The organism is Streptomyces sp. NPDC001904 (assembly GCF_040297005.1).
In the GTDB taxonomy this organism is placed as follows: Bacteria; Actinomycetota; Actinomycetes; order Streptomycetales; family Streptomycetaceae; genus Streptomyces.
On sequence record NZ_JBEOYI010000020.1, the window covers coordinates 56,372 to 112,640 of the forward strand.

Here is a 56,269-nt window from a genome sequence, read left to right on the forward strand (position 1 = left end):
CGGCGAGACCGTGATGCTCTCCGGCCAGATCTCCTGGAACCCCCTGGAGGAGACCCAGGACGGCGTCCTCGTCTTCGACGGCGCCCTGTGGCCGCCGGACCAGCTCGGCCTGCTGCGCACCCCGGTCCGCTGCACGGTGGAGAAGGGCGTCGTCACCAAGATCGACGGCGAGGGCCAGGACGCGGAGATCTTCCGCCGCTGGATGGAGTCGTGGGACGACCCGAACATGTACCGCGTCGCCCACTGGTCGCTCGGCTTCAACCCGGGCGTGCCCGCGCCCACCGGCCGCATCGTCGAGGACGAGCGCGTCTTCGGCTGCGTCGAGCTGGGCATCGGCACCAAGGGAGCCTGGATCGGCGGCGAGCCGTGGGTGTCCGCCGCGCACACCGACGGCTCGATCCTCGGCCCGTCGATCCACCTCGACGGCGAGTGCATAGAGAAGGACGGCGTGTACGTGCACCCCGACCTGGTCCGCATCTGCCGTGAGCTGGGCGTCGCCGGCTACTGACCCCGCCGCGCGCCCGCCCGCAACGACCCACCCCACCGCCCAGGAGCCGGACTTGACCGACGACCAGATCACGTACCGCCACAGCGGCCTCGTCTGCACCGACCACACCCTCGACGTACCGCTCGACCACGCCCGCCCCGACGGGCCGAGCATCTCCGTCTTCGCCCGCGAAGTCGTCGCCGAGGGCATGGAGGGCCGCGACCTGCCGCGGCTGCTCTGGCTCCAGGGCGGTCCCGGCGGGCGTGCGGAACGCCCCAACGCGGCGGGCGCCTGGCTGCGCCGCGCCCTGAAGGACTTCCGCGTCGTCCTCCTCGATCAGCGCGGTACCGGCCGCTCCACTCCGGCCGACCGCACCACGCTCGCCGCCCGTCCCGACGCGGCGGCCTACCTCACCCGCTTCCGGGCCGACTCGATCGTCCGTGACGCCGAACTCCTGCGCCGCAGGCTCCAGGGCGACCGCCCCTGGACGGTCCTCGGCCAGAGCTTCGGCGGCTTCACCACACTCACCTACCTCGGCATCGCTCCGGAAGGTCTCTCCCGAGCCCTGATCACGGGCGGCCTGCCCACCCTCACCTCCCATGCCGACGACGTGTACCGCGCCGCGTACCGACGCACCGCGGCGGCCAACACCCGCTACTTCGACCGCTATCCGGCCGATCGGGCGCGGGCCGAGCGGGTCGCCGCGCACCTGGCCGACCACGACGTCCGCATGCCGTCCGGCGAGCGCCTCTCGGTCCGCCGCTTCCAGACACTGGGCATCACCTTCGGCACCGCGTCGGGCTTCGACACCCTCCACTACCTCCTGGAGTGCGCGTTCGTGCCGGGCCCGCACGGGCCCGCGCTCTCCGACCCGTTCCTGCGCGGTGTCGACGCGGTGGTCTCCCTGGCGCCGCGCCCCCTGTACGCGGTTCTGCACGAGGCGATCTACGCCCAGGGCGGCCGGGCGACGGCCTGGTCGGCGCACCGGATCCGGGACGAGTTCCCGGAGTTCGACGCGGCCGGCGCCGGTCCGCTGCACTTCACCGGCGAGATGATGTACCCCTGGATGTTCGACGAGGACCCGGCGCTCGTCCCGCTGAAGGCGACGGCCGACAGCCTCGCCCAGCACACGGACTGGCCCGCCCTCTACGACCTGGACCGCCTGTCGGCCAACGAGGTCCCGACGGCCGCGGCGGTGTACCGCCAGGACATGTTCGTCGACCACGACCAGTCCCTGACGACGGCGTCCCTGATCCGCAACCTGCGTCCCTGGGTCTCGGAGACCCACCTCCACGACGGAGTGAAGGCCGACGCGGGCGTCCTCGACCGTCTGCTGACGTCGGACTGAGGGCTGTCCCGGTGGCCGCTGCTGATCGACCACGCCTGTGCCGGACCGGATCTGTCCCGGAGGCTGGTCGACAGGGCCCGTCGCACCCGTGGGACCCGACGAGTGACGCCCGGCTCGCCCGCCCCTCCCGGAGCCCCAAATCCGGTGCGTAGAGAGCGAACTCGGGGGCATCTGGGTGTCCATGGAACGCGAGCCGCGGCTACGACGGCACACATGGGGTTGGAAGTTGGCGCGCGCCTTTGTCATGGCGCTGGGATTCGTCTGCATGGTGGCCTTCGCCGTGGCGTTGGCCAGGGCGACGCTGGTGCCGTCGCCGGCGTCCGTGTCGCTGACCCACACCAATCTGCACCCGGGAAACTCCATCCGGCTGTACTTCGATCAGCCCGACTGGCGGGACACCGTGAAACAGGTGGGCGGAAACATCGTGCTGGGAGTGCCGTTCGGCTTCCTGCTGCCGGTGCTCTTCCCGCGCACCAGGGGCCTGATCCGCGTCGTGCTGATGACGGCACTCGTGATGCTCACCGTCGAGACCGCGCAGGGGCTGCTGGTCACCGGCAGGGCCTTCGACATCGACGACGTGATCCTTAACTCGGCGGGCGCTTTCCTCGGATACCTCGTCCTGGGCCGCAGGCTCGGCCGGGCGCTGCACCCCCGCCGCGTGCGCTGGTGGCACGCGCGTCCCGCGCCCGCGACGACCGCGACAGCGGCGACGGTCGAGGAGCGGCGCACAGGATGGTGGCGCACCCGGTCCACGGCCGCCACGGCGTCCGACACCGAGAAGCGCCCCGCGTCCGGCACGGACGAGGCCGGCGCGTCCAAGCGTGCCCGCTGGGCGCTGCCCGCGTCACTGCGGGCCAAGCGCCCCTGACGAAACGAAGTCCCTGAGAAGAATCGCGAGTTGCTTCGGCTGATCCAAGGGGATGAGCGTGTAGCTGTCCTGGACGACGCGCAGGGCCGCCTGGGGGAGGAGCCGGGCCAGGCGGCCGCCGTGCTCGGGCGGCATCACCCGGTCCTCGGCCGCCCAGACCACGAGAGCGGGTCGCGGGAACCGAGGCAGCCGTTCGGCCGCGCGTTGCAGGACGGCGGTGTCCGCCGCGGCGGCGCGCAGCATGCGTACCGTGTCCTCGGCGATCCCCGGCCGACTGGTGACCGGCTCGATCCAGGCGGCGGTGATCGCGTCGCCCCGCCGGGTCAGCCAACCGAACGCGAGCGGAAGCCGCCGCATCGGGCGCAGTCTCATCTGCCGCATGAACAGGCCGAACAGGCGAGGGGGCAGCTTTCCGGCGAGGACGAGGGTCTTCCCGGTGAGCCCCGGGGGAAAATTGTCGAACGCGTCGCAGGAGACGAGAACCGCCCGCCCGACGCGAACGGCGTCGTCGGCCATGAGCAGTTGGACGAGCGCCCCGCCGGTGTCGTTGCCGACCAAGGTGACGTCCTGAAGGTCGAGCCGGTCGAGGAGTTCGGCGACGAGGTGCGCGACTCCCGGCAGCGACAGATCCGCGTCCGGGCGCATCGGGTGCTCGTGGGCGCCGAGGGGCAGCGTGGGCACGATGCAGCGGTGATCGGCCGCCAGGTCGGCCTGCACCGCGTCCCAGAGCGAGGCGTCCATCAGGAATCCGTGCAGGAGTACCAGCACGGGGCCGTGGCCGCCGGTGTCGCGATAGGTGATGGTTCCGGTGGACAGCTCGATCTCCGGCATGAGGTCTCCTCGGGACGGCCGGTGGAGAGGACGGTGCGGAACTATGCCGTGAAGGCGGAGGCGTTCTCCGAGGCCCATGCGGCGAAGCTGCGCGCGGGGCGCTCCAGGATCCTCGCCACGGTGTCCGTGGTGGGGCCCGCCTGGACCGCGTAGTCGGCCAGCGAGCCGAGGAGCCGGTCCGGAACGTCCTCGGGCAGCCCCTGAGCGAGCATGGCGTGCCGCACCCGCTCGGGCGCGACCTCCTCGAACTCCAGCTTCCGGCCCACGGCCTCGGCGATGAGCCGCACCTTGTCCTGCTGGTCGAGGGAGTCCGGGCCGGTGAGGACGTAGGCGCGACCGGAGTGTCCGCCCTCCGTCAGGGCCCGCGCCGCCGTCTCGGCGACGTCGCGCTCGTGGACCGGCGAGGTGGCGGCTCGCGGATGGGCGCCGCGCACCACACCTGTCGTCCGGATCTGCGGCGCCCAGGCCAGGGTGTTCGCGGCGAAGTCGGCGCACCGCAGGAACGTCCACTCCAGGCCCGAGCGGCGGACGGCATCCTCGACGGCCCGGAACTCCGCCCTGAAGCGCTCATGCCCGGCCGGGTGCTCCACCGTGGCCGACGAGAGCACCACGACACGTCGCGCTCCGCGCGCCGCACCCAGAGCGAGCAACTCGTCGGTGGCGGAGCCGACGGCGCGTGGACTGAGGAGGATCCCCTCGGCCTGCTGCGGCCAGCCGGCCAGCGTGCCCGGCCTGGACGGGTCTCCCAGAACCGGCCGTGCGGCGTCGGGCAGCCGCGCCAGCCGATCACGGGTCACTGCGGCGACCTCTGCGCCGCTCTGGAGCAGCAGGTCCATGGCCTGCCGCCCGATGGTTCCGGTTGCTCCGACCAGTACGAACATGCTCATGCCCCCATCGAGCCGTACTTGGGATGCCGTAATGTACGAGAACCGTAGCATAGTAATTCGGGAGGCGTACATTATGGGATCCGTAGAAAATGCTGGTGGGGCGCGGCGCCGCAGGCAGGTGACGGTCGAAGTGGGCCAGGGGCTGCGCGAGTTGAGCGCCGAACTGGTGCTGCTCAGGCGCAAGGTGGGTACGCGATTGGGCCTCAAGGGCATGGACATGGACTGCCTCGACCTGATCAACGCGCACGGCCCGCTCAGCCCTACGGCCCTGGCTCAGCGCGCCGGGCTCCATGCCGCGACCACCACCGGAATCCTCGACCGGCTCGAACGCGGCGGCTGGATCGCGCGCGAGCGCGACCCGTCGGACCGGCGCTCCACCTCGATCCACGCCCTGCGTGAACGCAACGCCGAACTGCTCGGCCACTTCGCCGAGATGAACTCCTCCGTGGAGCGGATCTGCGCCGACTACGACGGCGCCGAACTCGAGCTGCTCGCCGACTTCCTGCGCCGCACCGCCGAGGCGGGACGCAGCGCGGCCGAGAACCTGACGGACGCCGACACGGCTTGACGGCTAGGCGCGGAACATGGGGGCATGAGGGGGAGATGGACCCCGAGATCACCCGGCGCGAGGCGCTGCAATTGAGCCGCGACCTCAGCGCCCTTCCCGAGCGGCCAGGGCCGATGCCGTATGCGTTGAACGTCGTCTTCGAACTGCGTTCCGCGGAGTCGGCGGCGGCTTTCGACGCGCTCGTCGCCGCGGCGCTCGAAGGCATCGCCGACGAACCGGACACGCTCGTGTACACCGTCCACACGCCCGAGGGGCAGCCCCTGGTGCGCGTCTTCTACGAGCTGTACACCGATGAACGGGCCTTCCTCTTCCACGAGGACCAGCCGCACGTGCGGCGCATGGTGGGCGAACGCGCGCGGCACTTGGCGGGCGCCCCGCAGGTCTTGTTCATGCACCAGCACATGGGGAAGCTGCCGAAAGCGCCCATGTGAGAGGCGAGGTGCCCGAGTCGCCCGGGACGGGGCCCTATTGACGCGCGTAGTGGTGCCGGGCAGGGTCGAGGCCCCTTGATTCTCCGTGGCATTCACCTCGGGAGGCACCGTGTTAAGACGCCATCTTCGTACGCTCCTCACGCTTGTCATGCTCGCGTCGCTTTCGATGCTCGGTGCGGCGGCCACAACGGGCACCGCGCACGCCGACGACTGCTACTCGTGGAACCGGACCCTCAGTCAGGGCGCCAGCGGTGAGGACGTGCGGCAGTTGCAGATCCGGGTCGCCGGGTACCCCGGATACGGCGCCGTCCTCGCCATCGACGGGGAGTTCGGCCCGGGCACCAAGGCCGCCGTCACCCGCTTCCAGCAGGCCTACGGCCTGTCGGCGGACGGTATCGCCGGAGCGCAGACCTTCAGCAAGCTCTACGCCCTCCAGGACGGCGACTGCACCCCGGCGCACTTCACCTACGCCGAGATGAACCGCTGCAACGCGGACTGGTCCGGCGGCGCGGTCTCGGCGGCCGCCGCGAAGGCGAACGCGCTGCAACAGATGTGGAAGCTGGAGGCCCTGCGGCACGCCCTGGGCGACCGCGCACTGACCACCAGCAGCGGCTTCCGCTCCCATGCCTGCAACAACGCGGTCGGCGGCGCGGCCAACAGCAACCACCTCTACGGCCGCGGCATCGACCTCGTCGGGTCACCCTCGTACTGCGAGATCGTCAAGCAGGCCCGCAACCACGGCTTCAACGAGATCCTCGGCCCGGGCTACCCCGGTCACAGCACGCACGCCCACCTCGGCAGCCAGGGCTCGCGGTACTGGTCCGCGTCCTCCTGCGGCATCTGACGGCACGACTGCCGGCGTCGCCGTGCGGCCGGCGCCGTCGCGGACGAGCCGCCCCTGTCACGGCCCGGGAATCCGGACGTGACGGGGGCGGCTCGGAGAGTGCCGCTCGGCCTAGCGGATGGTGACCTGGACGGTGTTGGAGACGGCCCCGCCGCCGACGATCCGGATCTTGTTGAGGCCCTTGATGCCGAGCTTCACGCGCAGGTTGTAGGCGTGGCTGCGGGTGGTGTTCATGTGGATCGGGAGACTGACCCACCTCTTCTTCTGCAACTGCTGCAGGGTGACGCGGGTGCCCGACGCGAGGCGCGTGGAGGAACCGTACACACGGAACTCCTGCCATGCCTTGGCGGACTTCACGGTCGCCTTGGCCGACAGCGTCGGCTTCGGCGCCTGCTGCGGTGCCGAAGCCACGACGGCCCGAGGGGCGGAGGCGTTGGCGACGGCCGGCGCGGCGGCCAGCGGCGCGGCGCAGATCAGGAGACCGGTACCCACGGACGCGATGCGTCGGGAGACAGGATGCACGGAGAGCCTTTCGACAGTGGACCGAACCGGAGGATCAGACCAGCGCAATATATGACAAAGCGCCTCTCACGCTGAGTGGACATGCGGAACAGAGGCGTGTCGACTTCGCCGCGCACGGTCTCGCGCCCATCGCTCCGTCGTGCCGACGGCCGGGCGCTGTATACCTGGGGCATGTCGAATGTCCGGCTGGCCTCGCCCCAGGGCAAATGGATCCTGCTCACCACGGTGCTCGGTTCCAGCATGGCCATGCTGGACTCCACCGTCGTCAACGTGGCGCTGCCCCGCATCGGCGAGGACCTGGGAGCCGAACTCGCGGGCCTGCAGTGGACGGTCAACGCGTACATGCTGACCCTGGCCGGGCTGATCCTGCTCGGCGGATCCCTCGGCGACTCCTACGGCCGGCGGCGCGTCTTCGTGATCGGGGTGGTGTGGTTCGCGTCGGCATCGCTGATGTGCGGGCTCGCGCCGAACGCCGAGGTGCTGATCGCCGCGCGCGCCCTGCAAGGGGTCGGCGGAGCGCTGCTGGGGCCGGGCTCGCTCGCGCTGATCCAGGCGTCGTTCCACCCGGACGACCGCAGCCGAGCGGTCGGCGTGTGGTCGGGGTTCGGCGGCATCGGCTCCGCCATCGGCCCGTTCCTGGGCGGCTATCTGGTCGGCGGTCCGGGCTGGCGCTGGGTCTTCTTCCTGAATATCCCGCTGGCCCTGCTGTGCGTCCCGGTCGCCCTGCGCCACGTGCCCGAGTCGTCCGACGGGCGGCGCCACGAACGCTTCGACGTGCTCGGAGCGGTCCTCGGAGCCGTCGCCCTCGCCCTGATCACCTACGCGCTCATCGAGGCCCGCGGCGGATCCTGGGTGGTGGTGCTCTGCGCGGTGGCCGGGGTGCTGGCGGGCATCGCCTTCGTCGCCGTGGAGCACCGGCGCGCCGATCCGATGCTGCCGCCGGACATCTTCGCCTCACGACAGTTCACGGCGGTGAACCTGGTGACGCTGTGCGTGTACGCCGCGTTCGGCGGCTTCTTCTTCCTCGCCGCGCTGCAGTTGCAGGTGGTGGCGGGCTTCTCGCCGCTGGCGGCCGGGAGCGCGCTGCTGCCGACGACGGCGCTCATGCTGCTGTTCTCGGCGCGTTCCGGCGCGCTGGCCGACCGGATCGGCCCGCGCGTCCCGCTGACCGTGGGGCCGTTGCTGTGCGCGGCGGCGATGCTGCTGATGCTCCGGGTGGGACAGGACGCGGACTACCTCACGGACGTGCTGCCCGCCGTACTGGTCATGGGCGCGGGCATGGTCGTCCTGGTCGCGCCGCTGACGTCCACGGTGCTCGGATCCGTCGACGCCTCCCGGGCGGGGCTGGCCAGCGGTATCAACAACGCGGCGGCACGCGTGGCCGGCCTGGTCGCCGTGGCCGCGCTGCCGCTGCTGACCGGGATGAGCGCGGATGCGTACCGTTCGGCGGACGCCTTCGGTTCGGCGTTCCGGCGGGCGATGCCGATCTGCGCGGTGGTGCTGGTCGTCGGTTCGGCACTGGCCTTCACGCTCGTACGCCGCCCCGCACCTGGCTGCGCGCGTCCCGAGTGCCGCACCCACGGGGGCGTCACGGCGCCGCCGCTGGAAGGGGATCGGGTGCCCAAGCGCCTCGCGTGAGCGAACTGCCGACAGCAGCCGCCATGCCGCCACGCGCGGTACGTCGTGACGGCATGACAGTGCGGCGGATCGTCAGAGGGAGTCCACGAGGCCGCCGTCGATGACGAAGTCGGCCCCGGTGATGTTCGCCGAGGAGGGACCGGCGAGGTGGAGGACGAGATCGGCGACCTCCGACGGGCGGCTGAAACGGCCGGTCACCGCTTGGGCCGCCGCTCCCCGGGCCACCTCGGCGGGGCCGACGCCCCGGGACCGGCCGACGGCGTCCGCCACACCCCCCGCACCCTGCCACAGCGCCGTCTCCACCGGACCGGGCCCGACGGTGTTCACCCGCACCCCGCGCGGCCCGAACTCCTTGGACAGGGCCTTGCAGAAGTTGGTCAGCGCCGCCTTGGCGGCGCAGTAGTCGATGACCAGCGGGTCGGGCAGCCGGGCGTTGACCGACGAGACGGTGACGATGCGCCCGTCGCCGGTGGCCAGAAGATGGGGCAGGGCGGCCCGGGTGGCCCGGACCGCGGCCATGAAGTTGATCGTGAACGTCCACTCCCACTCGTCGTCCGTCACGCTCAGGAACCCCTCGGGGCGGGGACGCACCGCCCCGACGTTGTTCACCAGGACATCGACACCGCCGTGCACCGCGACGGCCTCGGCGATCAGTGCCGCCGGGGCGTCGGGCAGGGCGAGATCCACCTCCACGACGGTGAGTTCGGCTCCCTGCTTCACGAGCCGGTCCAGGGCCTCGGTGCGTTCTCTCGTCCCCGCGACGACACGGGAGCCGGCGGACAGGAAGGCGTCGACGACGGCCAGCCCGATGCCGCGTCCGGCGCCGGTGACGACGGTGGTCCGTCCGGTCAGGGGCCCCGGGGCGCCGGCCGCTCCCGTGGCCGGGGAGGGACGGTCGCTCATCGACCGCCCTCCGGGCTGTGCTTGCGCAGCCAGTCCAGGACGGTGGTCGCGACCTCGCGCCAGCCGCTGTCGATCGTCAGGGAGTGCCCGCGGTCGGGGAAGTTGAGGATGTCGGTGACGGCGTCGGAGTGCCGGTACTGCTTGAGGGTGGCCCGGGTGACGGCCTCGGGCACCGTGTGGTCCTTGCCGCCGGAGATGAGCAACAGTGGGCCGCGGCCGCTGTTCTCCGTGGCGACCTTCGCCGCAGAGTGGGGGTTGAAGTTGGCGGAGGCGGCCTCGTACAAGGGCTTGCCCGGCGCGGGAATGGTCCACCGCTCGTACAGCGCCCGCGACTCCTCCTCCGCGATCGCGTTGCCGAAGGCGAAGCGGAACTGCTCTTCGGTCAGCGAGACGGAACGACGCCTGTTGGCGGGGTTCTTGAAGACCGGGAACGTCACCTTCAGCGCCGACAGCGGCACCGGCAGAACCCCCTTGATCTGCGCGGCGTCGATCGCGACCGCCGCGGCGGCCCGGTCCTGGCCGAGCAACTTCTGCGCGATCATGCCGCCGAACGAGTGCCCGATCAGGACGGGCCGCGCAGGCAGGGCCTCGATCAGCTGCGCGTAGTGCTCGACGACGTCGTCGATGCCGTGGTCGGCGATGGTCTCCGGGTGCCGGCGCGCTTCCTCGACGGTGTCCGGGTCGCCGGGCCAGCCGGGCGCGGACGGCTCGTAACCCTCGCTGCGGAACAGGTCGATCCAGGGCTGCCAGGACGTGCTGTGCAGCCAGAGTCCGTGGATGAAGACCACGGGGAGGGGAACGGTCATGATCGATCCTCTTTTCTACGACCAGACGGATCAGACAGATCGGATGGATCAGACGGATCAGATGGACCAGATGGATCGGGTGGACCAGGCGGATCTAATGGGCCGGGCGGATCGGATGGCGCGGGCGGATCGGGCGGCGCAGGTGGCACATCGCACCAGTACGTTCGACGACGCCTGGTGTCCCGGCATGAAGTATCGGCGCTCCAAGCGCGCGGACGCGGGGATTCCGCTCGGCTGGTTCCCGGCCGTGGTCCGGTTGTCGGTCCTGCCTGGGATGCTCCGCACATGGAGATGACAGTGCAGCTGACGATCGACTGCTCCGATCCGCAGCGAATGGTGGCCTTCTGGGCCGAGGCTCTGGGCTACGTGCCCGAGCCCCCGCCGGACGGGCACCCCACGTGGCGTGCGTACTGGGTGTCGGTGGGGGTGCCCGAGGAGGAGCTGCCGACCGGTGCCGGAGATGTCCCGGAGTCGATCGTCGACCCCGAGGGGCGCGGACCGAGGGTGTGGTTCCAGCAGGTTCCGGAGCCCAAGGCCGCCAAGAACCGGTGGCATCTCGACCTCAAGGTCGGCGGGGGCCGTGACGTCCCGCTGGACGTGCGCGCACGGCGGGTCAAGGTCACGGTGGACCGTCTGGTCGAAGCCGGGGCCACAGTGCTGCGCGTCAGGGATGAGCCGGACACGGGCTTCTATGCCGTCGCTCTGCAGGACCCGGAAGGCAATGAATTCGACGTCGTCTGAGTCGTCTTCGTCGTCCGGGTCGTCTGAAGCCGGTGGGGACGGCGCCGCGTGCGCTCAGCCGCCCGAGGGCCCGGCGTGCTCGGGTGCCGCGATCTGCCGCGCGAGGCTGTCGCGCAGCGCGGTGAGCCGGGTGATCTCCGCGTCGAGCGCGTCGATCCGCAGTTGCACGACGCCCGGCGCCTCGCCGGGGCCAGGCGCGACGCATCGCCGGACGGGGTCGGCGAGGAGCAGGTCGATGCGGTCGGCGCAGGCGCGCACGTCCTCCACGGTCAGGCCGAGGGAGAGCAGGCGCCGGATGGCGCGCACCCGGGCCAGGTCCCGCTCGGCGTAGACCCGTTGACCGGTCGTCGTGCGGTGCGGGGGCGGGAGCAGACCGCGCTCCTCGTAGAAGCGCAGTGCGCGCGGGGTCGTGCCCGCGGCAGCGGCGGCGTCTCCGATACGCATGCGGCATCTCCCTCGTGGCCCGCTCGGGTCAGACCTGCACCACCAGGGTCCCGAAGTGACGTCCCTGGTGCAGTTCCTGCAACGCTCCCGGCGCCCGCTCCATGCCCGGCAGCGCCACGTACGGATGGACGATGTCTCCCGCGCGCAGCCACTCCGCGAGCTTCTCGTGCCACTCCTCCTCCACGCCGGGATGGTCGCCCCCCTGATAGCCGAGCAGCGCCACCGACCGCCTGATGAGCAGGTACGTGTCGATGGCCGCGGGCGATGTGCCCCCGGCCAGCGCGGGGTCGAACTGCCCCGACAGTGCCCCGACCAGGCCCACCCGGGCGCCGGTCCGCGTCACCTCGAGCGCCGCGGTGAGCTGGTCGCCTCCGACGTTGTCGACGATCACGTCGTAGCCGTCCGGCGCCGCCTCGGCGAGCCTGTCGGCCAGCGGCTCCGGTCCGGGGACCACGACGGCGTCGTACCCGAGTTCCCGTCGCAGCCGTTCGGCCTTGCCCGGACTGCGGGTCGTGCCCACCACCCTCCCGGCACCGAGCAGCCGGGCCACCTGCCCGGCCAGCGAGCCGACTCCGCCCGCCGCGCCCGTCACCAGGACCGTCTCGCCCTTGCGCAACCGGGCGAGACGGGTCAGCGTCCCGTACGCGGCCGACGCCGTGGACAGCAGCGCCACCGGATCGGGATGCCCGGCCGGCACCACCCGTACCGCGTCCGCGTCGACCACCGCGTACTCCCGCCAGCCCAGCATGTGCGTGACCAGCGCCCCGACCGGCACGTCGGTGACCCCGCGCCCCGTGTCGACCACCTCACCGAGCGCCGGGCCCAGCAACGGCTCTCCCGGCTTCAGCGGCGGGACCGGGAACCCCTCGCCCTGCCGCGAGACCAGAGTCCGCAGCCCGGCGAAGACGAGGAACTGCCGGTTGCGCACGAGGACTTGACCGTCGGCCGGACGCGGCAGAGGAACCTCGGCCACCCGGAAGTGCTCAGGAGCCGGCAGGCCGCGGGGATTGTCGACCAGCTGGATCTCGCGACTGACGGGCGCTGTGGACATGGCTGACCTCCGGGGTACGCAGGGCGTGCACGTTGCGCGGACGCTAACCCTTGACGTGCGGGTGAGGGGCAAGCCCCGGGGCCCGGGCCACGGGACCCTGGCCGGCGGCATCTGTCGTATACGGCGCACGGCCCGGCAGCACGGTCGCCGCCTGGGAGGGCTAGGTCGACGCCGTGCTCCCGTGCCGGGGGCCTTGACGGTTGCCGTGCGGGTACGGGAGCAGTTCACCCACGAGCGAGGCGACCTGTTCCCCTTCGATGAGAAACCCGTCGTGGCCGTAAGGGGAGTCGATCAGCCGGACGGCGTCGGCGGTGGGGATGCCGGCGGCCAACTCCGCCTGCTGGGACGGTGGGTAGAGACGGTCGGAACCGACGGCGGCCACAAGCGTCGGGGCGGTCACCCGGCGCAGTGCGCGCCGCACGCCGCCACGGCCGCGGCCGATGTCATGGCTGTTCATCGCCTCGGACAGCACGACGTAGCTGCCTGCGTCGAAGCGGCGCACCAACTTGGCGGCATGGTGGTCGAGGTACGACTCGACCTGGTACCGGCCACCGGCCCACGGGTCCTCCGCACCCTGGGGAAGGCGGCCGAACCGGACGTGGAGCTCCGGCTCGCTGCGATACGTGACGTGGGCCAGCCGCCGGGCCTGTGCCAGACCGGTGGCGGGGCCGCGGCCCGTCCCGAGGTAGTCGCCGCCCTGCCAGTGCGGGTCGGAACGGATGGCGTGCAGCTGGATCGAGGCCCAGGCGATCTGCTCGGCGCTCGCGGCAGCCGTCGTGGCGAGCAGAAGCAGAGCGCCGGTGCGCTCCGGACGCGACACCGCCCATTCGAGCGCCCGCATTCCGCCCATCGAACCACCGACCACCAGCGCCCAGCGGTCGATGCCGAGCGCGTCGGCCACGTGTGCCTCCGCCGCCACCTGGTCACGCTGGGTCAGGAACGGGAAGGCGCCGCCCCAACGGCGCCCGCTCGGGGACAAGGACGCCGGGCCGGTGCTGCCCTGGCAGCCGCCGAGGACGTTCGGGGCCACGACGTACCAGCGGTCGGTGTCCAGGGCGAGCCCCGGTCCGACCAGACCGTCCCACCAGCCGGGCGTGGGATGTCCCGCCCCGGCCGGACCCGCGACATGACTGTCGCCCGTGAGGGCGTGCAGCACCAGAACGGCGTTGGACGCGTCCGGAGCGAGCCGCCCCCACGTCTCGAACGCGATCCGCGCGCCCGCCAGTTCACCGCCCGCCTCCAACGGGAGCGGCGCCGGGTGGTCGTACCACTGGCGGTGCCCGGCCGGGTCCCCCTCCAGCCAGGCACCGGTGGCCCGGGGGAGGGGAACCCGTGGGGAGGTCGGCGCGGTGCTCAGGAGGACGCGCCCTTCGCGGCGCGGAACCCCGCGTCGAGGTCCGCCTTCAGGTCGGCGATGTTCTCGATGCCGACCGACAGGCGCACCAGACCGGGAGCGGTGCCGGTGGCCGCCAGCTGCTCCTCGTCGAGCTGGCTGTGGGTGGTGGAGGCCGGGTGGATGATGAGGCTGCGGACGTCGCCGATGTTGGCGAGGTGGCTGAAGAGTTCGACCGCGTCCACGAACCTCCTGCCCGCCTCCACGCCGTCCCTCAGTTCGAAGGAGACGACGGCACCCGATCCGCGCGGCAGATACTTCTGCCCTGCCTCGTACCACCTGCTGGACTCGAGTCCCGGGTAGTGCACGGCGGAGACCTCGTCGCGCTGCTCCAGCCACTGGGCGAGCGCGAGGGCGTTCTCCGTGTGCCGCTCGATGCGCAGGCTCAGCGTCTCCACGCCCTGCAGAAGCAGGAACGCGGAGTGCGGGGACAGCGCCGGGCCGAGGTCGCGCAGCAGTTGGACCCGGAGCTTGACGGCGAAGGCCCCGGGGCCGAGGGCCGGCCAGTACTGGAGGCCGTGGTAACTCGGGTCGGGTTCGGTGAAGTCGGGGAACCGCTCGGCCTGCGCGCCGAAGTCGAAGGTGCCGCCGTCGACGACGACACCCGCGATCGCCGTGCCGTGTCCGCCCAGGAACTTGGTCGCCGAGTGCACGACGATGTCCGCTCCGTGCTCGATGGGGCGCAACAGGTAGGGCGTGGGAACGGTGTTGTCGACGATCAGCGGCACACCGGCCTCGTGGGCGACGTCCGCCACCGCCCGCACGTCGAGCACGTTGCCGCGGGGGTTGCCCAGCGTCTCCGCGAACAGGGCCTTGGTGCGGGGCCGGATCGCCGCCCGCCACGCCTCCGCGTCGTCGGGGTTGTCCACGAAAGACACCTCGATGCCCAGCCTCGGGAGCGTGTGCCGGAAGAGGTTGTACGTGCCGCCGTACAGCGACGTACTGGAGACGATGTGGTCTCCCGCACCGGCGACGGTGAGCAGCGCCAGCGTCTCCGCGGCCTGCCCGGAGGCCAGCGCGACGGCGGCGACCCCGCCCTCCAGCGCGGCGATCCGCTGCTCGAAGACGTCCTGCGTGGGGTTGTGGATGCGGGTGTAGATGTTGCCGGGTTCGGCCAGCGAGAACAGGTCGGCCGCGTGCTGGGTGTCGCGGAACACGAACGAGGTCGTCTGGTAGATCGGGGTCGCACGGGCGCCGGTCGCCGGGTCGGGCACCGCCCCGGCGTGGATCTGCTGGGTCTCGAAGGACCAGGCCGAGGTGTCGGGCCCGGCGGGCGTCTCCTCGGGGGTGTGTCCGGCGGTGACGGAGTCGATGGGCTGGCTCATGTCGATGCTCCCTGGAAGCAGGTCGGCAGGGTGGAAAGCGGAAGCGGCTACGGGAACGCCGGGACCCGGAACGACCGTGGTGCGGCGCGCGGAAGGAGCACCACCCGGCGAGCGGGCAGAGCTGCGTGCCGTACGGCGATGAGGGGGCCGGGCGGATCCCGGTCAGGGACGGAGCGCGGAACTGTCGGAAACCGGTCTTCTGCTGGTCAGAAGGCGGATCCGAGGCCGGAGCGCGTCGTCAGCTCGCGGCGTGACAGCCGGTGGTGGTGACACGCGCGTAGTCGACATGGCGACGGGTCACGAGCACGGTCATGACGTCAGGTAACCACAACGAACGCGCGCGGCGCCAGGACACCGCCAAGTTCGTCGCCCTCGCTTTCTTCCCGTGCCGCTGCCGCCGCCGGAGCGGGCGGCAGCGGAACGGGTTAGCGGCCGACGTCAGGGGCGGACCAGCGCCTTGAGCACCTGACGGTCGGCCATGGCCCGGTAGGCGTCGGGCACTTGGGCGAGCGGGTACTCCCGGTCGAAGACGCGGCCGGGGGCGATGGTGCCGTCCAGGACATCGGGCAGCAGTTGTTCGATGTAGGCGCGGGCCGGGCTGGCGCCGCCGGTCAGGGTGATGTTGCGCATGAACCCGGCCGGGCCGATCGGACCCTGCTCGTACTGCGGCACACCGAGACGGCTGACGGTGCCGCCGTCCAGGACCGCGCCGAGGGCGGTGTCGAGGGCCTGACGGGTGCCGACGGCCTCGATCACCTTGTCCACGCCGCCGGTCAGCTCCCGGATCCGGGCGACGCCCTCCTCCCCGCGCGCGGCGACCACGTCGGTGGCCCCGAAGTGGCGGCCCAGCTCCGTCCGGGTCTCATGCCGCCCGGCGAGCACGATCCGCTCGGCACCGAGCCGCCGCGCGGCGATCACGGCGCACAGACCGACCGCACCGTCGCCGACGACCAGCACCGCGTCACCGCGGCCGACGCCCGCGGTGACCGCGCCGTGGTGGCCGGTGGTCATCACGTCCGACAGGGCGAGCAGCGAAGGCAGCAGCGCGGAGTCGGCGGCCACCGGCAGCTTCACCAGGGTGCCGTCCGCGTGCGGGACGCGAACGGCTTCGCCCTGCCCGCCGTCCACGCCGTCGAAGCCGTACCGGCCGCCGTCGCGGCAGGAGATGTGCAGCCCCCTGGCGCAGTAGTCACAGGTGTTGTCGCTGTACGTGAACGGCGCGACGACCAGGTCGCCCGCCGTCAGACCGCGCACGTCCGCGCCGGTCTCCTCGACGACGCCGAGGAACTCGTGGCCCATGGGACGGCCGGTGTCGGTGGCGGGCATCGCCCCGTAGGGCCACAGATCACTGCCGCACACGCAGGCGGCGACGACGCGCACCACGGCGTCGGAAGGCTTCACGATCTTCGGGTCGGGCCGGTCCTCGACGCGGACGTCGCCGGCTCCGTACATCACTGCTGCACGCATCAGGGTGGGCTCCCAACAAGGTCGTACCGAACGCTCGAACTGAAGATCGATGCTCAGAGGTCGTACTGAACGGGGTCGTACGGGGTGTGGACGGTCAGCTCGGAAGGTGGTGCCCGGGTTCTCAGTCTCGCCCGGTCCGGCAGGCCGCGCCGTTCGGAGGCGGGCCGCACCGAAGGGGCGGGCCCCACCGAAGGGGCGGGCGCCTTCCCCGTCCACCGTCGTCCGGATCGCCCCGCCGCGGCAGGCCGCGCTCTTCAGGGGTAATGGCAGGGCCCCCCTCCGGCCGCCCTGCGGATGCGCGAGGGGTGAGACTGGAGACATGGCACCTGCAAGCACGCACAGCGAAGGCGCGGAGCTGGGCCGCTACTTGCGCGCTCGCCGCACCCAGACGAGCCCCGCGCGTGTCGGCCTCACCGTCGGCACCGGAGTCCGCCGCACCCCCGGTCTGCGCCGCGAGGAGCTGGCCACGCTGGCCGGCATCAGCATCGACTACTACGTGCGTCTGGAACGCGGCAAGGAGACCCGGCCCAGCCCCGCCGTCCTCGACTCCCTCGCCCGTGCCCTGCACATGGACGACCAGGAGCACCAGCACGCCTATGTGATCAGCCGCAGCATGGACGTGCTGGCCTGGAACCCCGGCGGGCTCGCCCTGTACGCGGGCCTGGAGGACTGGCCGGCCAAGCACCGCAACCTCGCGCGCTACCTCTTTCTCCACCCGGCCGCGCGCGATCTGTTCCCGGACTGGGACCGCCAGGTCACCGGCTGTGTCGCGCGGCTGCGCGCCGTCGCCGGCACCGCCCCCGACGCGCCCGACCTCACCGCTCTGGTCGGTGAACTGCTGCTGAAGAGCCCCGACTTCGCGGGCCTCTGGGAGCGCTACGAGGTCACCGGCCGCAAGCCCGCACAGAAGACCTTCCGGCATCCCCGGATCGGCACGGTCACTCTCACCTCGCAGTCATTGCACATCGAAGGCACTCCCGGCCGGCGCATCGGCGTCTACACCGCCGAACCCGGCAGCCCCGAGCACGACGCACTGGTGCTGCTCGACATGACCGCGCCCCGGCCCGCCGAACCGTCCGCGGCCATGACCGAAACCACCTGAGAGGGCTGCGCGGACGAGGCCCGGGAGCCTGCCGGGCCGCGTTCGTCAGTGGATGGCGAGCCGGTCCACCAGCAGCTCCACCCGCCGCTCGGTGTCGGCCGGCGGCAGCCGTCCCGCCCGGCTCAGGGTGGCCAGTCCGTGCAGCGCCGCCCAGAACGTCTCGGTGAACAGCCCCGGGTGGACGCCGTCTCCGGCGACCTCTTCGAGTGTCTCCAGAAGGGCGGCGAAAGCGTCCTTCAGCGGTGCCGGGGTGGCCTCGTCCGCGAACGCCAGGCCGCCGTCGAGCTGGAAGACGGCGTCGTAGACCGCCGGGTTGCGGGCGGCGAAGTCGAGATAGGCGCGGGCGAGGGCGGTGACCCTGGTGCGGGAGTCGACCGCAGCGGCGGTCGCCGTCCGCAGCGCCGCGGCGAGCTCGGTGGCGCCCTCGAGGGCGACGGCGCCGATGATCTCCCGCTTGCCCCGGAAGTGGCTGTAGAGGACGGGCTGGCTGTACTCGATGCGCTCGGCGAGCCGGCGGGTGGTGACCGCGTCCCAGCCCTGCTGCTCGGCGAGTTCGCGGGCCGTGGCCACGATGAGACGCTCGCGACCCGCCCGTTCGCGCTCCTTGCGTTCCTGTACCGACATGACCCGATGCTAGCACTGCTAGACAATCGAGCGGCAGTAGCGCTAGCGTTGCCTCATCAGCTAGCAATGCTAGATCCCAGGAGGGGTCATCATGCTCAACGCACTTGAGGTGTTCACCACCGTGGTCGTCGGCGTGATGGTGGGGGTGGAGTTCTCCGTCGCCTTCGTCATGAACCCGATCTTCAACGGCCTTTCGGACGACAGCAATCAGCAGGCCCGTTCCCACGGCGGCCGGATGCTCGGCGCCGTCATGCCGTTCTGGTACATCGGCTCGCTCGTCCTCGCCGCCGTCTGGGCCATAACGGGATGGGGCCACCGCGGCACCGGCCTCGTCGTCACCGCCGCCGCACTGCTGATCGTCAGCGTGGTGATGTCGCTCCTGCTGCTCGTCCCGATCAACAACCGGGGCAAGACGTGGACCCCCGAGACCCGGCCCGCCGACTGGAAGGAGCAGATGAAGCGCTGGGACCGCTACCACTACGTCCGCGTCGCCATCATCATCGGCGCCTTCGCCCTGCTGGCCGCGGCCCTCGTCTGAGCCTGCGGGCGGACCTGGGTCAGATGCCGCTGTGGGTGCGGCGCACGCACTCCGCCACCACGTCGCGCAGGCCTCCGGTGCGGAAGACCTCCCGCTGCACGCGGGTGCCGCTTCCGTCGCGCAGCAGCCGGGACAGCAGGGCGCGGGCCCGCTCGAAGTCGCCGACGTCCTCCAGGGCGGGCCGCACATGCTCCAGCAGGGACTCCGCCGCGTCCCGGGCCGGTACGGGACGCATCAGCCGCGGGCACACGAGCTCGCCGGCGAGCCCCGACCGGCCCGCGCGCCAGGCCGCGAGGCGCAGGAGGGACACCGGGTGCGGGGCGGCGGGCTCACCGGCCCGCCACTCACGTGCGGCCGTCTCGACCAGCCCCCGGACCAGCATGGCCAGCAGGACGGTCGTGAACGGCTCCAGACACACGTCGGCGACGCGCACCTCCACGGTCGGATGGGCGGCGGAGAGGCGCGCGTCGAAGTAGACCATCCCGCGGTCCCGTAGGACGCCGGTGGCGACCATGCCCCGGACCTCGCGATGGTAGGCGGCGGCGTCGGCGAAGAGCTCCACGGGTCCAGCGGTCGGCCAGCGCCCCCAGACGCGGCTGCGATAGCTGCTGTAACCGGAGTCCTCGCCCTGCCAGAACGGGGAGTTGGCGCTCAGCGCGACGAGCACGGACATCCACGGGCGCAGACGGTTCAGCACGGCGACGCCCTCCTCGTCCGACTCGACGGCCACATGGACGTGACACCCGCAGGTCAGCTGCTCCTGCGTGGTCAGGCCGAACTCGCGCGCCAGCCACTGATGGCGCGTGCCGGAGCCGATGGTGGGGCTCACCGGCAGGGGAGACGTGGCGAGCGCCACCGCGGCGCCGCCCAGCTTCTCCGCGTGATCGGCGGCCGTCGTGCGCCACCTGACGATCTCCTCCGCCAGGTTCGTCATCGAACGGTGCGGGCGGGTGGCGAACTCCAGCTGCTCGCGATGCAGCTCCGCCTCGAAGTCGGCGTCGTCCTCCCGGGCGGCGACGGCCATGACCGCGCTCGACATGGCCCGCGGCTCGCCGCTGTCGCGGTCCACGAGCAGCAGCTCCTCTTCCACACCGACACTGCGCATACGTCCTGTCCCTCCGGGTCCGTGCGACGTGGAACCGGTCTCCGCGGCCGGCTCCGACGAGGCCGGACGCGCCGTGACCGGTCGGTCCGGGGCATGCTCGCATTCCCCGGACCCGAGTGCCCTTTCCGACGCGTCCGGCACCCCCGTGTCGTCGTGTCCGACGCGTCGGCCGTCGCGAGGGCGGGACGGCTTCGTCTCCCGATCCCGGGGCACTCGTTCGCTCGCCCGTGCGGAGCCGGACGTGTCCGGGGTCCCGCCCACGAGAGGGCGTGGCTGCGGGTGCGCCGCTTTGCGACCTTTGTTCGACTATGGAGCATGATGTCTGCGCGCAGTGGGGAACAGAGCACGCGTACGCCGAAGGACGGAGCCTGATGGTGATGCCAGGGGCGGAGCCGGGCCCCGGCCGGAACCCCGGCGCCGGACCCGACGCGTACGTACCGGACCCGCGACGATGGAAGGCGCTCTGGGTCACCCTCGTGGCGGGCTTCATGAGCCTGCTCGACGTCACGATCGTCGCCGTGGCCCTGCCGACCGTGCAGCGGGACCTGCACGCCTCGGCCGCGCAGGTGCAGTGGGTGGTCTCCGGGTACGCCCTCACCTTCGCCCTCGCCCTGGTCACCGCGGGACGCCTCGGGGACGCCCTGGACAGACGGCGCATCTTCCTGCTGGCGCTGGGGGCGTTCGTCCTGTGCAGCGCGGCCTGCGGAGCGGCGCCCGACATCACGTTGCTGGTCGTCGCCCGGCTCGCCCAGGGACTGGCCGCAGGCTGCATGGCCCCGCAGAACTCGGCGCTCATCCAGCAAATGTTCCGGGGCGCCGAGCGTGGCCGCGCGTTCGGCCTCTTCGGGGCGGTCGTGGGCATCTCCTCCGCCGTCGGCCCCATCACCGGGGGCACCATCCTCGCCCTCGCCTCCGGACCGCAGGGCTGGCGATGGATCTTCTACGTGAATGTGCCCATCGGCGTCGTCGCCGTCCTGCTCGGACGCCGCCTGCTGCCGCGGGTCCGCCGGACCGGCAAGGGCTCCGTGGACGTCCCCGGCGTCCTGCTCCTCGGCGCGGGAGTCCTCGCTGTCATGTATCCCCTGGTCCAGGCAGATTCCGGCGGCATCGGGCAGCTGTGGTGGCTGTTCCCCGTCGGCGCCGCGATCCTCGCCGCCTTCGCCTGGTGGCAGCGCCGGCTCGTCGCCCGGCAGGGGCAGCCGCTGCTCGATCCGCGCCTGTTCACCACCGTGCGCGGCTACGCGATCGGCGCCGGCGTGGGCACGCTGTACTTCATCGGGTTCAGCGGTGTCTGGCTGGTCTTCGCGCTCTACTACCAGCACGGCCTCGGCTTCTCCCCGCTGCGGTCGGGCCTCGCCGTCACCCCGTTCGCGGTGGGCTCCGCGAGCGCGGCGGTCATCGCCGGACGCCTGGTGGACCGGTTCGGGCGCCGACTGACCGTGTGGGGCCTCACGGGCGTCATCGCCGGGCTGGGCGGCACGGCGCTGCTGCTCCGGTACGCGCCCGTGGACTCGGCGCCCTGGATCGCCGCCCCGGCGCTCTTCGTCGGCGGCATCGGCGGAGGTTTCGTCGTCTCTCCCAACATCACCATGACGCTGCGGGACGTGCCGGTCCGCATGGCGGGCGCCGCGGGAGGCGCGCTGCAGACCGGGCAGCGGCTCGGCGCGGCGGTGGGGACCGCGGCCCTGCCGGGCCTGTTCTACCTGGTGCTGGGCCGCAGCGACGACTACCGAAGTGCCCTCTTCGTATCGCTGATCGCCGCACTCGTCGCGATGCTGGTCTCGCTGGCACTCGCCACGTCCGACTGGCTGCGGGACCGGCGGACGCGGCACCGGCGCGAAAACTGTCCGGACGAGGTGGCCAATGCCCCGGTCCACCACTGGCAGAGCTGACCCGCCCCGCACAGCCACCCGCGAAAGAGGACCAAAGTCCCGATGTACCGCGTGGACATGCGGGGCAGACCGAACAACAGAACAGCCCAGACCCGGAAGCCCCAGAGACAGGAGCGATTCGCGTGACCTCCGTTCCCACCATCACCCTCAACAACGCCGTTCAGATCCCGCAGCTGGGCTTCGGCACCTTCCAGATCGCGCCGGAGGAGACCCGGGAGACGACGCTCGCCGCGCTGGAGGCCGGTTACCGGCACATCGACACGGCGCAGATGTACGGCAACGAGAAGGAGGTCGGACAGGCCGTCCGGGACTCCGGACTCGACCGGGCCGACGTCTTCGTGACCAGCAAGCTCAACAACGACGCACACGCCCACGACGACGCCCTGCGCGCCTTCGACGGGACGATGGAGAAGCTGGGTCTGGACCACCTCGACCTGTTCCTCATCCACTGGCCGGTGCCGGACAAGGGCGACTTCACGCAGACCTGGAAGGCCCTCGAGGAGATCTACCGGAGCGGACGGGCCAGGGCCATCGGGGTGTCCAACTTCCAGCCCCACCATCTGCGCCGCCTCCTGGAGAGCTCCGACGTGGTTCCCGCGGTCAACCAGATCGAGGTGCACCCGTACCTCACCCAGGACGACGTCAGGGCCTTCGGCGCCGAGCACGACATCGCGACGGAGGCGTGGTCGCCCATCGCGAAGGGCAAGGTGCTCGACGATCCGACCATCGGCCGCATCGCGGACCGCGTGGGCAGGACTCCCGCGCAGGTCACCCTGAGGTGGCACCTCCAGCGCGGGGACATCGTCTTCCCGAAGTCGTCGACCCAGAAGCGCATCGAGGAGAACTTCGACCTCTTCGGCTTCGAGCTCGACGAGGGCGACATGGGAGAGATCTCGGCGCTCAACCGCGACGAGCGCACCGGCCCCGACCCCGACCGCTTCACGGGCTGACCAGGAGGGCGGACACCAGCCGGGGCCGATGAGGTCCGTATTACGCTGCCGAGGTGACGAACCCCGCCGACCCCGCGCCGCCCCGCCCCGCGAACCAGGGGCGCCGGGTCGCGGCCCGCAACAGGGCCGCCCTCATCGCCGCCGCCCGCGAGGTCTTCGCCGAGCAGGGGCTCAACGCCCCGCTGTCCGCCGTGGCCCGCCGGGCGGGGGTCGGCCAGGGCAGTCTCTACCGCCACTTCGCCGACCGGACGGCGCTCGCCTCGGCCGTCCTCGGGGAGAACGTCCGGCAGATCGAGCGGGCCGCCGCCGAGCCGGGCGCGACGTTGACGAGCGTGCTCGGCGTGGTCACCTGGCACGTGACCCGGTCGACCGCGTTCGTCGACCTGCTGCGGCTGCGCGGCGACGACGACAAGGAGGGCAGGGAGCTGTCCGAGCGGGTTCGCGCCGTCCTCGCCGGATGCCCGGCCGGCGGCCACGAACTGGCGGTCGACGACCTCATGCTCGCGGTGGCGATGGTCTCGGGGGCCGTCGCGGGCCCCCTCGACCGGCGTGAGCGGCAGGCACTGGCTGCCTGGCGGCTGCTCGGCATCGACGTGGGACCGCTGCGCCCCGTGGAGACGGACGCCGACGTGTGACCGGTCACCGGTCACACGTGTGACAGGCCGGTCAGCCGCCGTTCGACAGGCGGATGCCCTTCGCCGCCGCCGAGAAGGTGTACACGTATCCGCCCGCGGGGCCGCTGACCGTCATGTAGGCGGTCCTGCCGCCCGGGGTGATCGCGACATTGGTCGCCGACAGCAGCCCCTTCGCCGCCGCTGCCGGCACCTCGACCGTGCCCAGACGCTGCCCGTACCTGCTGAAGACGGCGATGGCGGGCCGGCCGTGCAGCGCCTGATAGAGGTTGCCGTCGGCGTCCACGGCGATGGAGTCCGTCTGGGCCACGCCGCCGTCGACGTGGATCGCCTCGTGCCGGGACGTCACGGACGTCCTGTCGGCGTCGAGCAGCAGATACGAGACGGTGTTCCGCGCGAGCTCGCTGATCCACAGCCCGCGCTGCTCGGGGTCGAACATGACCCCGTTGGGATGGGCGAGTCCCTCGGCCAGCACGGTGGCCTTCTCGCCGTCGCGGTCGATGCGGACGATACGGCCGTCGGCCCTGCCCGTCTCCATGCCGTGCAGATCGCTGACGTACAGATTGCCCTCGTCGTCGAAGGCGATGTCGTCGGGGTTCATCGACGAGCCGTCGACCTTTCCGGGGAAGAACGTTCGCCGGTCCGAGCCGTCCCGGTCGAGGCTGACGACGGCCCCCGACCGGTACTCGGTCAGATACACGCGGTCGTCGTACGGGCTGATCTGCGCGGAGGTGTACGCGCCGGTCCGGTCGGTGTACACGCTCCTGTGCCGGCCCGTTCCGACGTCCACGGAGATGAGCTTGGGTTCGCCGGGCGGCGCGGTGACGTCCGTGACGTACAGCTCGCCGTTCCCGGTGAGGACCGGACCTTCGAGGAGCGTCATGCCGGTGGCCTCGTGCACGTCGGTGACGTGTGACACCTGGGTGGCTCTGATGGTGCGGCCCTCGCCGGACGCCGACGGCTCGGAGGACGGGCCTGCGGCGGTCTCGGTGCCGCAGCCGGTCAGAGCCAGCAGAGCGACGGCGGCGAGGCCCGCCAGGGCGCCGCGGGATGCACGGAACGTGGTCATGGGGGGATCGTGCTCCTTCCTGCAGTCCGGATGACCGGACGTGGCCGTTCGGGACGTGACCCTCACGTGGTCGTCGGGGCGGGCGTACGTGGCGCGAACCCCACCCCTACCGGACAGCCGTGTCCGGTTGTTGGGTTACCGTACCGGTGCCCGTGCGGAAGGCCCAACCAGGGCGCGCACCGTGCGGAGTTGGCTGCCTGTCCCCCCACGAGAGGAATCCGCCGCATGACCCTGCCCCAGAGCGACACGCCCCCCGTTCCGCAGGAGACGGCAGAGCTGCGCGAGCGCTACCGCATCGAACGGGAGCGTCGGGTCCGCCCCGAGGGAACGCGCCAGTACCGGCCCACCACCGCCGAGTTCGGGTACTTCGCCGCGGACCCGTACGCGGGGGAGCCGGCCCCGCGGGAGCCGCTGCGTGACGTGGTGGACGTCGCGGTCGTCGGCGGCGGGTTCGGCGGGATCCTGGCCGGTGCCCGGCTGCGCCGCGAGGGCCTGGCGAAGGTGCGCGTCATCGAGCAGGGCGGCGACTTCGGCGGCACCTGGTACTGGAACCGCTACCCCGGCGTCCACTGCGACGTCGAGTCGCACGTCTATCTGCCGATGCTCGACGAGACCGGCTACGTACCGGAGTGGAAGTACGCGCCGGGCGAGGAGATCCGGCGGCACGCGATGCGGATCGCCGAGCAGGCAGACCTGTACGACGACGCCCTGTTCTCCACCACCGTCACCTCCCTCACCTGGGACGAGCGGGCCCACCGGTGGGTGGTCGGCACCGACCGCGGCGACAGCTTCTGCGCCACCTATGTCGTCACCGCCACCGGCACCCTCTCCGAGCCCAAACTGCCCGGCATCCCCGGCATCGAGGACTACGAGGGCCACACCTTCCACACCTCGCGCTGGGACTACGGCTACACCGGCGGCGGCCCCGACGGCGGCATGACCGGCCTCGCGGGCAAGCGCGTCGGCGTCGTCGGCACGGGTGCCACCGGCGTGCAGGCCATCCCGCTGCTGGCCGCGGACGCCGGACACCTGTACGTCTTCCAGCGCACCCCGTCCGCCGTGGACGTACGCGGCCAGCGCCGCATGACGCCACGAGAGGTCGGCGCCGACCGTCCGGGCTGGGCGGCCGAGCGGCGCGAGAACTTCCTGCGGATCGTGTCCGGCGAGGACGCCGAGCAGGACCTCGTGACCGACGGCTGGACGGAGTCGGCCGACCTGCTCGAAAAACTCCTGCCCAGCTTCCGCCGCGACGGCGCACCGGACTTCGAGGCGGCCTACGAGGCCACGGACCACGCCACGATGAACCGGATCCGCGCGCGCGTGGCCGCCGAGGTCACCGACCCGGACACCGCCGCGGCCCTCCAGCCCTGGTACCGGTACGCGTGCAAGCGGCCCACGTTCTCCGACAAGTACCTGCCCGCCTTCAACCGGGACAACGTCACCCTCGTCGACACCGCGGACACCCACGGCATCGAGCGCATGACCGCGAACGGCGTGGTCGTGGGCGGCGTGGAGTACGAGGTCGACTGCCTGGTGTTCGCCACCGGGTTCTCCGTGGGCGTCTCCGGCATCACCTCGGGCAAGCTGCCCGTGACCGGCAGCGGCGGCATCCGCTTCCTGGACGCCCTCGCCCGGCGAGGACCGCGGACCCTGCACGGCTTCACCAGCCACGGCTTCCCGAACCTGTTCATGATGGGCCCCCTGCAGAACGCCAGCAGCGTCAACTTCACCCACATCCTGGACGAACAGGCCGCCCACGCAGCCGCGTTGATCGCCGCGGCGGAGCAGAAGAACGCCGTCCTGGATCCCACGCCCGAGGCCGTGGACGCCTGGCTCGCCGTCTGCGCCCAGGACGCGCCCGACCACGAGTGGTTCCACGCCGAGTGCACCCCCGGCTACTACAACCGGGAAGGCCGGGGCCGCCCGAACGGCCCGACCGCCTACCCGTACGGGGCCGTCGCCTTCCACGACATGTTGCGCCGCTGGCGGGAGCAGGACATCGGCGACGTGCTGCGAAGCAAGGAGACGGACGCGGGCTGACGGTTCGTTCGAAGAGGTCGCGTCAGGGGCTGGGCGGCCAGCCCAGCCACCAGATGAACAGTCCGCTCAACAGCACGAGCAGAAAGAGCGCCGCATTGGTACGGCGGTAGGAGACGAGGAGGGCCACGAACTCGCGGAGCATGGCACTCGGCCAGAAGTACGAGGCCGTGGGGGAGCCGATGACATGGCCCCGGACACCGGTGCGGCGCGCGGTGACCGCCGCGCGGAAGACGTGGTAGTTGTTCGTGACGATCACGCAGCGGTAGTCCGGATTCGCCTTCTCCATCAGGATCTTGCTGAACGCCAGGTTCTCGTCCGTCGTCGTCGACCGGTCCTCGCGGGTGATCAGGTCGGCGGGGAAGCCCTCGGCCGTCAGATGGTCGGCCATCGCGTGGGACTCCGGCAGCTTCTCGTCGGGTCCCTGTCCTCCGGAGGTGATCAGCACCGGTCGCCTCCCTCTGCGGGAGAGCCTCGCGTGCTCCTTGCGGGCCCGATCGAGACGACTGGCCAGGAGCGGCGGCACCTTGGTGCCGCCGCTCAGACCCGAACCGAGGACCACCACGAAGTCCGCCCGGCGCCGGATGCGCAGACGCGCGTACAGCCCTCCGTAGACGAGGAAGCACAGGAACAGGAAGGCGACGTATCCGCACAGCGCCGTGGCCGTCGCCGCGACCACCAGAAGCGTGTGCGTGTGCAGGATCACCGCGGTGACCAGCAGGGCGAGCAGGGCGACCAGCGCGAGACCCGCTCCGAGCGAGAGCAGGTTCGCCGGGTTCCGGCCCTCCTTGCGGACCATGGTGATCCCGTTGGCGATCAGGAACCACGCGAGCGTGATGACGCCCAGCGCCGCGAGGGTCAGGAGCGCGATCGCCAGATCGCGGCCCAACTGCTCCTTCTCCGTGGCGAGTTTCAGGAACAGCGCTATTCCGGCGAAGGCGACGGAGAGCCCCAGAAGGATGGCGTTGCTGAAGCGGCGGCGGTCCCGTACCACGCCCACACAGAACAGAAAGAGGCAGACGAGCGACGGAACGAAGGACACCATGGGCTCATGCTAACGACGCGCCCGAGGACGGCTGACACCCCTCCTGCACCGCGTCACGTGGACGGCGGCAGGGTTTCCTCTTCGGGCACCTCCGTGTCCTGAACGATCTCGCCGGAGTGCGCGTCCAGCAGCAGATGCCAGGTCGTACCCTCCTCGTCCTCCACCTCGGTCGAGAACAGGTAGCGGCTCGCGCTTCCCTCGTAGCGGCCGAACTCGAGCCCCAGCGCACCCCTGCCGCCGGGGTGCCGCGCCTCGGCGATGTCGAGGAGTTCACCGGCCGGGAGCACCAGATCCGACTCCACGATCCGACGGGCCTCGTCGCTTTCGATCTGCGTCATACCGATCATGCCCCCACGCTACGAGCGGGTCCCCGGTGAGTCGAACCGCGCTCCGGGAATGGGAGCCCCCTAGGAACAGTTACTTCAGAGGCTGTAACAATGCACGCTCACATACCAACCGGTTAACCCTGCATTTCTTGAGGAGTCCCTGTGACCGCCACGACGCCCGCCTCCCGCGCGGCTCGCCTGCTGTCCCGCCCGATCGCGCTGGGCGGCCTCACCGTTCCGAACCGGATCGTGATGGCCCCGATGACGCGCATGTTCTCCCCGGGCGGCATTCCCGGCGAGGACGTGCGCTCCTACTACGCGCGGCGTGCCGCCGCCGGAGTCGGCCTGATCGTCACCGAGGGGACGTACGTCGGCCACGACTCGGCCGGGCAGAGCGACCGCGTGCCCCGCTTCCACGGTACGGAGCAGCTGGCCGGCTGGGCGAAGGTCGCCGAGGACGTGCACGCGGCGGGCGGCACCATCGTTCCGCAGCTCTGGCACATCGGCATGGTCCGCCAGCAGGGCGAGGCCCCCTATCCGGAGGCTCCCGCCGTCGGCCCCTCCGGCCTGGTCACCGCGGGCGCCGAGGCCACGGGCAGGGCCATGACGCAGCAGGACCTGGACGACGTCGTCACCGCGTTCGCCGAGGCCGCCGCGGACGCCGAGCGCATCGGCTTCGACGGCGTGGAGCTGCACGGCGCCCACGGCTACCTGCTCGACCAGTTCCTGTGGGAGGGCACCAACCAGCGCACCGACGCCTACGGCGGCGACCCGGTGGCCCGGACGAAGTTCGCGGCGGAGATCGTCGCGGCGGTCCGCGAGAAGGTCTCCCCGGACTTCCCGATCCTGTTCCGCTACTCGCAGTGGAAGCAGCAGGACTACACCGCGCGGCTCGCCGAGACCCCGCAGGAGCTGGAGGCGATCCTGGCCCCGCTCGCCGCGGCCGGTGTCGACGTGTTCCACGCCTCCACCCGCCGTTACTGGCTTCCGGAGTTCGACGACTCGGACCTGAACCTGGCCGGCTGGACCAAGAAGCTCACCGGCAAGCAGGTCATCAGCGTCGGCTCGGTCGGCCTGGACGGCGACTTCGTGAAGGCCTTCCAGGGCGAGGGCTCGCAGGTCAAGAACATCGACAACCTCCTGGACCGCCTGGAGGCCGAGGAGTTCGACATGGTCGCGGTCGGCCGCGCGCTGCTCCAGGACCCCGAGTGGGCGGCCAAGGTGCTCGACGACCGCTTCGACGAGCTGAAGCCGTACGACGCCGCCGCGCTGAAGACGCTCAGCTGACCCCGCACGCGGCTGTCCCCGCGACGGGATGAGCCGTCCGGCGGTAGAGGTGCGCGGCACGCGACGGCGGGCCGCGCACCTCTCCCGCCGACGCGACCTTCAAAACCATGCTCGCCTGTCTTATCGTCGAGGCCCGAATCGTCGGCAGACAGGTGATGTCGTGCGCCTTCTTCCCTGTGCGATCTACTGCGCGGTCGCCGCGCTGCTGACCGCACTCGCCCTGCCGACGCCCGCAGCTGCCGGGGAGCGGGGCGCCGCGCCGGCAGCGAGCCGCGCGGAGTCCTGGACCGCGCCGCTCAGCACACGCGGCCGCTACATCGTCGACGCCGACGGCAGACGCTTCAAGCTCAAGTCGGGCAACTGGCACGGCTCCAGCGGCACGTGGGACGGCTCCGGATCTCCCGACGACCCGGCCCACAACCACGCGGGAGAAGTCGGGCACCGCGCGCCGCTCGGCCTGGACCGGGTGCCGATGAGCCGCGTCGTCGCCGACTTCCAGAACCTCGGCCTGAACAGTGTGCGCCTCCCCTTCTCCAACGAGATGATCAGCGACACCCAGCCGGTGACCGGGCTGACCGCCAACCCCGAACTCAACGGGCTCCGCCCGCTGGAGGTGTTCGACCGGACGGTCCGCGCGCTCACCGACGCCGGCCTCGCGGTCGTCCTCAACAACCACACCACGACGACGCGCTGGTGCTGCGGCGTCGACGGCAACGAACGCTGGAACAGCGGCCAGAGCACGCAGAAGTGGCTGGACGACTGGGTCTTCATGGCCAAGCGCTACCGCTCCAACCCCCGCGTCGTCGGAGCCGACCTGCGCAACGAGGTGCGCCGCGACGTCCTGGACGACCCCAACTGGGGACTCGGCGACGCCCACGACTGGGCCGCCGCCGCCCAGCAGGCCGGCGACCTGATCCTCAAGGACGCCAACCCGGACCTCCTCATCATGGTCGAAGGCATCAACTGGGCCGGTATCCCGGTCGACGGGTTCTGGCACGACCGCCCGCTCCTCAAGCCCCTCGCCACCCTGTCGAACACACTGGTCCGCTCCCACAAGCTCGTCTACGCCGCCCACTTCTACGGCTACACCGGCCCCCGGCACAGCGGCGCGACCGGCGTCGGCGAGACCACCGACGCCCGCTACCGCGATCTCGGCCGGGACGACCTGTTCCGGACCATGAGCGACACCGCCTCCTACGTCGCGGACACCCCCGACCGCCACTTCACCGCGCCGGTGTGGATCAGCGAGTTCGGCGTCGGCAAGGACGCCGATACCAAGGAACGCACCTGGTTCGCCAACACCGTCGACTTCCTCGTCGACCACGACCTCGACTTCGCGTACTGGCCCGCCGTCGGCTTCCAGGACAACGACCAGGGCAATCAATGGGGCCTGATCCGCTACGACACCACCGGCGCCGCGCGCAGCGTCCTGGACGCCGACGACTGGCGCGGCACCGCATGGCGCCGGCTCACCTCCGCGGCCGGACAGCAGGGAACGGTTCCACGCGTGCGTACGTGGTCGATGCTGAAGGCCACGCACACCGACGCCAACCATTCACTGAAGGCGGCGGCGGACTGGGACAGCGGCGCCCGGAAGCTGTCCTGCCCCGACGACCAGCGCCTGATCGGCATCAGCCAGCGCGGGCAGGGTGGCCTGTGCACCGACGCCGGCACCGCGGACCTCGCAGCCTCCGGGGCGCCCGTCAAGGTCACCTCCGAGGCCAACGTCACGACGGACTGGGCGAGCGGCTTCACCAAGTACCAGTGCGCGACAGGGCAGTTCATGACCGGATACAGCGTCCGCGGCAATCGGGTCTCCGCCGCCCTGTGCTCACCGGCACGCATCCCGCTCGCGGGCACCGGCCGCACCTTGTGGGACGACCGCGGCGACTCCCGCCCCGCGTCCGGGGAGGGCGGCGACTACGCGAGCGGCTTCTACAAGGCACAGTGCGCCGCCGATGAGTACGCGGCCGGCATCGCCTTCTCGACGGCTCTCGGCCGCGCGGGCACTCCGGACGCGCTGTACTGCCGAAAGTTCTGATGCGGACCGGTACCCACGGGTTTTCGGTCCGGTCCGCAGCGACGGGGGAGGGGCCGTGGGAGACTCGGCCCGAAGGGGGCTCACGAACGATCTGGAGTGCCGATGACCACTGCACGGGATCTCGCCCTTGTCGCCCTTGACGCGGCACCCGGCCGCACCGTGGAGCAGGGCGACCTGTCCCTCGCGCTCGCCGGCGCCGAGGTGATCGACCTGCTCGACGCCGGTGCGCTCTCCCTGGCCGAGGACCGGCTGGTGCCCGGTCCGCCGGGCGGTACGGACGACCGGCTCCTGGAGGAGGCTGCCGCGGCACTGGTGCGGGACGAGCCCTTCGAGGGGGTCGAGGACTGGCTGTGGCGACGCGGTCGCGGGCTCGCCGCCACCTATGTCGAGGATCTGGAGAGCGCCGGGCCGGGAACGCGCGGTCGCGGTCGCCGCAAGCCGCTGCTGGGCCGACGCGTCGAGCTGGACCCCGCGGCCCGTGCCCGCGCGGAGGAACGCCTGGCGTCGGGCGAGCCCGTCCTGGCGATCCTGGCGGCAGCCGTCGGCGCGGCGGACGAGAAGCCTGAGGCGGAGCGGGACGTCACCGACGACGCGATCAGCACGGTGCTGGCCGCCGTCGGGAACGCGATGATGGAACTCGAAGCCGTCCGGCAGCGCAAGGAGATCGAGGACGCCGCCTTCGACAACATCTGGCGGGGCTTCTGAGTGTGACCGGGCGCGGACGGCCGGCCGGACGACGATCTCACTGACGCCGCCGCCGTCCGCCTCCGAGGCATGGGCTCCGGCCTCCCGCTCGGTCCGCTTCAGCCCTGATGCTCGCCCGGCCGTGTGACCTACGTCATGTTACCGAGGGTATCTGAAACACCGTGTCGCAGGTAAATTGCCGTTAACACGCAGAAGTGGAACCACGCGTCTGAGCAATCCGCCCCCACCTCTTCCGGGGCCCCGCGAGCGAGAGTGAGGACCCTCCGCGATGGAGCAGCAGCACGTCGACGTCCTGGTCATCGGCGCCGGAATATCAGGCATCAGTGCCGCCCGTCACGTCCTGCGTGACAATCCCGCCGCCTCGCTCGTCGTGCTCGAGCGCCGCGCCCGCGTCGGCGGCACCTGGGACCTCTTCCGGTACCCCGGGATCCGTTCCGACTCCGACATGTCCACCTTCGGGTTCGGCTTCCGCCCCTGGCGCGACGCGCGCATCCTCGCCGGCGGTGCGCAGATCCGGCAGTACGTCGAGGACGCCGCGGCCGACGGCGGTGTCCTGGAGCGCATCCGGTTCGGCCGCCGGGCGATCAGCGCCGACTTCTCGCACGCCACCGGCCGCTGGACCGTCGACGTCGAGGACGAGAGCACCGGCGAGCGCGAGTCGTACAGCGCGAGATACCTCGTCGGAGCGACCGGCTACTACGACTACGACCAGCCCTACCGCCCGCAGTTCCCCGGCGAGGCCGACTTCCGGGGCACGCTCGTCCACCCCCAGCACTGGCCCGAGGACCTCGACCACACCGGCAAGCGCGTCGTCGTCATCGGCTCCGGCGCCACCGCCATCACCCTGCTGCCCGCGATGGCCGACACCGCCGCGCACGTCACCATGCTGCAGCGCTCGCCCACGTACGTCCTCGCCCTGCCCGAGGTCGACCCGCTCACCTCCGTCCTCCAGAAGCTGCGCGCCCCCGCCCGGCTGACGTACAAGCTGGTCCGCGCCCGCAACATCGCGATGCAGCGCGGGAGTTACGCCTTCTGCCGCAAGTACCCCCGCCTCGCCCGCAAGGTGCTCCTCGGCCTGGTGCGGGCCCGGGCCGGCAAGAACGTCGACATGCGCCACTTCAGCCCGCGCTACAAGCCGTGGGACCAGCGCCTGTGCGTCGTCCCCGGCGGCGACCTGTTCAAGACGCTCAAGAGCGGCAAGGCGTCGATCGCCACCGACCACATCGACACCTTCACCGCCGACGGCATCCGCCTGAAGTCGGGCGAGGAACTGAAGGCCGACATCGTCGTCACGGCCACCGGCCTGAGCGTCCGCCTCCTGGGCGGCATGGCCCTCACCGTCGACGGCAGCCCGGTGGACGTCAAGAACCGCGTCCTCTACAAGGCGGTCCTGCTCGAGGGCGTGCCCAACATGTCCCTCGTCATCGGCTACACCAACGCCTCCTGGACCCTGAAGGCCGACCTCGCGGCCGCCTACACCGCCCGGCTGCTCGCACACATGCGGCGTCACGGACACGACATCGCCACCCCGGTGGCCACCGGCGGTGACCGCTCGGAGTTCTCCGTCATGGGCGAGGCGCTGACCTCCGGCTACATCGCCCGGGCCAACGAGGTCATGCCGCGCCAGGGCACCCGCGACCCGTGGCGCCTGTGGAACAACTACTACCGCGACCGCGCCCTGCTCCAGAACGCCCCCATCGACGACAGCCCCCTGCGCTTCGACAAGGCGGGCACCCCGGGCACCGTCCCCGCGGCCGACACCGGGGAACCGTCCCGCGCCGCCTGACCGTCCGCCCGCACCCCAGGCCCCGCACCACCGCACCACCTCTCCATCGCACCGGCCCGCGCACCGCCTCCCCCCTCCGGCGGCCGAGCAGACAACCGAGGACGAAGATGACTGCGAATCTGACCAGGAAGCTCTACGACGAGCGCCTGCGGACCCTGTCCGAGGGCTCCGTGAACGTCAACTTCAACGCCTTCATCGACATCAAGTGGGACGATCCCGAGTTCGCCGTGGACGTCGACGACCCGCGCTGGGTGCTCACCAGCGCGGACGCCCTCGGGGCCCACCCCTGGTACCAGGAACAGCCCCTGGAGACCCGGATCCGCATCGGCATCTGGCGCTGGGCCGTCATCGCCAAGGTGGGCATGCAGTTCGAGAACCTCCTGATGCGTGGGGCACTGGACTACGTCTACCAACTGGGCAACCAGGACCAGGAGTTCAGGTATCTCACCCACGAGATCACCGAAGAGACCCACCACACCCAGATGTTCCAGGAACTGGTCAACCGCACCGGTGTGGACACCACCGGCGGAAAGCGCTGGTTCCGCCAGGTCAGCCGCATCCTCCCGCTGGCCGGTTCGCTCTACCCCGAGGCGTTCTTCACCGGCATCCTGGCCGGCGAGGAACCCATCGACCACCTGCAGAAGGGCGCCCTGCGCAGCGGCGAGCCGGTCCACCCCCTGCCGCAGCGGATCATGCAGATCCACATCGCCGAAGAGGCCCGCCACATCTCCTTCGCCCACGAGTTCCTGCGCCTGCGCGTCCCGCGCTTCGGCAAGGCCCGCCGCGGCGCCCTGTCCGTCCTCTTCCCGCTGATCATGCGGATCCTGTGCGACGTCATCATGATCCCCGACCGCAAGTCCGCCGCGCAGGTCGGCATCCCGGCCTGGGTCGTCAAGGACGTCTTCTGGAAGTCCGAGGCCGGACAGAAGATGCTCCACGAGCTCTTCTCCGACGTACGGATGCTCGCGCAGGACATCGGCCTGATGAACAAGGTGTCCCGCCCGCTGTGGAAGGCCCTGCGCATCGACGGCCGCCCGGCCCGCTTCCGCGGCGAGCCCGCGCTGCACACCGACTGAGCTCTCACCGGCTCCGCACCGCACGTTCCCCGAACGGAGACAAGACCGCCGTGCCGTACGTCGTCACCCGATCCTGCTGCGCCGACGCCTCCTGCGTACTGGCCTGCCCGGTCAACTGCATTCATCCCGCGCCGGGGGACCCCGGCTTCGGCACGGCCGAGATGCTGTACGTCGATCCGCGCACCTGCGTGGACTGCGGTGCCTGCACGACGGCCTGCCCGGTCGACGCGCTCAAGCCCCATACGGCGCTCAGCGCGGGGGAGTTGCCGTTCCTGGAGCTGAACGCCGACTACTACAAGCAGAACCCGCACGCCGACCGCACGCCCATGTACGTCGTGCCGAAGCAACGCAGGCTTGCCGAGGGGGAGTTGTCCGTCGCCGTCGTCGGCGCCGGACCCGCCGGCCTCTTCGCCGCCGACGAACTGCTGCGCCACCCCGGCGTGCGCGTCACCGTCCACGACCGGCTCCCGACCCCGTACGGCCTCGCGCGGGCCGGTGTCGCACCGGACCACCAGGACACCAAGCAGGTCACCGAGCTCTTCCGGACGATCGAGTCCCAGCCGGGCTTCCGCTACCGCCTCGGCGTGGAGGTCGGCACCGACCTCACCCACACCGACCTCCTGCGCACGCACCACGCCGTGATCTACGCCGTCGGCGCCGCGACCGACAAACGCCTCGGCATCGAGGGCGAGGACCTGCCGGGCAGCGCCTCGGCGACCGACTTCGTCGCCTGGTACAACGGCCACCCCGACCACGCCCACGACGCCTACGACCTGGACACCGAACGCGTGGTCGTCGTCGGCAACGGCAACGTCGCGCTCGACGTGGCCCGCATCCTCACCGCCGACCCCGAAGCCCTGGCACGCACCGACATCTCCGACCGCGCACTCACCGCGCTCCGCGGCAGCAAGGTCCGCGAGGTCGTCCTCCTCGGCCGGCGCGGACCCGCCCAGGCGGCGTTCACCGTGCCCGAACTCCTCGCGCTCTCCGCCCTCACGGACGTGGACGTGAGCGTCGAGGGCTGGCCCGAGGGACTGGATCCCGACACCGACGAGAAGACCCGGCTGCTGTCCCAACTGGCCGCCCGCACCCCGGTCGACGGCCGCCGCCGCATCGTGCTCCGCTTCCTGACCAGCCCGGTCCGGCTCATCGGCGAGACATCCGTGCAGGCCCTGGAGATCACCGCCACCGCGCTGCACACCGATGAGGACGGCACCGTCCGCGCCCGCCCCACCGGAGACCCCCGGGCCCTGGAGACCGGTCTCGTCCTGCGCTCCGTCGGCTACCGCGCCCGGCCCGTTCCCGGCCTGCCCTTCGACGACGACCGGGCGATCGTCCCGCACGAGGCCGGCCGGGTCGAGGCGGGCGTCTATGTCGCGGGCTGGATCAAGCGCGGGCCGACCGGCTTCATCGGAACGAACAAGACCTGCGCCCAGGAGACGGTCGAGTCCCTGCTCGACGACTTCGCCGCCGGCCGTCTCACGCAGCCGGTGCGCGGCGCCGGGACGGTGACGGAGGCGCTGGGGCTGGACGCGTGGCGGGCGATCGACCGGGCGGAACGCGCGGCGGGCGAGGCCGAGGGCCGCCCCCGCGTCAAGTTCACGGACACCGAGTCACTGCGCCGGGCCGCGCGGCCCGCCCGGGCGGTACGCGCCTGACACCGTCGCCCCCGGGGGGACTCCCTCCGGAACGGGGTGGCGGGCTCACGCCCCTTCCAGATCAGCCACCCGGTGCTGCGGCGACAGCTCCACGCCCAGATCCCGCAGCGTCGCGTCCAGCACCGCCCAGACCGAACGGCACAGCATCGCGCGCAACTCCTCCTCGGACACCTCGCGCTCGGTGTCGCCGACCCATTGGTTGACGGCCGTGTCCACGAACCCCACGATCCCCACCGCGACCGAACGGATCGGCGCCTGAGGGACTCCGAGAGCCTTGACCACGTCGCTGAACCGCTCGCTCAGCATCAGCGCGATGGCCGTCTTGGTGTCCGCGACCAGGGACCCGTCGCCCATCGCGTGGTCGCCGACGCCCATGTAGGCGTACAGGCGGGGGTGCTGCGACACCCAGTCCAGGTGTGCGCCCACCACGCGCTCCACGGACTCCTCGATCGTCCCCTCGAAGGTGAGGGTGGGTTCCATCCGGCGCATGAACGACTCCACCACCCGACGGCGGATCAGCTCGTCCAGGGTGGCCCGGTCCTTGAAGTGCCGGTAGAGCACCGACCGCGACTGACCGACCCGCTCCGCCAGCCGCTGCACCCGGAAGCGCGCGCCCTCCTCCTCGATGAGGGCGACCGCCGCGTCCACCAACTCGACCTGGCGCTGTGCCTTGTGCTCGTCCCACCGGGTGGAGCGCCCGTCGATCTGCGGCTCGCCGCTGGTTCTGTCCGCCATTCCGCCAGGATATCCGCACAGATGTGTGGACGGCTGTCGTCCAGACACGCGACGACAGCCGTCCACGGGAGTTCCGCCGAGCGCCTACGGACGCACTGCGACCGTGGGCGCTCGGCGGATCGTCGGGTCAGCTGTTGTGGACGCCGTTGCCCGAGAGCACCGGGATGCCGTGCACGACGTGCGAGACCGGCTCGTCACCCTTGGCCTGGGTGGAGTTGTCGGCGCACTGCTGGTTCTGCGCGGCGGACAGGACCGGAATGTCCTGAGCGGCGATCGGCACGAGGACCCCGACGAGCGAGCCGGCGTTGGCCTTGGCGGGCAGGCCGACGCAGAGCTTGTTCAGCGAGCCCTGGACCGCGCCGACCTGCGGGCTCTGCGAGCCGTCCGTGGTGGAGTTGCCGATCTCCGACTGGGAGCCGTTGCCGCTGGCGGAGGTGGTGCCCAGGTCGTCCCCGATCGCGAGGGCCTGTCCGGCGGTGGCGGCGGAGATGCCGACGACGGAGGTGGCGAGGGCGGCCGAGGCCATGACCTTCTTCAGCATGATGTATTTCCTTGGTCATCAGAGATGGATCACTGCGCGTGGAGTAACGGGGAGCCGGGGCCGGAGGTTGCGCTGAACCACTCCAACGACTCATCTTGCCCGGGGAGGTACCGTGCGCCCATGGATCAGATGACCGCGCAGATGTTCGTGGATTCCTGGGTGAAGGCGTGGAACGCGCACGATCTGGATGCCCTGCTGGCTCACTTCGCCGACGACGTGACGTTCCGGTCGCCCGTGGCCGCGCAACTGCTCGGCGGTGACGGCGTCATCCACGGCAGGGCCGCGCTGCGCGCCTACTGGGAGGAGGGGCTGCGGCGCATCCCCGACCTGCGGTTCGAGGTGGTGGGCAGCTACGTCGGCGTGGACTGCCTGGTGATCAACTACCGCAATCAGAAGGGTGGTCTGGTCAACGAGGTACTGATCTTCGACGGGCCGCTCGTCGCCGAGGGGTACGGCACCTATCTGGGTGAGGACACCAACCCGGCCGGAGCCCGCTGAGGCGGGTGCGGGCCCTCCGGTCGGGCGGGCGCGGGGCGGGGCTCAGAGGTCGGTGGCGATGATCCTCTCGATGTTGCGCTCCGCGAGCGCGGTGATGGTGACGAACGGGTTCACGGTCGTGTTGCCCGGGATGAGGGCGCCGTCGATGACGTACAGACCCGAATAGCCGGCCAGGCGACCGTAGTTGTCGGTGGCCTTGCCGAGGATCGCGCCACCGAGCGGGTGGTACGTGAGGTGGTCGCCCCAGATCTTGTTCGTGCCGAAGAGGTCGCTCCGGTAGATCGTCCCCTCCTTCTTGTTGATCTTGTCGAAGATGGTCTTCGCCATGGTGATGGAGTCCTGCTTCCAGGCGGTCTGCCAGGACAGGTCCACCCCGCCGGTGCCGGCGTTGTACGAGAACGCGGCGCGGTTCGGGTTCTTGGTGATGGAGAGGTAGAACGAGGCGAAGGTCTCGATCCCGGTCGGCAGCGGGGCGACCTCGGCGAAGGCGCCGCCCGCGTCCCAGTTGTCGATGCCGGAGCAGGGGATGGTCGACTGGACGTCACCGGTGGAGTCCCACACGTGGTTGGCGCGGCCGACCATCACGTTGCCGTTGTCGCCCCAGCCCTGGCCCACCTGGTCGTTGAGGCCGGGGAGCGCGCCGGTGGCCCTGAGCTTCACGAGCAGCTTGCTGGTGCCGACGCTGCCGGCGGCGAAGAACACCCGGGCGGCCTTCGCGGACTTGGTGGCCACGGTGTTCCCGGAGGTGTCGATCTGCTTCATCGCCACGACGTAGCCCCCGCCCGCGGCGGGCGAGACCGACGTGACCTCGTGCAGGGGCGAGATGGTGACCCGGCCGGTTGCCCTGGCCTGGGCGAGATAGGTCTTGGCCAGCGTCTTCTTGCCGTAGTTGTTGCCGTAGAGGATCTCCTGGCCGAGCGCCGACTTGGGCACGGTGCCGTTGTCCTCGGCCACCATGTAGTTCCAGTCGTAGACGTCCGGTACGAACGTCCAGCCGAACCCGGAGCGCTGGGCGTGCTTACGGCCCACCCGTGAGTACTGGTAGTACGACGTCCGCTCGAACCAGTCGGGATCGATGAGCCCGACGCCGAGACCGGCGTTGGCCCGTGGGTAGTACGTGTTGTACATCTCGTCCGCGTTCACGGTCGGCAGGACGGATGCGAAGTTCTGCCGCTTCGGTGTCACGGCCATCCCGCCGTTGACGAGCGAGCCGCCGCCGACGCCCCGCCCCTGGTAGACGGTGATCCCGGCGAAGTCCTCGGCGTCCAGGATGCCGGCGTACTTCGGAACGGCCTTGTCGATCGGGAAGCCGAGGAAGTTGCTGAGCGGCGCCTTCGTCCTGGTGCGCATCCAGAACGACCGGTAGTCGGGGCTGGTGACCTTCGGGTGGATCTTGCCGTCGGAGCCCGGCGTGACCCAGTCCTGGCCCATCTCGATCATCTGGACGGAGATGCCGGCCTGGGCGAGGCGCAGGGCGGCCACGGCGCCGCCGTAGCCGGTCCCGACGATGATGACCGGGACGTTGGCGCCGTCGGGGATGTCGGTGGCGGCGAGCGGCTGCGCGTTCGCCGTCGGCGTGCCGCCGATCAAGGCGGCCGCACCCAGAATAGAACCTGTTCCTACAAGAAGTCTTCGGCGTGACACCCCATCAGATGTGTTGCCACGCTGGTTGGTTGATGCCATGTGATCTTCCTCACGATTGAGAGAAGGGAAACGAGTTCTACTGGGTGGCATCAACGAAGTCACGGCATACGAGCAAGTAACTTTTGCCCGATCTTGTGAGGAAGAAGATCGTTGAGAGGGGTTGTGTCCGTGGCATGTTCGGTTCATGCGGCCGCGCGGGGCGCCGCCGACGGGGCTGATGTCGACACGGCCGCGGGCGAGGAGACCGCCCGGCCCGGGCGACGCTCGCCGGGGCCGGGACTCTCGGGTTCGTCGGTCAGCGTTCCATCATGCGCATCTGGGCCTCGTTGTGGGTGTCGCCCGCGGCCGGCGGGAGGCTGGAGAGCCGGACGAGCTGCTCGTCGGACAGAATCACCGAGTCCGCGCCGGCGTTCTCCTCGACGCGTGAGACGCGCCGGGTCCCGGGGATGGGCGCGATGTCGTCGCCCTGGGCCAGCAGCCAGGCCAGGGCGACCTGCGCCGGGGTGGCGCCGATCTGCGTGGCGACGGCCGCCACCTGGTCGGCCAGACGCAGATTGTGCTGGAAGTTCTCGGTGCTGAAGCGCGGATTGTCGGCCCGGAAGTCGTCGTCGGCGAACTGGTCCGTGGAGCGGATCGTCCCGGTGAGGAAGCCGCGGCCCAGCGGTGAGAAGGGAACCAGGCCGATGTTCAGTTCGCGCAGCACCGGCAGGACCTGGGCCTCGGGGTCGCGGGTGAACAGCGAGTACTCGGACTGCAGGGCGGTCACCGGATGGACCGCGTGCGCGCGGCGAATGGTGTCCGGCCCCGCCTCGGACAGGCCGATGTGGCGGATCTTGCCTTCGCCGACCAGCTCGGCCAGCGTTCCCATGACGTCCTCGATGGGCGTGCCGGGGTCGACGCGGTGCTGGTAGTAGAGGTCGATGTGATCGGTGTCGAGCCGCTGGAGGGAGCCCTCGACGGCGGTCCTGATGTTGGCGGGGCTGCTGTCGGCGCCGCCGTCACGGCCGGTGTGGGAGATCAGGCCGAACTTGGTGGCCAGGACGACCTCGTCGCGATGTCCCTTCAGGGCCCGGCCGATGAGTTCCTCATTGGCGTACGGGCCGTAGACCTCGGCGGTGTCGATCAGGGTGACGCCCAGGTCCAGGGCGCGGTGCACGGTGCGGATGGACTCGGCGTCGTCGCTTCCGGCGCCGGTGTAGGCGTGCGACATGCCCATCGCGCCCAGTCCGATCCGGGCCACGTCCAGGTCACCGAGCTTGATGTGCTTCATGAGTGTGCTCTCCTTGGAGGTCCCGGCGTTAGCTGTCACGTTTCATGCTGCCTCGCATGATGCCGTGCAGGCAGGCCGCGCCGTGCCGGGGTGTGACGAGCGGGGGTGTGACAGGGCCCCTCTGACCGCACACCGCACACCGCACACCGCACACCGCAGCCCGGGTGGCCTGTGCGGCCCCGGATAGACTCGCCCGCATGGTTCGGTCGTCCCGTGGTGAGGCGAGCCCCGGGGCGTCGCCGCGCGAGGCGGGCGCCGTGGGCCGTGCGGACGTGGCGCTCCCGGAGCAGGATGTGACCCCGTTCGTCATCACCGCCGGGTTCCGGATTCCTCGCGTTCCCACCGAGTGGGCGCCGCACTCGCACCCCGTCCACGAGCTCGTCTGGGTGCGCGGGGGAACGCTGACGTCCCGGGTGGAGGACCGCGTCCTCACCGTGTCCGAGGGGCACGGGCTGTGGATGCCCGCGGGGGTGGCGCACGGCGGCCGGGCGACGGCGGGCGCGCGGTTCCACGACGCCTTCTTCGCTCCCGGCCGAACGCCGTTCGCGTTCCGGGAACCGACGGCGATCGCGATGACGCCGTTGCTCGAGTCACTGCTGACCCACCTGTCCCGCACGGATCTCGACGCGGCGGCCAGGGCGCGCGCGGAGTCGGTCGTGTTCGACGTGCTCCGGCCCTCCGAGCGCCAGTTCGCCCTGCAGCTGCCGAACGACATCCGGATCGACGCGATCGCCGAAGCCCTCCTCGACGATCCCGGCGACGGTCGCTCGCTGGAGGACTGGTCGGTGGAGCTGGGGGTCAGCGACCGTACGATCACCCGCGCGTTCCGGCACGCGACAGGTCTCTCCTTCGCGCAGTGGCGGCAGATGCTGCGCGCGCACCGGGCACTGACGCTTCTCTCCGAGGGCTTCGACGTCATGACGGTCTCCGAGGTGCTGGGCTACGCGCAGCCCAGCACCTTCATCGCCGCTTTCCGGCGGAGCATGGGAACCACACCCGGCGCGTTCTTCGACGCGGGTGAGAGCGCGTCCGACGATGTCCGGAATCCCGTATCGGGTGTCCAGAACTCCTGATTGTCGACACGGTGCGCGGAATATAACCTTCCCCGAGTTAGGTAACCCTTAGTTTTTGCTCGGCGTGCCCAGTGCTGCCCGCGCGCGGGAGCGCTTGCGGTCCGGCCGGTGAAGGCGGGGCGGAGGGTGCCGTACTCCTCGCCCCTCCGACCGTCCGGACTCTTCGATGTTCACACGCCCAAACCGGCACACAGCGCGCCCGGTTGTCGCCTCCGGCATACCGGTGGCCGCCCTCGACGGGCACGACCTCGTCCTGCGCTACGACGGCAACCCCGTGGTCCACGGTGTCTCGATCGAGCTGACACCCGGTCGCGCGACCGCACTGGTGGGGCCCAATGGCAGTGGCAAGTCCACGCTGCTGCGCGCCCTGTGCCGACTGCACCGGCTGGACGGCGGCCGGGTGACGCTCGGCGCCGCCGAGGGCCGCCCCGAGCGGGACGCGGCGCTGCTCAGCGCCCGTCAGTTCGCCCGTGAGGTCACGCTGTTCTCCCAGTCGCGGCCCGCGCCCCAGGGGCTGACGGTGACGGAGGTCGTGGCGTTCGGCCGCCATCCCCACCGGCGAGGCTTCGCCGGCCTCGACGCCGAGGACCGGAAGGCCATCGACCACGCCATCGGGGTCACCGGCGTACGGGACATGGCCGCACGTCCGGTCGGTGAACTCTCGGGCGGCGAGATGCAGCGCGTCTGGCTCGCGGCCTGCCTGGCCCAGGACACCGGCGTCGTCCTGCTGGACGAACCGACCAACCACCTGGACCTGCGCTACCAGATCGAGACGCTCGACCTCGTACGGGATCTCGTCGTCGAGCACGGTGTCGCGGTCGGGATCGTGCTGCACGACCTCGACCACGCGTCCCGCGCCGCCGACACGCTGGTCCTGATGCGCTCCGGCCGCGTGCACGCCGCCGGAGCACCCGCCGACGTCCTCACCGCCGAGAACGTCGGCGAGGTCTACGACATCCGGGTCGAGGTCTTCACGGACCCCCGCACCGGCCGCCTCCGCATCGATCCCATCGGGCGGCATCCCGCCTGAGGCACAACACCCGAGCCGGAACACCCGACCCGGAACGCCTGGGCCGGAACTCCGGAGGTGGAACATCCGCCTTCGCGCACCACCACACCCCAAGAAAGAGGACCCTCCATGAACCGTGCCCGTCGCCTGGCGGCTTCAGCCTCCACCGGGCTCGTTCTGCTCGCCGCAACGGCCTGCGGCACGACCGACGTCGACAGCGCCGCGGCCGACAGCAGCGCAAGCGCGTCTCCCGCGTCGAAGGACTGCGCCTCGGACACCACGACCACCTCGACGAAGCCGGTCTCGTTCAAGGACGGCGTCGGCCGGACCGTGGAGCTCGACAAGCCCGCCAAGCGCATCGCGGTCCTGGAATGGCAGCAGGTCGAGGACGCGCTGACCCTGTGCGTCACCCCCACCGCGGTCTCGGACGCGAAGGGCTACAGCACCTGGGTCAGCGCGGAGAAGCTGCCCGGCGGGGTGACCGACATCGGCACCCGTGAGGAGCCCGACCTCGACACCCTGTACGCGGCCAAGCCCGACCTCATCGTGGTGGAGGCGTTCGACGCCGACGACGAGACCCTCACGAAGCTGGAGAAGCGAGGCGTTCCCGTCATGGCCACCCGGGGCGCGAACCCGGACGACCCGATCGGGAACATGCGCGACGTGTTCAGCATGATCGGCAAGGCGACGGGCCGCACCGAGCGGGCCGACCAGGTGCTCAAGGAGTTCGACGACCACCTCGCCACGGCGAAGAAGCAGGTGACCGACGCCGATCTGCCGACGAAGGACTTCCTGTTCTTCGACGGATGGCTGGAGGGCGGCAACCTCACCGTCCGTCCCTACAGCGACGGCGCCCTGTTCACCGAGATAGGCAAGGAACTCGGCATGAAGCCGGCGTGGACCGCCGCCGTGAACAAGAACCACGGGGACGGAGGCGTCGACAAGTCCTACGGCCTCGCCCAGACCGACGTCGAGGGCCTCACCGCGGTGGGCGACGCCAACCTCTTCTACGCCAACGACGAGGGAGCCGGCGGCTACGTCGCCGCGCTGAAGAAGAACCCGATCTGGAAGACCATCCCGGCCGTGAAGGAAGGCCGTGCGCACTCCTTCCCGGCGCGGGTGTGGGGCGCCGGCGGCCCGCGCTCCTGCGAGCAGGCGATCGACGCGTACGTCGACGTCCTCGACAAGAAGTGAACACACCGCAAGGCATGAACACATCGCAAGACATGAGCACACCGCAAGACGTGAGCACGTCGCGAAACACACGCACACCGCGTATGCCGATCCCCGGCGGGAACCCGCTGCCGCGCACCGAGCGCGGCGGCGGCCCAACCGGGGCGGCGGTCCTCGCGGCACTCCTCGTCGGGACCGCCCTGGTGGGCATGTGGCACCTGACGCAGGGCACTTCGGGTGTCGGCGTCGGCGACCTCGTGCGCTACCTCGCCGGTGGACACGAGCACTCCGGCGGGGCACCGGTCGGTGAGATCCTCACCGGCTCGCGCCTGCCGCGCCTGCTCGCGGGCGTGGCGGTCGGATTCGCCCTCGGCGCCGCCGGAGCGCTGCTCCAGTCCGTCACGCACAACAGCCTCGCGTCGCCCGACACCCTCGCGGTCACGGCCGGGGCCTACTTCACCCTGACCCTCGTCGCGGCCTTCGGCCTCTCCGTCCCGCTGTGGGGGTCGGGCGCCGTCGCCTTCGTCGGCGGTCTGGCCGCGTCGGCGGTCGTGCTGCTGCTCGCCGGCCGGGCCGCCGGCACGGCCGGCACCCGCCTCATCCTCGCCGGGTCGGCGACAGCGATGGCGCTGGACGCGGCGACCGGCGCGCTGCTCATCCTGTTCGACCAGAACACGACCGGCCTGTTCGCGTGGGGGAGCGGTTCGCTCGCACAGCTGAACATCGACGCGTCGGTGCGCGCCTGGCCCCTCGTGGCCGTGGTGCTGTGCCTCGCGCTGGCACTGTCGCGACGACTGGACGTGATGAACCTCGGCGACGACACCGCGTCCAGCCTCGGCGTGCCGATCCGCTCCACCCGCGTCACCGCCGTGCTCTGCGCGGTGCTGCTGACCAGCACCGCGGTGACCCTCGCGGGCCCGATCTCCTTCGTCGGCCTCGGCGCCCCCGTCCTGGTCCGCCTGATCGCGTACAGGGTCCGGGCACTGCGCCGGCACCTGTACGCGGTGCCTGCGGCCGGTCTCCTCGGCGCGCTGCTCATCCTCCTCGCGGACGCGGTGCTGCGCGCCGTGCAGGGCGCCGACGGAGCCGCCTCCATCCCCACCGGTGTCCCGACCGCGCTGCTCGGCGCCGTCGTGATCGTGGTCCTCGCGCTGCGCCTGCGGGACACCGGCCAGGTACCGCGACCTCCTCATGCGCGGGTCGCCGCACGCTCGCGGCGCGCGTTCCTCCTCGTGGTGTTCGGCGCGGTGGCACTCCTGGCCGTGGCCGCCTTCGTCGCCGTCCTGGCGGGGAGCCTCTGGCTGCGAGCGGGGGACATCGCGCTCTGGGCACACGGCACCGCCCCGGACCTGATCGGCCAGGCGCTCGACGACCGGGTCCCGCGCGTGATCGCCGCGGTGCTCGCCGGAGCGGCACTCGGCCTGGCCGGATGCGTCGTCCAGGGCGCGGTGCGCAACCCGCTGGCCGAGCCCGGCGTGCTCGGCATCACGGCGGGCGCCGGACTGGGGGCGGCGAGCGTCGTCACGTCCGGCCTGCCCGGCGGACGCCCGGTGCTCGTCGCGGTCGCGGTCGCGGCAGGGCTCGCCACCTTCGCGATGATCGCCCTGCTGTCCTGGCGCGGCGGCTTCCTGCCCGACCGGTTCGTCCTGATCGGCATCGGCTGCGGGTACGGCCTCAGCGCCGTGACCACCTTCCTGCTGCTGCGCGCCGACCCGTACAACACGCCCCGCATCTTCACCTGGCTCTCCGGCACGACCTACGGCCGCACGCTGCCCGACGTCGTACCGGTCGCGGTCGCCCTGGCGCTCGCGCTCCCCGTGCTGTTCGCCCTGCGCGGCCGTCTCGACCTGCTCGCCGTCGACGAGGACACCCCGCGCATCGTCGGCGTCAAGGTCGAACGCACCCGCTTCGCCGCCCTGGCGATCGCCGCCGTGCTCGCGGCGCTCAGTGTGATGGCGGTCGGCGTCGTCGGGTTCGTGGGGCTCGTCGCCCCGCACCTCGCACGGTCGCTGGTGGGCGCCCGGCACGGCCGGGCGATCCCGGTCGCGATGCTGCTCGGCGCGGTGCTGGTCTGTGTGGCCGACGCCCTCGGCCGCACGCTCGTCGCGCCCGCCCAGATCCCGGCGGGCCTCATGATCGCGCTGGTCGGCGCGCCGTACTTCGTCTGGGTGCTCCGGCAGTCCCGCGCATGACCCACCCCACCCACCGGACGACGCCCCGAAGGACGCACCCGTGAACAGCACCGTCATCCCGTTCGAGCCCGACACGTCACCAGGCTTGCTGGAGCGGATCGGGCACCTCGAAGTGCCCGATCGCTGGCGCACCGTCGACCGCTCCACCCACTCCCCGCACCTGGTGGCCGTCCCGTGTGGCGACAGCGGGGAGTGGTCCGCGGCGGCGCTGGTGACGGCCCGTCCGCACACGGCGTACCTGAAGATCGTCGATGCCGTCGGCGACGTACAGGCCGCTGTCGAGGCCGTCGTCGACCATGCGCGCGGGCAAGGGCTCACGCAGGTCAAGTGGGAGGGCTGGACAGCTCACCACGACGACGCCACCACCGCGGGCTTCGCGCCGCTGTCCCCGCCGCTCGCACAGACCGCGGCGGCGGACGGCCCCGCAAGCGGCTACGTGCGCTGGCTGCACGACGGCGCCGTTCCCGAGCCCCCGTACTACGGCCAGAGCACGCATTTCACGTGCGGCGCCGTCACCGCGCTGATCGCGCAGACCCACGCGGGGACGCTGGCGCGGGAAGCCCTCGACCGCGAGGCGGAGCTGACCCTGTGGCGCGACGCGACCAACTTTCCCGCCTGCGAGCCCGTCGGCCTCGGCGTCGCCGTACGCCGGGCGTGGCCGAACGCTCCGGTCACGATCCACCTCGACACGGACGAGCCCGTCCTCCTCGACCACCTCGCGGCCGAGGAACAGGAGTGGCGCGCCCTGCTCCAGCGCACCTCGCGCACGCAGGCCGGACGGATCGGTGTCCCCATCGACGGACGCCGTCTGTCGATCACCGACATCCGCACCGCACTGGACCGGCGGGGGAGCGTGCTCCTCCTGGTCTCGCTCGCGGACATGCAGGGGTTCGACGTACCGCACTGGGTGCTCTGCCACGCCGCCGTGCCCGGCGCCGTCGTGATCGAGGACCCCTGGGCCGACGCGTCGACCGGGGACACCTGGGTCGACGCCCATCTGCTGCCCGTCGCCGACGCGGCCCTCGACGCGATGTCGAGCCTGTCCGCCGGGCGCCTGCGGGGTGCCGTGACGATCGGCCGATGACCTGCGGGGCTGAGGAGAACGAGGACGGTGGTGCTGGGGCCACCCCCACTCCGGTGTGCAGGCCCACCGACTACGGCCGCCGCGCAGGGCAGGCTGTTGACGTCGGCGGACAGGCCGGCGAAGCATCCACCACACCCACCGGGGGACACCCATGACGGAAACCTTCGCGCGGCGCCTCACCGGCGTCGCGGGCATCGCGGCCGCGGCCGCCCTCATCATCGAAGTGCCCCTGTACTTCGTGTACTCGGGCCCGCCACCGGACGCGAACGTGCTGAGCAGGCTGCTGGTCGGGATCCTGGCTCTCGCCTTCCTGGTCGTGTTCGTGACCGCGGTGCGGGAACTGGTCAAGCGGGTGAGCCCGGAGTACGAGTGGGCCGCCTCGATCGCCTTCGCCACGGGTCTGGTCTACGCGACGGTCACCCTGGTCTCCAGCGGTCTGGAAGCGGGAGCGGTCATCGCCGCCGACCGCCCGATCGACCCGACCATCACGGTCAGCGGCACCTACATCCTCTACGGGTCGATCTCCCGCCTGATGCTGGCGCTGTTCCTCGCCGCGGTGGGCCTCGTCGTCTCGCGTACACGACTGCTGCCCCGCTGGACCGGCAGGTCGGCGTACGTCCTGGCAGCGGTCAATCTGGCCTTCGTGCCGTCCCTGTTCTTCGGCAACACTCCCGCGCACTTCTACGCGGCCAACGGCTGGGGCACCACCGCGCTGATGGGGGCGCTCCTCAGCTACTGGCTGCTGGCGTTCGGCATCTCCACCTACCGCAGCGGCGCACGGTCCGCTCCGGTCCGAACACCGGCGAGCGAGCTCTGACCGCTTCCCGGACCGGGAGCGCAAGTCGGTGGACGACGTGCACTGCCGTCCGCGAAGCGCCGCGACGCAGACCCGTCCGAAGCGCACGCGGTGACGTATTACCAGTGACGGACCTACTGCACTGGTGAGGCGAGCACGATGACCGAGGAAGAGTTCAGGCGGCTGATGGAGCAGGCTCGCGCGGAAGCCAGGCGCACCACTCCGGCTGCGCCGCGGCCCGCCGGCGCAAGGGATCTCTACGAGGCCAGGGCGCGGCACGCGGAGTTCGGGGCCTGCGCCCATTGAGGTCCGTACGGGACGAGGGTCGGGCGCTCGTGCGGACCACCGCGCGAGCCGAGTCCCTCGCCCCGATCCCTATGATCTGTACTCGGTAGTAGCAACTTGTTTCGGTCGGGAGGGAACTGTAATGGCGCGCGTATTCACCGTGAGCAGCAGCATCGTGGTCGGCGTGGCGCCCGACGTCGCCTATCAAGCCGTGAGCCGGCCCGGGGACATGGGCCGCTGGAGTCCGGAGAACCGCGGAACCACGGACGACTCACCGGCCGGTCCGGCCGCGCTGGGGACGACCTTCGTCGGACGCAACAAGCGCGGGCGCTTTCGGTGGGTCACGCGCTGCACCGTCACGGCGGCCGAACCCGGCAGCCGCTTCGCCTTCCGCGTCCACGCGATCGGCGTCCGCCGACCGCGTCTGCCCGGTCCGATCGCCACGTGGGAGTACCGGTTCGAGCACACCGCCGACGGCACACGTGTGACCGAGACCTGGACCGACGACCGGCGCGCATGGCCCTCCTTCGTCGCCAATGTCTTCGACAGGATCGCCACGTCGGGCCACACGTTCGCCGCCTTCCAGTCCCGCAACATCGACAGGACGCTGGCGAATCTCAAGCGGGAGCTGGAGAGCGACAACAGCGCAGCGTGAGGGGACGTCAGTGAGGGGAGGGTGGGGACGAGGACCCGTGCTGTCTGGCGTACTGGACCAGATCCTGTGAGGTGTCGATCAGTTCCTGCTGCTCCTCCGCGGAGGCCACCATCGGCTGCGAGCCGTTGAGGGGCAGCTGGGCGCTCTCCGGCAGGAACTTGACGGTGATCAGGCCGATGACACCGGCGACCATGAGGTAGTAGGCGGGGATGAGTTTGTCGCCGGTCGCGTTGACGAGCGTCTCGGTGATGAGGGGAGTCGTGCCACCGAAGGCGGCGACGGCGAAGTTGAAGCCGATGCCCATGGCGGCGTACCGCACGGCGGTCGGGAACAGCGCGGGCAGCGTCGCGGCACTCGGCGCCGCGAAGCACGCGAGGAGCGTGGACAGGATCAGCACGCCGAAGATGGGTGGCCAGGTGCCGTGCGCCTTGATGAGGAGGAAGGCGGGGATGGCGAGGACGATCATGGCGGCTGCCGCGCCGGCGTAGAGCGGGCGTCGGCCGATGTGATCGCTGAGGCGCCCGAGGAAGGTGATGAGGAGAACGATCCAGATCATGCCGATGAGGACGAGGATGTCGGCCGAGGTGCTGGAACGGTCGAGGGTTTCGGTCTGGTACGTGGGCAGGTAGCCGGTGATCATGTAGTTGGTGACGTTGTAGAGCAGGACCAGGCCCATGCAGATCAGCAGCGGGCGCCAGTGCTCCTTGACGATGGTCTTGAACTCGCTGCCGACGGAGTCCTGGGCGAGGCTCTTCTCGTGCTCGTCGAGCTGCTGCTGGAAGGCCGGCGACTCCTCCAGCTTCAGCCGCATGTACAGGCCGATGACACCCAGCGGTCCCGCGATCAGGAACGGCAGCCGCCAGCCGTACGACAGCATCTGGTCCTCGGTGAAGACCGCGTTCAATACGGTGACCAGCGCGGAGCCGAGGGCGTAGCCGACGAAGGTGCCGAAGTCGAGCCAGCTCGACAGGAAGCCGCGTCGGCGGTCGGGGGAGTACTCGGCGACGAAGGTGGTGGCGCCCCCGTACTCGCCGCCGGTGGAGAACCCCTGCACCATACGGGCGAGCAGCAGAAGGATGGGCGCGGCGATGCCGATCGTCGCGTAACTGGGGATGAGGCCGATCGAGAACGTGCCGGCCGCCATCATGATCATGGTGGTCGCGAGGACCTTCTGTCGTCCGACGCGGTCGCCGAGCGGGCCGAAGACGAGGCCGCCGAGCGGGCGCACCACGAATGCGGCAGCAAATGTTGCGAACGACGAGATCAGCTGAGCGCCCGGGGAGGCGCCGGGAAAGAAGACTTTGCCGATGGTCGCGGCGAGATAGCTGTAGACGCCGAAGTCGAACCATTCCATGCAGTTGCCGAGCGCCGAGGCGCCGACCGCCCGCTTCAGGAGTGGCTTCTCGACGACCTGGACGTCCTGTTCGCGGTACGCCCGTTTGTTCCGGCGCAGCCTGCGGGCCAGTTCTTCTCGTACGTGCCGGGGCATGTCCACGAGGGACTCCGGCATGCGTTTGCGGCCTGTGCCGGTCGAGCCGTCAGATGGTGTGTGGGCCACGTGCCGATGCCGCCCTTTCCCGATTGTCCTGCTCGGTTCGCCAGACCAAGTCTCTTTCACACTGATCACTCGGCGCATTTCTAAGACGGCTATCCGGCGTTCGCTCCGGCACAGAGCACTGCGCACCGACCCGATCGTGCGGGGCGAGAATGCCGCCGGGCCCGGCTCGCCTCGGCTGCACGGCGACGACGGCAGCGGCTCGTAGGCTTTCCGCGACAAGTCCTACGGTGCTTCGACGCACCGCCGTCTCCGGAGGTACCCCGCGTGAACCGTCTCCCGGAGGACCCGCTGCCCGCCGAGGACGGACAGCAGGCCCTGTTCGGCTGGGACGACACGCTGTCGCCGGGCCGCAGCGACGGCGGATTCCGCGACAGCGCACAGGCGCGGCGGCTGCTCGACATCCGGTCCGTCTACGCGGAGCGCGAGGCGCTCGCCTCCCCGCGCGGGCAACAGATCATGGCCCGGCTGCCCGACGCGGAAGTGACCGAGGTACCCGGCCACTGGGGCATCCCCTCGCTCCACGGCAACGAGGGGAACGTCGGGCGCTGGACCCGGATCAAGACCGAGACCCTGGTCCTCGGCGTCAAGCGGCAACTCGTCACCCGCCCCAACGGACGTTCGGCGGACTGGATCGCCCCCGGCGCCTCCAACGGCTGCGCCATGGCCTGTGCCTACTGCTACGTCCCGCGCCGCAAGGGATACGCCAACCCGATCACGCTCTTCACCAACATCGAGGCGATCCTCGCCCACGTCCGCCGGCACGTCCGCGCCCAGGGACCGAAGGGCGAACCCAACCAGTGCGACGCGCACGCCTGGGTCTACGACATCGGAGAGAACGGCGACTGCTCGGTGGACGCGCTGTTGTGCGACAACACCGCCGACTACATCGCCGCGTTCCGGCAACTGCCCACCGCCAAAGCGTCGTTCGCCACCAAGTTCGTCAACCCCGACCTCCTCGACCTCGATCCCCAGGAGCGCACACGCGTCCGCTTCTCGCTCATGCCGGGTCCCGACGCGCGCCGGCTCGACATCCGCACCAGCCCCGTCGCCGAGCGGATCGCCGCCGCCGCGGACTTCCACGACGCGGGGTACGAGGTGCACTTCAACCTGTCTCCGGTCGTCCTGCGCCCCGGCTGGCAGCGCGACTGGGCGGAACTGCTCGACCATCTCGACGACGTCCTGCCCGCGCGGGTGAAACAGCAGGCTGCCGCGGAGATCATCATGCTCACGCACAACCAGCAGCTGCACGAGGTGAACCTCGGCTGGCACCCCCGCGCGGAGGAACTGCTGTGGCAGCCGGAAGCCCAGGAGACGAAGCGCTCCGAGAACGGTGCCCTCAACGTTCGCTACCAGGTACAGATCAAACAACGGGCCATCGCCCGCCTCACGGAGCTGCTCACCGCACACGCTCCCTGGCTGCGCATTCGCTACGCCTTCTGAACCGCTGTCCCGTGCGGATCTAACGCCCTCGACGTGCTGCCTCACCTTCGCGAGGGTGAGGGTTCGCGCGCATGTGCCCGTGGGGGAGTGGGCGCGTCCCGCCTTACAGTGACAAAGCGTCAGCTGTCGTCCGAGACGACAGTGGGCGGCGGACCGGTGGATGACGGCTGTGGCGAGGGAGACTGCTGATGGCCAGTGTGTTTCAGGAGCGCAAGCTCAGGGGGATGTTCACCGCCTTCGACGTGGACGGTGACGGGTATCTGCGCGAGGACGATTTCCGGGCGCTCGTCGACCGCTGGAGGCAACTGTCCGCAGCGGCACCCGGGACCGATCTCGGAACGCGCGTTCAGACCCTGCTGATGGGATGGTGGGCGGCGCTGCTGGAGGTCGGTGACGCCAACGGGGACGGTTCCGTCGACATGGGCGAACTTCTCGCGCTCGTCGACAAGCTGCCCTCCATGGTCGACAGCGTGACGGCGACCGCCGACACCGTCTTCGACGCCGTGGACACCGACGGGGACGGACACATCTCCCCCGAGGAACACCGTCGCCTCGTGGAGACGTGGAACGGGCGGCCGACCGACATCACGGGCGTCTTCGAACTGCTCGACCTGAACGGCGACGGCCACCTCAGCCGCGAGGAGTTCGCCACGCTCTGGCGGCAGTTCTGGATCAGCGACGATCCTGCGGCCCCCGGCAACTGGCTGTGCGGCAGGTTCTCCGTCGCCGGCTGACCATCGCCTACCGGCCGTCGCGCCGCCGACGCGCGCGCTCGAACTCGGCGACATCCGAGATCCAGGGACCGTGCTGTTCGAGTGCGGCGTAGCCACCGCGGGCGAAGGCGCTCACCAGGGTCCGGTACCCGCCGATCCCGTCGACCAGGCAGTACTCGACCCGGTACTCCGGATCCGATCCGCCTTTTCCCTCGCGCACGGTCATGATCCGGGCGAGGGAGTCCGCGTAGAAGTGGAGCTGGATCCCTTCACCCATCTCCTCGTCCTCGATGGTGAACACCTCGTTGTCCGAGGCAGAGCGATCGCCGACGAACTCCCAGAACTCCGCGGCGGCACCGCGGGTACTGCCCCGCAGCCACTTCTTCTCGACGCCCTTGTCGTCGGTGAACGACAGGGCCGTCTTCGCACTCCCGCCGAAGTCGGCGCGGAGGCCGGCCGTCTCCTCGTCATCCTCCATGGGCGCGTTCCTGGAGCGGTCCGCGGCCTCGGAGCACATCAGGAAGCTCACGGTTCGCACCGCGTCGTCCACGAGCTCAGGGTGTTCACGGCGCACGGCCGCTGCGACCGTCGTCTCCATCCGATCCCAGTCGCGCTTGTCCGTGGCGCGCTTTCCCCGCCGTGGGTCGCGGCTGATCCGCATCCCGGCGCACGCCTGCTCCGCGGTGGCGACCACCCGCATGACCTCGGGCAGCAGCGCGGGAGCGACGGCGTCGGGCTTCCGCCCCGGAACTGTCGCGCCGTGCAGATACTGGCCCGTGTACCGCAGAATTGCGGCGTCGAGGGGACCGAGCACTGCTCCGCGCGCGGCGCGACGGCGGTCCGCGTGGTACTCCTGAGCGCGTTTTCCGTTCGACGTCTCTGTCGCCGTGCGCATCGACGCGTACACCTGACCGCGCTCGAGCAGACCGATGTCGGCGCCGTGGGCGACGAGCCGGCTCCTGTCCCACGGGACGCGCTGGAAGAGCGCGTCGATGTCCGCGGGCGCGCCGAGGAGGATCGGGTCGAGGAGCGCGACGGCAGCGCTCTCGTCGAGCCGGCCGCGGGTTCCGGCGGCGTCGCACAGCGGAAGGGCGGCACTCCACAGCAGCAGGTGTCTGGCCAAGTCCTCCTGGATCACCGCACGATGGGCTTCGCCGATCGGGAACGTGAACGTCCGAGGCTCATGGTTGGCGTCGGCCCCGGCACCGAGCATCAGCTTCAGCTCGCCGCCCTCGCGGACCACGTTCGGTATCCACGCGCTCCCGCGTGTGAAAACGATGTCTCTCACGGTTTCAGCCTTCCCCGGAAAGGCGCCGTCCGGCGTCACGGCGATGTCGCAGCTCCACCCCGCACCGGCTGTTCACGACCACCGTGCGCATTCGACGTCGAGACGTGTGTCGGTGCGTACCCAGACTTCGCCCCCGGCGGCCTCGGCCGGGGCGTCGACCCGTTCGAGACCGAGGAACTCGATCAACTTGAGCAGTACGGCGCGTTCGGCCCGGTCGTCGTCGACATCATGCGAGTCGAAGAAGACGTAGTACTGGTCGCTCGGGTCCACGCAGCCCGAATCTCCCCAGATCCGACCGACTTCTTCGAGAGCCGCTGCCTCTGTCGTGATCGTGGCGGCACGGGCGGCACCCCGCGTCTCCGGTGACGCGTCGAGGTCGGCGAGATCGGGGAACCACTGGCCGAAGTGGTCGAGGCCGGCAAATCCGTTCTCGAAGAACAGCATCGCGCTCGGGAGGTAGCGGTTGCCCCTGTCGACCCGGAGGTATTCCGACCGGGGCCCGTCCGCATCTTTGATCCGGGAGATCACACCTTGCCCGGGCATGAGGACCAAGCGCTGCCCCGACGGTTCGTCATTGATGGTGTAGACGTCGGAATCTCGATCACGGAAGAACGCGGAGAACGCCACGTAGGCCTCCTGAGGGTCGCCCACGGAGACCTGTTCGTCGTTGCCGTCGCCGACGGCGAAGACGAACTGTTTCGGTCCGGGACTGTAAGGGCGAGCCATGTGCGTCCTTCGTTCATGTGTGTCAGCTCCGTCAGAGTAGTCGAACCGGATCGGACGGATCCGCGGTTCATCGCCTGCGAACGAACAGCCGGGAGAACCGGCACCGGCGAGGACCTGCGCATTGCTGGTTCGGCAACTTTGTGTGCGTGCGGGAGCGGAGGCGAGCAGGATCGAAAGCGCGTCCCACGTGAGCATGGCCCCGTGAGCGACGCGGCACGGTACGGCAGCATGAACCAGGGAGGCATCCGGTGGCCGGACACCACGAGCACGGCGGCAACGGCGAGCAGCACCAGCACGACGAGCAAGCGGCCGCCGCGATGTTCGAACCGGCCGGCTGGGACGAGCGGTACGCGGGCCAGGAGCGGTTCTGGAGCGGCGAGCCCAACCCGCAACTCGTCGCCGCCGCGGGCGAACTCACCCCCGGCACCGCGCTCGATGTCGGCTGCGGCGAGGGCGGCGACGTCGTATGGCTGGCCGGGCAGGGTTGGCGCGTGACCGGCGCCGACTTCTCGGCCGAGGGACTCGCGCGTGCCGCCCGGCACACCGAGCAGGCCGGTCTGGCGGAGCGCGTCGACTGGTGGCGCGTCGACGCCCGTGCCTTCGACGCGGGCGAGCGGGCGTACGACCTGGTCACCAGCCACTACCTGCACGCCCCCGACGGCGGCATGGTCGAGGTGACCCGTCGTCTCGCCGGGGCCGTCGCCCCCGGCGGGCTGCTGCTGGTCGTCGGCCACGCACCGTCCCACGAGTTCACGCAGCTCTCCGAGAGTCACCGCAAGGCGATGTTCCTGGCCGCTGAGCTTCTGCCCGGTCTGCCGGACGACTTCGAGCCCGTCGTCGTGGAGCAGCGCACGCGCACGCTCCACAGGGACAGCGGCCCGGTGGAGGCCGAGGACTCGGTGCTGCTGGCCCGGCGCGCGCAGCGCTGACCAGCGCGCCGTCACTACGGCGGCCCCGGTCCTGGGCGGGACCGAATTCAGTCCGTTCCCTGCCCTGTCCCGCGATCGGGATGCTCCCGCTTGTGCGGAGGCATCCCGGTCGGCCGAAGGCGGTGTGCCCTTCCCGGATCGTCCGTCGTCACCCGATGCCCTGCCGGTTGGGCTGCAGCGCGAAGACCCGGTCGGCGGCATCCGGTACCGACCGCTCCACGCTCCGGGTGAGC

Annotated in this window: 55 protein-coding genes (2 of these 55 cut by a window edge); 32 read left to right on the plus strand and 23 right to left on the minus strand. The window is 71.0% G+C overall.

Annotated elements, in window-relative coordinates:
- The 3 genes from ABT127_RS27655 to ABT127_RS27665 all read left to right on the plus strand — a co-directional run.
- Positions 1-508 carry the end of a 2,5-dihydroxypyridine 5,6-dioxygenase NicX family protein gene (locus ABT127_RS27655; protein ID WP_351455448.1) on the plus strand. It extends 560 nt beyond the left edge of the window, so 508 of the gene's 1,068 nt are visible here — the last part of the coding sequence; its start codon lies off the left edge, out of view; the stop codon is at positions 506-508.
- 52 nt (positions 509-560) lie between these two features.
- Positions 561-1,835 carry an alpha/beta fold hydrolase gene (locus tag ABT127_RS27660; protein WP_351455450.1) on the plus strand — a complete coding sequence of 425 codons (1,275 nt, stop codon included), beginning with the start codon at positions 561-563 and terminating at the stop codon, positions 1,833-1,835.
- Between the two features lie 226 nt (positions 1,836-2,061).
- Positions 2,062-2,703 carry a VanZ family protein gene (locus ABT127_RS27665; RefSeq protein WP_502971797.1) on the plus strand — a complete coding sequence of 214 codons (642 nt, stop codon included), beginning with the start codon at positions 2,062-2,064 and terminating at the stop codon, positions 2,701-2,703.
- Here ABT127_RS27665 and ABT127_RS27670 read toward each other — a convergent pair.
- Together ABT127_RS27670 and ABT127_RS27675 are read right to left on the minus strand one after the other, a co-directional pair.
- Positions 2,680-3,534, minus strand: a complete 855-nt coding sequence (locus tag ABT127_RS27670) for an alpha/beta fold hydrolase (RefSeq protein WP_351455456.1) — start codon at positions 3,532-3,534, stop codon at positions 2,680-2,682. The genes ABT127_RS27665 and ABT127_RS27670 overlap by 24 nt on opposite strands.
- A gap of 41 nt (positions 3,535-3,575) precedes the next feature.
- Positions 3,576-4,421: an NAD(P)H-binding protein gene (locus tag ABT127_RS27675; protein WP_351455459.1), complete on the minus strand. Its 846-nt coding sequence runs from the start codon at positions 4,419-4,421 to the stop codon at positions 3,576-3,578.
- 118 nt (positions 4,422-4,539) lie between these two features.
- Here ABT127_RS27675 and ABT127_RS27680 point away from each other — a divergent pair, with 118 nt between their 5' ends.
- The 3 genes from ABT127_RS27680 to ABT127_RS27690 all read left to right on the plus strand — a co-directional run bounded on the left by ABT127_RS27680 (position 4,540) and on the right by ABT127_RS27690 (position 6,264).
- The gene (locus tag ABT127_RS27680; protein WP_351455462.1) at positions 4,540-4,989 is read left to right on the plus strand and encodes a MarR family winged helix-turn-helix transcriptional regulator; all 450 of its coding nucleotides are present in this window, start codon (positions 4,540-4,542) and stop codon (positions 4,987-4,989) included.
- 35 nt (positions 4,990-5,024) lie between these two features.
- Positions 5,025-5,420, plus strand: coding sequence for a putative quinol monooxygenase (locus tag ABT127_RS27685; RefSeq protein ID WP_351455465.1), 396 nt, complete (start codon positions 5,025-5,027; stop codon positions 5,418-5,420).
- A gap of 109 nt (positions 5,421-5,529) precedes the next feature.
- Positions 5,530-6,264 carry a D-Ala-D-Ala carboxypeptidase family metallohydrolase gene (locus ABT127_RS27690; protein ID WP_351455468.1) on the plus strand — a complete coding sequence of 245 codons (735 nt, stop codon included), beginning with the start codon at positions 5,530-5,532 and terminating at the stop codon, positions 6,262-6,264.
- A 111-nt stretch (positions 6,265-6,375) separates the two neighbouring features.
- On the opposite strand, the gene ABT127_RS27695 is transcribed toward ABT127_RS27690, so the two are convergent.
- Positions 6,376-6,756: a hypothetical protein gene (locus ABT127_RS27695; protein ID WP_351455471.1), complete on the minus strand. Its 381-nt coding sequence runs from the start codon at positions 6,754-6,756 to the stop codon at positions 6,376-6,378.
- 201 nt (positions 6,757-6,957) lie between these two features.
- On the opposite strand from ABT127_RS27695, the gene ABT127_RS27700 reads away from it, so the two are divergent.
- Positions 6,958-8,424, plus strand: a complete 1,467-nt coding sequence (locus ABT127_RS27700) for an MFS transporter (RefSeq protein ID WP_351455474.1) — start codon at positions 6,958-6,960, stop codon at positions 8,422-8,424.
- A gap of 72 nt (positions 8,425-8,496) precedes the next feature.
- Here the strand turns inward: ABT127_RS27700 and ABT127_RS27705 are convergent, their stop codons facing one another.
- Both ABT127_RS27705 and ABT127_RS27710 read right to left on the minus strand, forming a co-directional pair.
- On the minus strand, positions 8,497-9,327 hold the full coding sequence (locus ABT127_RS27705) for an SDR family NAD(P)-dependent oxidoreductase (RefSeq protein WP_351455476.1): 831 nt from the start codon (positions 9,325-9,327) through the stop codon (positions 8,497-8,499).
- A complete protein-coding gene (locus ABT127_RS27710) occupies positions 9,324-10,133 on the minus strand; it encodes an alpha/beta hydrolase (protein WP_351455478.1) in 810 nt (269 codons plus the stop codon). The genes ABT127_RS27705 and ABT127_RS27710 overlap by 4 nt, the downstream gene beginning before the upstream one ends.
- Here ABT127_RS27710 and ABT127_RS27715 point away from each other — a divergent pair.
- Together ABT127_RS27715 and ABT127_RS27720 are read left to right on the plus strand one after the other, a co-directional pair.
- Entirely contained in the window at positions 10,132-10,428 is a 297-nt protein-coding gene (locus tag ABT127_RS27715; protein WP_351455481.1) for a hypothetical protein, read from the plus strand. The two genes, ABT127_RS27710 and ABT127_RS27715, sit on opposite strands and share 2 nt — an antisense overlap.
- A complete protein-coding gene (locus tag ABT127_RS27720) occupies positions 10,419-10,874 on the plus strand; it encodes a VOC family protein (RefSeq protein ID WP_351455483.1) in 456 nt (151 codons plus the stop codon). Before ABT127_RS27715 ends, ABT127_RS27720 begins: the two co-directional genes overlap by 10 nt.
- A 54-nt stretch (positions 10,875-10,928) precedes the next feature.
- Here the strand turns inward: ABT127_RS27720 and ABT127_RS27725 are convergent, their stop codons facing one another.
- The 5 genes from ABT127_RS27725 to ABT127_RS27745 all read right to left on the minus strand — a co-directional run bounded on the left by ABT127_RS27725 (position 10,929) and on the right by ABT127_RS27745 (position 16,554).
- Entirely contained in the window at positions 10,929-11,318 is a 390-nt protein-coding gene (locus ABT127_RS27725; RefSeq protein ID WP_351455486.1) for a MerR family transcriptional regulator, read from the minus strand.
- A 28-nt stretch (positions 11,319-11,346) separates the two neighbouring features.
- Positions 11,347-12,369, minus strand: coding sequence for a zinc-binding dehydrogenase (locus ABT127_RS27730; protein ID WP_351455489.1), 1,023 nt, complete (start codon positions 12,367-12,369; stop codon positions 11,347-11,349).
- Between the two features lie 160 nt (positions 12,370-12,529).
- A complete protein-coding gene (metX, locus tag ABT127_RS27735) occupies positions 12,530-13,726 on the minus strand; it encodes a homoserine O-acetyltransferase MetX (RefSeq protein WP_351455705.1) in 1,197 nt (398 codons plus the stop codon).
- Positions 13,723-15,087 (minus strand): bifunctional o-acetylhomoserine/o-acetylserine sulfhydrylase, encoded by a 1,365-nt coding sequence (locus ABT127_RS27740; protein ID WP_351455492.1) that lies wholly within the window; start codon positions 15,085-15,087, stop codon positions 13,723-13,725. The genes metX and ABT127_RS27740 overlap by 4 nt, the downstream gene beginning before the upstream one ends.
- Before the next feature lie 438 nt (positions 15,088-15,525).
- Positions 15,526-16,554: a zinc-binding dehydrogenase gene (locus ABT127_RS27745; protein WP_351455495.1), complete on the minus strand. Its 1,029-nt coding sequence runs from the start codon at positions 16,552-16,554 to the stop codon at positions 15,526-15,528.
- Positions 16,555-16,873: 319 nt separating this feature from the next.
- Here ABT127_RS27745 and ABT127_RS27750 point away from each other — a divergent pair, with 319 nt between their 5' ends.
- Complete coding sequence (locus ABT127_RS27750) at positions 16,874-17,656, plus strand: helix-turn-helix transcriptional regulator (protein ID WP_351455498.1); 783 nt, start codon at positions 16,874-16,876, stop codon at positions 17,654-17,656.
- 45 nt (positions 17,657-17,701) lie between these two features.
- On the opposite strand, the gene ABT127_RS27755 is transcribed toward ABT127_RS27750, so the two are convergent.
- Positions 17,702-18,280 carry a TetR/AcrR family transcriptional regulator gene (locus tag ABT127_RS27755; RefSeq protein WP_351455501.1) on the minus strand — a complete coding sequence of 193 codons (579 nt, stop codon included), beginning with the start codon at positions 18,278-18,280 and terminating at the stop codon, positions 17,702-17,704.
- Between the two features lie 91 nt (positions 18,281-18,371).
- Between ABT127_RS27755 and ABT127_RS27760 the strand changes: the two genes are divergently transcribed.
- Positions 18,372-18,818: an anthrone oxygenase family protein gene (locus ABT127_RS27760; RefSeq protein WP_351455504.1), complete on the plus strand. Its 447-nt coding sequence runs from the start codon at positions 18,372-18,374 to the stop codon at positions 18,816-18,818.
- 19 nt (positions 18,819-18,837) lie between these two features.
- On the opposite strand, the gene ABT127_RS27765 is transcribed toward ABT127_RS27760, so the two are convergent.
- Entirely contained in the window at positions 18,838-19,923 is a 1,086-nt protein-coding gene (locus ABT127_RS27765; protein ID WP_351455507.1) for a glutamate--cysteine ligase 2, read from the minus strand.
- A gap of 377 nt (positions 19,924-20,300) precedes the next feature.
- On the opposite strand from ABT127_RS27765, the gene ABT127_RS27770 reads away from it, so the two are divergent.
- The 3 genes from ABT127_RS27770 (at position 20,301) to ABT127_RS27780 (ending at position 23,400) form a co-directional block, all read left to right on the plus strand.
- A complete protein-coding gene (locus ABT127_RS27770) occupies positions 20,301-21,815 on the plus strand; it encodes an MFS transporter (RefSeq protein ID WP_351455707.1) in 1,515 nt (504 codons plus the stop codon).
- A gap of 122 nt (positions 21,816-21,937) precedes the next feature.
- Positions 21,938-22,765, plus strand: coding sequence for an aldo/keto reductase (locus ABT127_RS27775; RefSeq protein WP_351455510.1), 828 nt, complete (start codon positions 21,938-21,940; stop codon positions 22,763-22,765).
- A 53-nt stretch (positions 22,766-22,818) separates the two neighbouring features.
- Positions 22,819-23,400 carry a TetR/AcrR family transcriptional regulator gene (locus ABT127_RS27780; RefSeq protein ID WP_351455513.1) on the plus strand — a complete coding sequence of 194 codons (582 nt, stop codon included), beginning with the start codon at positions 22,819-22,821 and terminating at the stop codon, positions 23,398-23,400.
- 31 nt (positions 23,401-23,431) lie between these two features.
- On the opposite strand, the gene ABT127_RS27785 is transcribed toward ABT127_RS27780, so the two are convergent.
- Positions 23,432-24,466 (minus strand): SMP-30/gluconolactonase/LRE family protein, encoded by a 1,035-nt coding sequence (locus ABT127_RS27785; protein ID WP_351455516.1) that lies wholly within the window; start codon positions 24,464-24,466, stop codon positions 23,432-23,434.
- Positions 24,467-24,691: 225 nt separating this feature from the next.
- Between ABT127_RS27785 and ABT127_RS27790 the strand changes: the two genes are divergently transcribed.
- Positions 24,692-26,506, plus strand: a complete 1,815-nt coding sequence (locus tag ABT127_RS27790) for a flavin-containing monooxygenase (protein ID WP_351455519.1) — start codon at positions 24,692-24,694, stop codon at positions 26,504-26,506.
- Positions 26,507-26,528: 22 nt separating this feature from the next.
- Here ABT127_RS27790 and ABT127_RS27795 read toward each other — a convergent pair whose 3' ends face one another.
- A complete protein-coding gene (locus tag ABT127_RS27795) occupies positions 26,529-27,548 on the minus strand; it encodes a YdcF family protein (protein WP_351455522.1) in 1,020 nt (339 codons plus the stop codon).
- A gap of 53 nt (positions 27,549-27,601) precedes the next feature.
- On the minus strand, positions 27,602-27,895 hold the full coding sequence (locus tag ABT127_RS27800; protein WP_351455525.1) for a PepSY domain-containing protein: 294 nt from the start codon (positions 27,893-27,895) through the stop codon (positions 27,602-27,604).
- 141 nt (positions 27,896-28,036) lie between these two features.
- On the opposite strand from ABT127_RS27800, the gene ABT127_RS27805 reads away from it, so the two are divergent.
- From ABT127_RS27805 to ABT127_RS27830, 6 genes are all read left to right on the plus strand, one after another.
- Entirely contained in the window at positions 28,037-29,161 is a 1,125-nt protein-coding gene (locus ABT127_RS27805) for an NADH:flavin oxidoreductase (protein WP_351455528.1), read from the plus strand.
- Positions 29,162-29,321: 160 nt separating this feature from the next.
- Entirely contained in the window at positions 29,322-31,202 is a 1,881-nt protein-coding gene (locus ABT127_RS27810) for a glycoside hydrolase family 5 protein (RefSeq protein ID WP_351455531.1), read from the plus strand.
- A gap of 102 nt (positions 31,203-31,304) precedes the next feature.
- Positions 31,305-31,907: a GPP34 family phosphoprotein gene (locus ABT127_RS27815; RefSeq protein WP_351455534.1), complete on the plus strand. Its 603-nt coding sequence runs from the start codon at positions 31,305-31,307 to the stop codon at positions 31,905-31,907.
- A 268-nt stretch (positions 31,908-32,175) separates the two neighbouring features.
- Positions 32,176-33,693 carry a flavin-containing monooxygenase gene (locus ABT127_RS27820; protein ID WP_351455536.1) on the plus strand — a complete coding sequence of 506 codons (1,518 nt, stop codon included), beginning with the start codon at positions 32,176-32,178 and terminating at the stop codon, positions 33,691-33,693.
- Positions 33,694-33,800: 107 nt separating this feature from the next.
- Positions 33,801-34,769: an AurF N-oxygenase family protein gene (locus tag ABT127_RS27825; protein WP_351455539.1), complete on the plus strand. Its 969-nt coding sequence runs from the start codon at positions 33,801-33,803 to the stop codon at positions 34,767-34,769.
- A gap of 50 nt (positions 34,770-34,819) precedes the next feature.
- Entirely contained in the window at positions 34,820-36,427 is a 1,608-nt protein-coding gene (locus ABT127_RS27830) for an FAD-dependent oxidoreductase (protein ID WP_351455542.1), read from the plus strand.
- A 45-nt stretch (positions 36,428-36,472) separates the two neighbouring features.
- On the opposite strand, the gene ABT127_RS27835 is transcribed toward ABT127_RS27830, so the two are convergent.
- Together ABT127_RS27835 and ABT127_RS27840 are read right to left on the minus strand one after the other, a co-directional pair.
- On the minus strand, positions 36,473-37,162 hold the full coding sequence (locus ABT127_RS27835; protein ID WP_351455545.1) for a TetR/AcrR family transcriptional regulator: 690 nt from the start codon (positions 37,160-37,162) through the stop codon (positions 36,473-36,475).
- Positions 37,163-37,289: 127 nt separating this feature from the next.
- Positions 37,290-37,700: a rodlin gene (locus ABT127_RS27840; protein ID WP_351455710.1), complete on the minus strand. Its 411-nt coding sequence runs from the start codon at positions 37,698-37,700 to the stop codon at positions 37,290-37,292.
- A gap of 123 nt (positions 37,701-37,823) precedes the next feature.
- Between ABT127_RS27840 and ABT127_RS27845 the strand changes: the two genes are divergently transcribed.
- Positions 37,824-38,201 carry a nuclear transport factor 2 family protein gene (locus tag ABT127_RS27845; protein ID WP_351455549.1) on the plus strand — a complete coding sequence of 126 codons (378 nt, stop codon included), beginning with the start codon at positions 37,824-37,826 and terminating at the stop codon, positions 38,199-38,201.
- A 42-nt stretch (positions 38,202-38,243) separates the two neighbouring features.
- Here ABT127_RS27845 and ABT127_RS27850 read toward each other — a convergent pair whose 3' ends face one another.
- Positions 38,244-39,884: a GMC oxidoreductase gene (locus ABT127_RS27850; RefSeq protein ID WP_351455552.1), complete on the minus strand. Its 1,641-nt coding sequence runs from the start codon at positions 39,882-39,884 to the stop codon at positions 38,244-38,246.
- A 256-nt stretch (positions 39,885-40,140) separates the two neighbouring features.
- Positions 40,141-41,115, minus strand: a complete 975-nt coding sequence (locus tag ABT127_RS27855) for an aldo/keto reductase (RefSeq protein ID WP_351455554.1) — start codon at positions 41,113-41,115, stop codon at positions 40,141-40,143.
- Positions 41,116-41,312: 197 nt separating this feature from the next.
- On the opposite strand from ABT127_RS27855, the gene ABT127_RS27860 reads away from it, so the two are divergent.
- From ABT127_RS27860 to ABT127_RS27890, 7 genes are all read left to right on the plus strand, one after another.
- Entirely contained in the window at positions 41,313-42,188 is an 876-nt protein-coding gene (locus ABT127_RS27860) for a helix-turn-helix domain-containing protein (RefSeq protein ID WP_351455557.1), read from the plus strand.
- A 166-nt stretch (positions 42,189-42,354) separates the two neighbouring features.
- Complete coding sequence (locus ABT127_RS27865) at positions 42,355-43,218, plus strand: ABC transporter ATP-binding protein (RefSeq protein ID WP_351455560.1); 864 nt, start codon at positions 42,355-42,357, stop codon at positions 43,216-43,218.
- 108 nt (positions 43,219-43,326) lie between these two features.
- On the plus strand, positions 43,327-44,391 hold the full coding sequence (locus ABT127_RS27870) for an iron-siderophore ABC transporter substrate-binding protein (protein WP_351455563.1): 1,065 nt from the start codon (positions 43,327-43,329) through the stop codon (positions 44,389-44,391).
- A gap of 83 nt (positions 44,392-44,474) precedes the next feature.
- Positions 44,475-46,562: an iron ABC transporter permease gene (locus ABT127_RS27875; protein ID WP_351455565.1), complete on the plus strand. Its 2,088-nt coding sequence runs from the start codon at positions 44,475-44,477 to the stop codon at positions 46,560-46,562.
- Between the two features lie 40 nt (positions 46,563-46,602).
- On the plus strand, positions 46,603-47,646 hold the full coding sequence (locus ABT127_RS27880) for a peptidase C39 family protein (RefSeq protein ID WP_351455568.1): 1,044 nt from the start codon (positions 46,603-46,605) through the stop codon (positions 47,644-47,646).
- 151 nt (positions 47,647-47,797) lie between these two features.
- Positions 47,798-48,463, plus strand: coding sequence for a hypothetical protein (locus tag ABT127_RS27885; protein WP_351455570.1), 666 nt, complete (start codon positions 47,798-47,800; stop codon positions 48,461-48,463).
- A gap of 406 nt (positions 48,464-48,869) precedes the next feature.
- On the plus strand, positions 48,870-49,382 hold the full coding sequence (locus tag ABT127_RS27890) for an SRPBCC family protein (RefSeq protein ID WP_351455573.1): 513 nt from the start codon (positions 48,870-48,872) through the stop codon (positions 49,380-49,382).
- Between the two features lie 7 nt (positions 49,383-49,389).
- On the opposite strand, the gene ABT127_RS27895 is transcribed toward ABT127_RS27890, so the two are convergent.
- The gene (locus ABT127_RS27895) at positions 49,390-50,892 is read right to left on the minus strand and encodes an MFS transporter (RefSeq protein WP_351455576.1); all 1,503 of its coding nucleotides are present in this window, start codon (positions 50,890-50,892) and stop codon (positions 49,390-49,392) included.
- Between the two features lie 312 nt (positions 50,893-51,204).
- On the opposite strand from ABT127_RS27895, the gene ABT127_RS27900 reads away from it, so the two are divergent.
- Both ABT127_RS27900 and ABT127_RS27905 read left to right on the plus strand, forming a co-directional pair.
- Positions 51,205-52,380, plus strand: coding sequence for a spore photoproduct lyase family protein (locus ABT127_RS27900; protein WP_351455579.1), 1,176 nt, complete (start codon positions 51,205-51,207; stop codon positions 52,378-52,380).
- 188 nt (positions 52,381-52,568) lie between these two features.
- Complete coding sequence (locus ABT127_RS27905; RefSeq protein ID WP_351455582.1) at positions 52,569-53,114, plus strand: EF-hand domain-containing protein; 546 nt, start codon at positions 52,569-52,571, stop codon at positions 53,112-53,114.
- A gap of 7 nt (positions 53,115-53,121) precedes the next feature.
- Here the strand turns inward: ABT127_RS27905 and ABT127_RS27910 are convergent, their stop codons facing one another.
- Both ABT127_RS27910 and ABT127_RS27915 read right to left on the minus strand, forming a co-directional pair.
- On the minus strand, positions 53,122-54,381 hold the full coding sequence (locus tag ABT127_RS27910) for a DUF6357 family protein (protein ID WP_351455584.1): 1,260 nt from the start codon (positions 54,379-54,381) through the stop codon (positions 53,122-53,124).
- A gap of 72 nt (positions 54,382-54,453) precedes the next feature.
- A complete protein-coding gene (locus ABT127_RS27915; RefSeq protein ID WP_351455586.1) occupies positions 54,454-55,302 on the minus strand; it encodes a DUF6357 family protein in 849 nt (282 codons plus the stop codon).
- A gap of 53 nt (positions 55,303-55,355) precedes the next feature.
- On the opposite strand from ABT127_RS27915, the gene ABT127_RS27920 reads away from it, so the two are divergent.
- Entirely contained in the window at positions 55,356-56,036 is a 681-nt protein-coding gene (locus ABT127_RS27920; protein WP_351455588.1) for a class I SAM-dependent methyltransferase, read from the plus strand.
- A gap of 148 nt (positions 56,037-56,184) precedes the next feature.
- Here the strand turns inward: ABT127_RS27920 and ABT127_RS27925 are convergent, their stop codons facing one another.
- Positions 56,185-56,269: the end of a DUF2254 domain-containing protein gene (locus tag ABT127_RS27925; RefSeq protein WP_351455591.1), read on the minus strand. 1,241 nt of this gene lie beyond the right edge of the window; 85 of the gene's 1,326 nt are visible here — the last part of the coding sequence; the start codon falls outside the window, past its right edge; its stop codon occupies positions 56,185-56,187.

Excerpts from the sequence above, each read along its gene's own strand:
- ABT127_RS27670 (WP_351455456.1), bottom strand. The coding sequence starts at position 3,534 with ATGCCGGAGATCGAGCTGTCCACCGGAACCATCACCTATCGCGACACC.
- ABT127_RS27675 (WP_351455459.1), bottom strand. The coding sequence starts at position 4,421 with ATGAGCATGTTCGTACTGGTCGGAGCAACCGGAACCATCGGGCGGCAG.
- ABT127_RS27685 (WP_351455465.1), top strand. The coding sequence starts at position 5,025 with ATGGACCCCGAGATCACCCGGCGCGAGGCGCTGCAATTGAGCCGCGAC.
- ABT127_RS27700 (WP_351455474.1), top strand. The coding sequence starts at position 6,958 with ATGTCGAATGTCCGGCTGGCCTCGCCCCAGGGCAAATGGATCCTGCTC.
- ABT127_RS27705 (WP_351455476.1), bottom strand. The coding sequence starts at position 9,327 with ATGAGCGACCGTCCCTCCCCGGCCACGGGAGCGGCCGGCGCCCCGGGG.
- ABT127_RS27715 (WP_351455481.1), top strand. The coding sequence starts at position 10,132 with ATGATCGATCCTCTTTTCTACGACCAGACGGATCAGACAGATCGGATG.
- ABT127_RS27710 (WP_351455478.1), bottom strand. The coding sequence starts at position 10,133 with ATGACCGTTCCCCTCCCCGTGGTCTTCATCCACGGACTCTGGCTGCAC.
- ABT127_RS27720 (WP_351455483.1), top strand. The coding sequence starts at position 10,419 with ATGGAGATGACAGTGCAGCTGACGATCGACTGCTCCGATCCGCAGCGA.
- ABT127_RS27725 (WP_351455486.1), bottom strand. The coding sequence starts at position 11,318 with ATGCGTATCGGAGACGCCGCCGCTGCCGCGGGCACGACCCCGCGCGCA.
- ABT127_RS27730 (WP_351455489.1), bottom strand. The coding sequence starts at position 12,369 with ATGTCCACAGCGCCCGTCAGTCGCGAGATCCAGCTGGTCGACAATCCC.
- ABT127_RS27740 (WP_351455492.1), bottom strand. The coding sequence starts at position 15,087 with ATGAGCCAGCCCATCGACTCCGTCACCGCCGGACACACCCCCGAGGAG.
- ABT127_RS27745 (WP_351455495.1), bottom strand. The coding sequence starts at position 16,554 with ATGCGTGCAGCAGTGATGTACGGAGCCGGCGACGTCCGCGTCGAGGAC.
- ABT127_RS27750 (WP_351455498.1), top strand. The coding sequence starts at position 16,874 with ATGGCACCTGCAAGCACGCACAGCGAAGGCGCGGAGCTGGGCCGCTAC.
- ABT127_RS27755 (WP_351455501.1), bottom strand. The coding sequence starts at position 18,280 with ATGTCGGTACAGGAACGCAAGGAGCGCGAACGGGCGGGTCGCGAGCGT.
- ABT127_RS27760 (WP_351455504.1), top strand. The coding sequence starts at position 18,372 with ATGCTCAACGCACTTGAGGTGTTCACCACCGTGGTCGTCGGCGTGATG.
- ABT127_RS27765 (WP_351455507.1), bottom strand. The coding sequence starts at position 19,923 with ATGCGCAGTGTCGGTGTGGAAGAGGAGCTGCTGCTCGTGGACCGCGAC.
- ABT127_RS27770 (WP_351455707.1), top strand. The coding sequence starts at position 20,301 with ATGCCAGGGGCGGAGCCGGGCCCCGGCCGGAACCCCGGCGCCGGACCC.
- ABT127_RS27785 (WP_351455516.1), bottom strand. The coding sequence starts at position 24,466 with ATGACCACGTTCCGTGCATCCCGCGGCGCCCTGGCGGGCCTCGCCGCC.
- ABT127_RS27790 (WP_351455519.1), top strand. The coding sequence starts at position 24,692 with ATGACCCTGCCCCAGAGCGACACGCCCCCCGTTCCGCAGGAGACGGCA.
- ABT127_RS27795 (WP_351455522.1), bottom strand. The coding sequence starts at position 27,548 with ATGGTGTCCTTCGTTCCGTCGCTCGTCTGCCTCTTTCTGTTCTGTGTG.
- ABT127_RS27800 (WP_351455525.1), bottom strand. The coding sequence starts at position 27,895 with ATGATCGGTATGACGCAGATCGAAAGCGACGAGGCCCGTCGGATCGTG.
- ABT127_RS27815 (WP_351455534.1), top strand. The coding sequence starts at position 31,305 with ATGACCACTGCACGGGATCTCGCCCTTGTCGCCCTTGACGCGGCACCC.
- ABT127_RS27820 (WP_351455536.1), top strand. The coding sequence starts at position 32,176 with ATGGAGCAGCAGCACGTCGACGTCCTGGTCATCGGCGCCGGAATATCA.
- ABT127_RS27825 (WP_351455539.1), top strand. The coding sequence starts at position 33,801 with ATGACTGCGAATCTGACCAGGAAGCTCTACGACGAGCGCCTGCGGACC.
- ABT127_RS27835 (WP_351455545.1), bottom strand. The coding sequence starts at position 37,162 with ATGGCGGACAGAACCAGCGGCGAGCCGCAGATCGACGGGCGCTCCACC.
- ABT127_RS27845 (WP_351455549.1), top strand. The coding sequence starts at position 37,824 with ATGGATCAGATGACCGCGCAGATGTTCGTGGATTCCTGGGTGAAGGCG.
- ABT127_RS27850 (WP_351455552.1), bottom strand. The coding sequence starts at position 39,884 with ATGGCATCAACCAACCAGCGTGGCAACACATCTGATGGGGTGTCACGC.
- ABT127_RS27855 (WP_351455554.1), bottom strand. The coding sequence starts at position 41,115 with ATGAAGCACATCAAGCTCGGTGACCTGGACGTGGCCCGGATCGGACTG.
- ABT127_RS27860 (WP_351455557.1), top strand. The coding sequence starts at position 41,313 with ATGGTTCGGTCGTCCCGTGGTGAGGCGAGCCCCGGGGCGTCGCCGCGC.
- ABT127_RS27865 (WP_351455560.1), top strand. The coding sequence starts at position 42,355 with ATGTTCACACGCCCAAACCGGCACACAGCGCGCCCGGTTGTCGCCTCC.
- ABT127_RS27870 (WP_351455563.1), top strand. The coding sequence starts at position 43,327 with ATGAACCGTGCCCGTCGCCTGGCGGCTTCAGCCTCCACCGGGCTCGTT.
- ABT127_RS27875 (WP_351455565.1), top strand. The coding sequence starts at position 44,475 with ATGCCGATCCCCGGCGGGAACCCGCTGCCGCGCACCGAGCGCGGCGGC.
- ABT127_RS27885 (WP_351455570.1), top strand. The coding sequence starts at position 47,798 with ATGACGGAAACCTTCGCGCGGCGCCTCACCGGCGTCGCGGGCATCGCG.
- ABT127_RS27890 (WP_351455573.1), top strand. The coding sequence starts at position 48,870 with ATGGCGCGCGTATTCACCGTGAGCAGCAGCATCGTGGTCGGCGTGGCG.
- ABT127_RS27895 (WP_351455576.1), bottom strand. The coding sequence starts at position 50,892 with ATGCCGGAGTCCCTCGTGGACATGCCCCGGCACGTACGAGAAGAACTG.
- ABT127_RS27905 (WP_351455582.1), top strand. The coding sequence starts at position 52,569 with ATGGCCAGTGTGTTTCAGGAGCGCAAGCTCAGGGGGATGTTCACCGCC.
- ABT127_RS27915 (WP_351455586.1), bottom strand. The coding sequence starts at position 55,302 with ATGCTCACGTGGGACGCGCTTTCGATCCTGCTCGCCTCCGCTCCCGCA.